37 protein-coding genes and 3 tRNA genes (1 of these 40 running past the window's edge) are annotated in these 57,671 nt (G+C 71.7%); 32 read left to right on the forward strand and 8 right to left on the reverse strand.

All coding sequences use genetic code 11. The features are described from left to right. Window positions 1-98: 98 nt before the first annotated feature. The 3 genes from lon to ACFVYA_RS01160 all read right to left on the reverse strand — a co-directional run bounded on the left by lon (window position 99) and on the right by ACFVYA_RS01160 (window position 4,462). Window positions 99-2,501 carry an endopeptidase La gene (lon, locus tag ACFVYA_RS01150; protein ID WP_387040985.1) on the reverse strand — a complete coding sequence of 801 codons (2,403 nt, stop codon included), beginning with the start codon at window positions 2,499-2,501 and terminating at the stop codon, window positions 99-101. Between the two features lie 100 nt (window positions 2,502-2,601). After that, window positions 2,602-3,453: an SAM-dependent methyltransferase gene (locus ACFVYA_RS01155; protein WP_387040988.1), complete on the reverse strand. Its 852-nt coding sequence runs from the start codon at window positions 3,451-3,453 to the stop codon at window positions 2,602-2,604. A 70-nt stretch (window positions 3,454-3,523) separates the two neighbouring features. Next, complete coding sequence (locus ACFVYA_RS01160; protein ID WP_285988028.1) at window positions 3,524-4,462, reverse strand: GNAT family N-acetyltransferase; 939 nt, start codon at window positions 4,460-4,462, stop codon at window positions 3,524-3,526. A gap of 237 nt (window positions 4,463-4,699) precedes the next feature. On the opposite strand from ACFVYA_RS01160, the gene ACFVYA_RS01165 reads away from it, so the two are divergent. The 6 genes from ACFVYA_RS01165 to ACFVYA_RS01190 all read left to right on the forward strand — a co-directional run bounded on the left by ACFVYA_RS01165 (window position 4,700) and on the right by ACFVYA_RS01190 (window position 8,878). Continuing rightward, on the forward strand, window positions 4,700-7,345 hold the full coding sequence (locus ACFVYA_RS01165) for a bifunctional diguanylate cyclase/phosphodiesterase (RefSeq protein WP_285988029.1): 2,646 nt from the start codon (window positions 4,700-4,702) through the stop codon (window positions 7,343-7,345). An 80-nt stretch (window positions 7,346-7,425) separates the two neighbouring features. Continuing rightward, window positions 7,426-7,498: transfer RNA gene (locus ACFVYA_RS01170), tRNA-Thr, on the forward strand. A gap of 50 nt (window positions 7,499-7,548) precedes the next feature. After that, window positions 7,549-7,621, forward strand: a tRNA-Met gene (locus ACFVYA_RS01175). 50 nt (window positions 7,622-7,671) lie between these two features. Further along, a complete protein-coding gene (gene rpmG / locus ACFVYA_RS01180) occupies window positions 7,672-7,836 on the forward strand; it encodes a 50S ribosomal protein L33 (RefSeq protein ID WP_005152047.1) in 165 nt (54 codons plus the stop codon). Between the two features lie 80 nt (window positions 7,837-7,916). Next, the gene (locus ACFVYA_RS01185) at window positions 7,917-8,366 is read left to right on the forward strand and encodes a MaoC family dehydratase N-terminal domain-containing protein (RefSeq protein WP_387040993.1); all 450 of its coding nucleotides are present in this window, start codon (window positions 7,917-7,919) and stop codon (window positions 8,364-8,366) included. A 131-nt stretch (window positions 8,367-8,497) separates the two neighbouring features. Further along, window positions 8,498-8,878 (forward strand): MaoC/PaaZ C-terminal domain-containing protein, encoded by a 381-nt coding sequence (locus ACFVYA_RS01190; RefSeq protein ID WP_387041216.1) that lies wholly within the window; start codon window positions 8,498-8,500, stop codon window positions 8,876-8,878. Between the two features lie 46 nt (window positions 8,879-8,924). Here ACFVYA_RS01190 and ACFVYA_RS01195 read toward each other — a convergent pair whose 3' ends face one another. From ACFVYA_RS01195 to ACFVYA_RS01210, 4 genes are read right to left on the reverse strand one after another with little or no spacing between them, the layout of a single operon-like run. Beyond that, window positions 8,925-9,827 carry an SGNH/GDSL hydrolase family protein gene (locus ACFVYA_RS01195; protein ID WP_387040996.1) on the reverse strand — a complete coding sequence of 301 codons (903 nt, stop codon included), beginning with the start codon at window positions 9,825-9,827 and terminating at the stop codon, window positions 8,925-8,927. Between the two features lie 35 nt (window positions 9,828-9,862). Then, window positions 9,863-10,822 carry a hypothetical protein gene (locus ACFVYA_RS01200; protein ID WP_387040999.1) on the reverse strand — a complete coding sequence of 320 codons (960 nt, stop codon included), beginning with the start codon at window positions 10,820-10,822 and terminating at the stop codon, window positions 9,863-9,865. After that, the gene (locus ACFVYA_RS01205; RefSeq protein ID WP_285988034.1) at window positions 10,819-11,169 is read right to left on the reverse strand and encodes a GntR family transcriptional regulator; all 351 of its coding nucleotides are present in this window, start codon (window positions 11,167-11,169) and stop codon (window positions 10,819-10,821) included. Before ACFVYA_RS01205 ends, ACFVYA_RS01200 begins: the two co-directional genes overlap by 4 nt. Window positions 11,170-11,229: 60 nt before the next feature. Continuing rightward, window positions 11,230-12,132, reverse strand: a complete 903-nt coding sequence (locus ACFVYA_RS01210; RefSeq protein ID WP_387041002.1) for a TIGR03619 family F420-dependent LLM class oxidoreductase — start codon at window positions 12,130-12,132, stop codon at window positions 11,230-11,232. Between the two features lie 241 nt (window positions 12,133-12,373). On the opposite strand from ACFVYA_RS01210, the gene ACFVYA_RS01215 reads away from it, so the two are divergent. From ACFVYA_RS01215 to ACFVYA_RS01240, 6 genes are all read left to right on the forward strand, one after another. Continuing rightward, window positions 12,374-12,446 (forward strand) — tRNA-Trp (locus ACFVYA_RS01215). A gap of 26 nt (window positions 12,447-12,472) precedes the next feature. Further along, complete coding sequence (gene secE / locus ACFVYA_RS01220; RefSeq protein ID WP_285988036.1) at window positions 12,473-12,913, forward strand: preprotein translocase subunit SecE; 441 nt, start codon at window positions 12,473-12,475, stop codon at window positions 12,911-12,913. Between the two features lie 73 nt (window positions 12,914-12,986). Then, window positions 12,987-13,841: a transcription termination/antitermination protein NusG gene (gene nusG / locus ACFVYA_RS01225; RefSeq protein ID WP_387041005.1), complete on the forward strand. Its 855-nt coding sequence runs from the start codon at window positions 12,987-12,989 to the stop codon at window positions 13,839-13,841. Between the two features lie 74 nt (window positions 13,842-13,915). Beyond that, the gene (gene rplK, locus ACFVYA_RS01230; RefSeq protein ID WP_043781763.1) at window positions 13,916-14,353 is read left to right on the forward strand and encodes a 50S ribosomal protein L11; all 438 of its coding nucleotides are present in this window, start codon (window positions 13,916-13,918) and stop codon (window positions 14,351-14,353) included. An 80-nt stretch (window positions 14,354-14,433) separates the two neighbouring features. Next, on the forward strand, window positions 14,434-15,153 hold the full coding sequence (gene rplA, locus ACFVYA_RS01235) for a 50S ribosomal protein L1 (RefSeq protein ID WP_086842353.1): 720 nt from the start codon (window positions 14,434-14,436) through the stop codon (window positions 15,151-15,153). A gap of 70 nt (window positions 15,154-15,223) precedes the next feature. After that, complete coding sequence (locus ACFVYA_RS01240) at window positions 15,224-15,997, forward strand: alpha/beta fold hydrolase (protein WP_387041010.1); 774 nt, start codon at window positions 15,224-15,226, stop codon at window positions 15,995-15,997. Here ACFVYA_RS01240 and ACFVYA_RS01245 read toward each other — a convergent pair. Then, entirely contained in the window at window positions 15,994-16,863 is an 870-nt protein-coding gene (locus tag ACFVYA_RS01245; RefSeq protein ID WP_387041013.1) for a hypothetical protein, read from the reverse strand. The genes ACFVYA_RS01240 and ACFVYA_RS01245 overlap by 4 nt on opposite strands. A 309-nt stretch (window positions 16,864-17,172) precedes the next feature. Between ACFVYA_RS01245 and rplJ the strand changes: the two genes are divergently transcribed. From rplJ to ACFVYA_RS01345, 20 genes are all read left to right on the forward strand, one after another. Then, on the forward strand, window positions 17,173-17,727 hold the full coding sequence (gene rplJ, locus ACFVYA_RS01250; protein ID WP_285988040.1) for a 50S ribosomal protein L10: 555 nt from the start codon (window positions 17,173-17,175) through the stop codon (window positions 17,725-17,727). Between the two features lie 50 nt (window positions 17,728-17,777). Next, window positions 17,778-18,161 (forward strand): 50S ribosomal protein L7/L12, encoded by a 384-nt coding sequence (gene rplL / locus ACFVYA_RS01255; RefSeq protein WP_013222530.1) that lies wholly within the window; start codon window positions 17,778-17,780, stop codon window positions 18,159-18,161. 129 nt (window positions 18,162-18,290) lie between these two features. Next, window positions 18,291-18,437, forward strand: coding sequence for a hypothetical protein (locus ACFVYA_RS01260; RefSeq protein WP_387041016.1), 147 nt, complete (start codon window positions 18,291-18,293; stop codon window positions 18,435-18,437). A gap of 301 nt (window positions 18,438-18,738) precedes the next feature. Continuing rightward, on the forward strand, window positions 18,739-19,917 hold the full coding sequence (locus ACFVYA_RS01265; protein WP_387041019.1) for an ABC transporter ATP-binding protein: 1,179 nt from the start codon (window positions 18,739-18,741) through the stop codon (window positions 19,915-19,917). Between the two features lie 38 nt (window positions 19,918-19,955). Beyond that, window positions 19,956-20,708: an ABC transporter permease gene (locus ACFVYA_RS01270; RefSeq protein ID WP_013222532.1), complete on the forward strand. Its 753-nt coding sequence runs from the start codon at window positions 19,956-19,958 to the stop codon at window positions 20,706-20,708. A 4-nt stretch (window positions 20,709-20,712) separates the two neighbouring features. Continuing rightward, complete coding sequence (locus tag ACFVYA_RS01275; protein WP_086842343.1) at window positions 20,713-21,549, forward strand: ABC transporter permease; 837 nt, start codon at window positions 20,713-20,715, stop codon at window positions 21,547-21,549. Next, window positions 21,546-22,871: an MCE family protein gene (locus ACFVYA_RS01280; protein ID WP_387041022.1), complete on the forward strand. Its 1,326-nt coding sequence runs from the start codon at window positions 21,546-21,548 to the stop codon at window positions 22,869-22,871. Before ACFVYA_RS01275 ends, ACFVYA_RS01280 begins: the two co-directional genes overlap by 4 nt. Further along, on the forward strand, window positions 22,868-23,896 hold the full coding sequence (locus ACFVYA_RS01285; protein WP_285988044.1) for an MCE family protein: 1,029 nt from the start codon (window positions 22,868-22,870) through the stop codon (window positions 23,894-23,896). The genes ACFVYA_RS01280 and ACFVYA_RS01285 overlap by 4 nt, the downstream gene beginning before the upstream one ends. Next, complete coding sequence (locus ACFVYA_RS01290) at window positions 23,893-24,879, forward strand: MCE family protein (RefSeq protein WP_285988045.1); 987 nt, start codon at window positions 23,893-23,895, stop codon at window positions 24,877-24,879. Before ACFVYA_RS01285 ends, ACFVYA_RS01290 begins: the two co-directional genes overlap by 4 nt. Further along, window positions 24,876-26,060: an MCE family protein gene (locus tag ACFVYA_RS01295; protein WP_387041026.1), complete on the forward strand. Its 1,185-nt coding sequence runs from the start codon at window positions 24,876-24,878 to the stop codon at window positions 26,058-26,060. The genes ACFVYA_RS01290 and ACFVYA_RS01295 overlap by 4 nt, the downstream gene beginning before the upstream one ends. Further along, the gene (locus ACFVYA_RS01300) at window positions 26,057-27,229 is read left to right on the forward strand and encodes an MCE family protein (RefSeq protein ID WP_285988047.1); all 1,173 of its coding nucleotides are present in this window, start codon (window positions 26,057-26,059) and stop codon (window positions 27,227-27,229) included. The genes ACFVYA_RS01295 and ACFVYA_RS01300 overlap by 4 nt, the downstream gene beginning before the upstream one ends. Further along, the gene (locus ACFVYA_RS01305) at window positions 27,229-28,494 is read left to right on the forward strand and encodes an MCE family protein (protein WP_285988048.1); all 1,266 of its coding nucleotides are present in this window, start codon (window positions 27,229-27,231) and stop codon (window positions 28,492-28,494) included. Before ACFVYA_RS01300 ends, ACFVYA_RS01305 begins: the two co-directional genes overlap by 1 nt. Before the next feature lie 37 nt (window positions 28,495-28,531). Next, on the forward strand, window positions 28,532-29,107 hold the full coding sequence (locus ACFVYA_RS01310) for a hypothetical protein (RefSeq protein WP_285988049.1): 576 nt from the start codon (window positions 28,532-28,534) through the stop codon (window positions 29,105-29,107). 173 nt (window positions 29,108-29,280) lie between these two features. Further along, window positions 29,281-30,264 carry a hypothetical protein gene (locus ACFVYA_RS01315; protein WP_387041221.1) on the forward strand — a complete coding sequence of 328 codons (984 nt, stop codon included), beginning with the start codon at window positions 29,281-29,283 and terminating at the stop codon, window positions 30,262-30,264. Window positions 30,265-30,326: 62 nt separating this feature from the next. Next, entirely contained in the window at window positions 30,327-31,319 is a 993-nt protein-coding gene (locus ACFVYA_RS01320) for a Gfo/Idh/MocA family protein (RefSeq protein WP_387041030.1), read from the forward strand. Further along, window positions 31,316-32,080, forward strand: a complete 765-nt coding sequence (locus ACFVYA_RS01325) for a Gfo/Idh/MocA family protein (protein ID WP_387041032.1) — start codon at window positions 31,316-31,318, stop codon at window positions 32,078-32,080. Before ACFVYA_RS01320 ends, ACFVYA_RS01325 begins: the two co-directional genes overlap by 4 nt. Window positions 32,081-32,256: 176 nt before the next feature. After that, on the forward strand, window positions 32,257-32,484 hold the full coding sequence (locus ACFVYA_RS01330) for a DUF5988 family protein (RefSeq protein ID WP_387041035.1): 228 nt from the start codon (window positions 32,257-32,259) through the stop codon (window positions 32,482-32,484). Between the two features lie 32 nt (window positions 32,485-32,516). Next, window positions 32,517-33,707, forward strand: a complete 1,191-nt coding sequence (locus ACFVYA_RS01335) for a cytochrome P450 (RefSeq protein WP_387041038.1) — start codon at window positions 32,517-32,519, stop codon at window positions 33,705-33,707. Window positions 33,708-33,747: 40 nt separating this feature from the next. Next, a complete protein-coding gene (locus ACFVYA_RS01340; RefSeq protein ID WP_387041041.1) occupies window positions 33,748-47,952 on the forward strand; it encodes a type I polyketide synthase in 14,205 nt (4,734 codons plus the stop codon). A gap of 33 nt (window positions 47,953-47,985) precedes the next feature. Further along, window positions 47,986-57,671 carry the 5' portion of an SDR family NAD(P)-dependent oxidoreductase gene (locus ACFVYA_RS01345; protein WP_387041044.1) on the forward strand. It continues 5,503 nt past the right edge of the window, so 9,686 of the gene's 15,189 nt are visible here — the first part of the coding sequence; it begins with the start codon at window positions 47,986-47,988; the stop codon falls past the right edge of the window.

Here is a 57,671-nt window from a genome sequence, read left to right on the forward strand (position 1 = left end):
GGTCGAACCCCCAAACCCCCGCCAAGGGGCTCCGCCCCCTGGACCCCCCCCCCCGGGCGCCTTGGGTGTTAAGGGGCCCGGGGTGGCGGCGCTCGGGGTTACGCCGCCTGGGAAACCGGCGTTGAAGCCGGGGTCAGGGCGAGGTCGAGGACCTCGCGGACGTTCGCCACCGCGTGCACCTCCAGCTGGGCCAGCACCTCGGCCGGGACGTCGTCCAGGTCCGGCTCGTTGCGCTGGGGGATGATCACCGTCTTCATCCCCGCCCGGTGGGCCGCCAGCAGCTTCTGCTTCACGCCGCCGATCGGGAGGACGCGGCCCGTCAGGGACACCTCGCCCGTCATCGCGACGTCCGAGCGGACCACGCGACCCGAAAGCAGCGACGCCAGCGCCGTGGTCATCGTGATGCCCGCCGACGGGCCGTCCTTCGGGACCGCGCCCGCCGGGACGTGGACGTGGATGCCCCGCTCGCGCAGGTCGCCGACCGGCAGTTCCAGCTCCGCGCCGTGCGAGCGCAGGTAGGACAGCGCGATCTGCACCGACTCCTTCATCACGTCACCGAGCTGGCCGGTCAGCTGCAGCCCGGACGCGCCGGACTCCTGGTCCGCCAGCGACGCCTCGATGTACAGGACGTCACCGCCGGCACCCGTCACCGCCAGACCCGTTGCCACACCCGGGGTTGCCGTGCGCTGGGTCGACGCCGGCAGCGACGACTCCGGCAGGTGCCGCGGGCGGCCGAGGTAGGTCTCCAGGGAGGCGGCGTCCACCGTGAGCGGCAGCGAGACCTCGTCCAGCGCCACCTTGGTCGCGATCTTCCGCAGCACCTTGGCGATCGTCCGGTTCGCGTCGCGCACGCCCGCCTCGCGGGTGTACTCGGCGGCGATCCGGCTGAACGCGGTATCCGTCAGGACGACGTCGGACGTGCCCAGCCCGGCCCGCTCCAGCTCGCGGGGGAGCAGGTGGTCGCGGGCGATGGTGACCTTCTCGTGCTCGGTGTAGCCGTCCAGCGTGACGAGCTCCATGCGGTCCAGCAGCGGGCCGGGGATGGTCTCCAGCGCGTTGGCCGTCGCCAGGAACACGACGTCGGACAGGTCCAGCTCGACCTCGAGGTAGTGGTCGCGGAACGTGTGGTTCTGCTCCGGGTCCAGCACCTCGAGCAGTGCCGCGGTCGGGTCGCCGCGGTAGTCGGCGCCCACCTTGTCGATCTCGTCGAGCAGCACGACCGGGTTCATCGAGCCGGCTTCCTTGATGGCGCGGACGATCCGGCCGGGCAGTGCGCCCACGTAGGTGCGGCGGTGGCCGCGGATCTCCGCCTCGTCGCGGATGCCGCCCAGCGCCACCCGGACGAACTTGCGGCCCATGGCCTTCGCGACGGACTCACCCAGCGACGTCTTGCCGACCCCGGGAGGGCCCGCGAGGGCGAGCACGGCGCCGGAACGCCGTCCGCCGACCGGGCCGAGACCCGATTCGGCACGCCGCTTGCGCACGGCCAAGTACTCGATGATGCGTTCCTTGACGTCGTCGAGGCCGGCGTGGTCGGCGTCCAAGACCGCCCGGGCGGCCGCGATGTCGTGGATGTCCTCGGTGCGCTCGTTCCAGGGCAGCTCCAGGACCGTGTCCAGCCAGGTGCGGATCCAGCCGCCTTCGGGAGACTGCTCGGACGTGCGGTCCAGCTTGTCCACTTCGGCCAGTGCGGCCTTCTTGACGGCGTCGGGCAGTTCGGCGGCTTCGACGCGGGCGCGGTAGTCGTCGTCCTGCGCGGTGCCGTCGAGCTCGCCGAGCTCCTTGCGGATCGCCTCGAGCTGGCGGCGCAGCAGGAACTCCTTCTGCTGCTTCTCCATGCCCTCGGCGACGTCCTTGCGGATCGTGTCGGTCACCTCGAGCTCGGCCAGGTGCTCCTTGCTCCACTCGAGCGCCTTCTCCAGGCGGGCACCGACGTCCAAAGTAGACAGCAGCTCGAGCTTCTGCTCGGTGGACAGGTAGGGCGCGTTGCCGGACAGGTCGGCGATCGCGGAGGCGTCTTCGACCTGCTGGACGGCGTCGATCAGCTGCCAGCCGCCGCGCTGCTGGAGGATCGAGATGACGACGGCCTTGTACTCGGCCGCAAGCTGCGCGGTCCGGTCGTCCGTGGTCTCGGTGGCGTCCTCGGCGTGCACCCAGCGGGCGGCGCCGGGACCGTCGGCGATCCGGCCGACGACCGCGCGGGCCGTGCCGCGCAGCAGGACGGCGGCCTTGCCGCCGGGCACGCGGCCGATGCGCTCGACCGTCGCGACGGTGCCGAACTCGGCGTACTCGCCGTGGACGCGCGGCACGATCAGGACCTCGGCCTTGGTGGCCGCGGTCGACCGGATGCCGGGGAAGGACCCCTGGCTCGGCGTCTTGGCCTGGGCGGACTCCACCGCGGCCCGCGTCTCGGTGTCGGTCAGGTCGAGCGGGACGACCATGCCCGGCAGCACGACGTCGTCATCGAGCGGGAGCACGGGCAGGAGGCGGGTGTCGGACATGTGCACTCCTCGGGTAGTTGAGTCTGCCTAGCTCAACTCTCCGATGGGTGTGTTTGTTTCCGATGGGGCGTTCGCCCACAGCGATCGGGGAAGCCGCAGGTCAGGAGGGTTTCTCCGCCACGGCGCACCACGCGTAGGGGCGCGCCTCCGCCTCCAGCGCGTTGATTTTCCGGTCCGGCCGCCAGTCCGGCAGGTGCACGATGCCCGGCTCCAGGAGCGGCCAGTCGCCGAAGAGCGGCTCGATCTCTTCGCGGTTGCGCAGCCAGACCGGGTTGCTCGTCTTCCGGTACTGCTCGACGAACCAGCGCAGCCCTTCGAGCGTTTCGCCGGTCCCGTCGCCTTCGCTCATCTGCGAGATCGCCAGCCAGCTGCCCGGGGCGAGGGCGTCCCGGTACGCCTTCAGCAGCCCTTCCGGGTCGTCGTCCGGCCCGACGAAGTGCAGCACCGCCGCCATGATCAGGCAGACGGGCTGCGAGAAGTCGATGAGGCGCTGCGTTTCCGGGGCCCGCAGCACGGACTTCGCGTCCCGCATGTCGGCCTGGACGATGCCCGCCCAGTCGGTCGCCACGCTCTCTTCGAGGATCAGCGTCGCGTGGGCGACGGCGACCGGCTCGTAGTCGACGTAGACGACCTTCGCGTCGTGGTCCTCGGGCAGCTCCGCCTCGACGACCTCGTGCACGTTGCCCGCCGTCGGCACGCCGGAGCCGAGGTCGACGAACTGGCGGATCCCGGCCCGCAGCGCCGCCCGCACCGCGCGGTTCATGAACTCGCGGTTCTGCTTCGACCCCGGGCGCACCAGGGGCCACTGCTGTTCCATGCGCCGGCCGAACTCGCGGTCCACGGCCCAGTTCTGGGTACCGCCCAGGTACCAGTCGTAGATCCGGGCCGCGGACGGCTTCTCGGTGTCGACACCTTCGGGCGCTCTCGGTGCGGAATCCCGCTGGTCGGTCACTTCAGGCTCCCCTCGCTGGCGGCGAGGTCAGCCTATAAGGCCTGCGCACCCACGGTAATCCTCCAGTAGTTCACCGAACAGCCGGTCGACGCTGCCAGTACGTCCACAGCGGGCGGTACCCCTGCGCGTACCAGAACGGCGTCGACAGCGGGTTCGCCGCGGCGTGGTGCAGCAGGACGACGTCGGCACCTTCCTCGTCGAGGACGTGGTGGGCGTGCGTCGCCAGCGCGGTGCCGACGCCGGACGACCGCGCCGCTTCCGCCACGGCCAGTGACGACAGGTAGCCCACGCGGGAAGCGGCCACGCGGCCGCTGATCCAGCCGGTTTCGCCCGGGTGCTGGACGCCCACCATGCCGAGCGGGCGGCCGTACAGCTCGGCGATCCACAACGGCGGCTCCGGCCGCTTCAGCTGCTCGGCGAGGTCCTTGGCCAGGATCTCCTCGACGCCGGTGCGCCAGTTCACCGTGCCGTACTGGGCGTCGTAGGAGTGCAGCTCCATGCCGAGCGCCACCGCCGTCTCGAGGTCGCCGGGCTCGGCGCGGCGGATCTTGACCCCGGGCGTTCCCAGCGGGGTCGCCGGGACCAGCCGCTGCGCGGGGCGGACCGCGACCACCCGCAGCGGGGCGAAGCCGTGGTGCAGCATTTCGCGCGCGCCGGCGGCGTCCCGGCTCGCGCGCGGCACGATCGCCGCCGTCTCGGTGTCACCCGGCTCGGCGACCGCGCGCAGATGTTCATCCCATCGGGTGAGGAGGGCGTCCAGCACGGCCGCCGGCTGCGGTCCGGCCAGCTGGACGTCGAGCCGGTGCTCGGTGAGCGCGCGCCACGGCGCGTTCGGGGCGTCGCGGTCGACCTGGACGCGGGAAGCGAGCCCGGACGCCGCCGAGCCGCCCGTCGCGACCTCCAGGACCACCGCGTTTTCCGCCGCTTCGAAGGGAGTAGATCCGGGGAGGAGGGAATCCACCGCCGCGAGCCGCGCCGCGTGCTCGGTGGCAATCACATCGCTGTGCATGGGCCCATTGAAGCGCTACCCGGGGTTCCGTGCGTACAGAACAGGCGGAGGTTCGTACACCCGGCGTTTCACCCCTTGGTCCACGCAGGTCAGCGCGTTCGAGGCATTGTTAACCCTGGGGTGATCTCCTACTGTCTCGAAAGGGACGCGGGTACGCCCTACGGGGTACGGTATGGCCCCTGTCCACACCCGAAGTCACGGATCAGCACCGGTGGACAAGCCGGGAGGGAAGGTCGGATGCCGGACACCAACGCCCACGGCGACGCCGTCGCGCAGGCGCAGCCCGGGCCGGGAGCCGCTTCCGGGACACCACCCGTCTCCGCCGAAGCCCGCACCGACGAGCGCCGGTTCCGCGTCTACACCTTCGCCGTCCTGAGCCTCGGGCTCGTCGCCGCCTTCGCGGTCGGCTCGTGGCTGCCGTTCCACTGGGACGACCGGCTGCTGTGGATCGCGCCCGTGCTCGCGGTCGCCTTCCTGCTCGCCGAACAGCTCGGCATCAACGTCGACGTCCGCAGCGGCATCTCGTGGACGATCTCCTTCACCGAGATTCCGCTCGTCATCGGGTTCTTCATCGCGCCGTTCGAGGTCGTGCTGGTCGCGCACCTGATCGCCGGCATCGGCACGCTGCTCGCCCGCAAGGTCGCCGGGCGCGTCCTCTACAACGCGGGCGCGTTCCTGCTCGAGATCACCGGCGCCTTCGCGGTCGCCGGGCTGGTGAAGTACCTCGTCGGCGCCGGGACGGGCGACAAGATCCCGTGGGTCGCGGCGCTGGCCGGGACCCTGACCGCGCCGCTGGTCAGCACGCTGCTCGCCCTGGCCGCGGTCCGCGTGCTGCGGCGCCGCATGCGGGTCAGCACCGCCGTGCGGCTCACCGGGCGGATCCTGGTCGTCGGCTTCGTCAACGCGTCCGTCGGCCTCTCCGGCTACCTCGTCATCTCCAGCACGCCCCAGGCGTGGCCGCTGGTGCTCGCCGTCTTCCTCGGCCTCACCGCGCTGTACTGGGCGTACTCCGACCTGCTGCGCGAGCAGCGGGACATGGAGGCGCTCTCGGACGTCAGCCTGATGGTCGCCCGCTCGGGCCAGCAGGCCGCGGCGCGCCCGGCCAGCCGCGCCGACGAGCTCGTCGGCGGCGTCGACGTCCGCGAATGGGCGACGATCGCCGAGCGCATCAAGGACCAGCTCGCCGCCGGCCGCGTCGTGCTGAGACTCCGGCTGGAACCGAAGGACACCATGCGGGTCGTGGTCGCGGGCGACGACCTGCCGGCCGCCGACCCCGCCGCCGACGACCCGCTGCTGCGGCTGCCCGGCGCGCACGTCCGGCACTTCCGGATCACCGAGGCCAACCCCGACGTCCGTGCGGCGCTGCTCGACCGCGGCGCGCAGGAGGCGCTCGTCGTCCCGCTGCGCAGCGCGAACCGGCTGCTCGGCGTCGTCGAGGCGCACGACCGGCTGTCCCGCTGGCGCGGGTTCGGCAAGTACGACGTCCAGCTGCTCGGCACGATGGCCAGCCACCTCGCGACGTCGCTGGACAACCGGCGGCTGCTGGCGACGCTGCGCCACGACGCCTACCACGATCCGCTCACCGGGCACCTCAACCGGCCGGGCTTCCGGCAGGTGGCGAAGGAACCGTTGCGGGACTTCGCGAACGCCGTCGTGCTGCGGATCGACCTCGACGTCTTCTCGACGGTCAGCGACGCGCTCGGCTACGCCTGGGCCGACCGGATGGTCGTCGCCGCCGGCCGCCGCATCCGCGACGCGCTCGGCCCCGACGTCCCGCTCGCCCGGCTCGAAGGCGCGTCCTTCGCGGCGCTGCTCGTCGGCTGCCCGCCGGAGGACGCCCACCGCGCGGCGGAACGGCTGCGCGAAGAGCTGTCGGCGCCTTATCCGGTCGACCGGCTGTCGGTCGAGGCGAACGCGATGATCGGCTACGCGACGACGTCCGCGGAAGAACCGGGCGACGTGGTCGACATCGAAGGCCTGCTGCAGCGCGCCGACGTCGCCGTCCGCGCGACCAAGGGCGGCGAAGAGGTCCGCGGCTACGTGCCGAGCATGGGCCAGATCTTCCTGCGCCGCTTCCAGATGGTGACGCAGTTCCGGCAGTCCCTCGAGGACGGCCAGGTCAGCGTGCACTACCAGCCGAAGATCACCCTGCCGAACCGCCAGGTGCAGGGCGTCGAGGCGCTGGTCCGCTGGGTGCACCCGGAGTTCGGCAGGCTCGGCCCGGACGAGTTCGTCCCGGCGATCGAAGCGGCCGGCCTGATCGGCGTCCTGACGGGTTTCGTGCTCGGCGAGGCGCTCAAGCGCTGCCGCAAGTGGCTCGACGAGGGCCTGCGGATCTCGGTCGCGGTCAACCTGTCGGTGCGCAACCTGGCCGACGAAGACTTCCCGAACAAGGTGGCCCGCGAGCTGGAGCACTACGGCATCCCGCCGGAGCTGCTGACGTTCGAGCTGACCGAGTCCGGCGTGATGTCCGACCCGCAGAAGGCGCTGCCGATCCTGCGGGAGCTGCACTCGCTGGGCATCACCCTCGCCGTGGACGACTTCGGGACGGGCTACTCGTCGCTGGCGTACCTGCGGCAGCTGCCGGTCGACCAGGTCAAGATCGACAAGAGCTTCGTCCTCGGGATGGGCACGGACCTCGGCGACCTCGCGGTGGTTCGGTCGATCGTCGAGCTGGGGCACTCGCTCGGGCTGACGGTGGTGGCCGAGGGTGTTGAGGAGGACGTGGCCCGCGACCAGCTCGAGGCGATGGGCTGTGACGTCGCCCAGGGTTACCTGATCTCGCGGCCGCTGCCGGAGGACCGCCTGGAGGCGTGGCTGCAGGCCCGGACCGCGCGCTCGCCCGGACGCCACTCCGAGACCGTGTTGACCCTCCTGACCTGAGGTTTTGTGCTAAGGGGACCCCGGTTGCACGGCCGGGTGAAGCGACTTGGTAATCTTTCCAAGTCCTCGCGAGAGGCCAGGCCCCTTTAGCTCAGTCGGCAGAGCGTCTCCATGGTAAGGAGAAGGTCTACGGTTCGATTCCGTAAAGGGGCTCACGACCTCAGCCGCGTCACGCCTGCGTGTCGCGGCTTGGGTCATGTAAGGGCGGTGTAGCTCAGTTGGCAGAGCAAGCGGCTCATAATCGCTGTGTCGCCGGTTCAAGTCCGGCCACCGCTACGCGGTAACGACGGGGCTGGCCCCCGGGACCTGAGAGAGAAGGAAACGCTGTGGCTGCCACCGACGTGCGACCCAAGATCACGCTGGCGTGCGAAGAGTGCAAGCACCGCAACTACATCACCAAGAAGAACCGGCGCAACAACCCGGATCGCCTGGAGATGAAGAAGTTCTGCCCGAACTGCGGTACGCACCGGACGCACAAGGAAACCCGCTGACGACGTAACGCGTTCACCAGCTTCGAGAAGCCGCCCTGGAACCACCCGGGCGGCTTCTTGCTGTTGGTAGCCTCGTCGGCGTGCCCTTGGACCAGTCGTTCGCCGGGCGGACTTATCCGCCGCAGACCAGTTACGAAGTGAGCCGGGAGAAGATCCGGGAGTTCGCCGACGCCATCGGCGACGCGAACCCGGTCTACCGCGACCCGGAGGCGGCCCGCGAAGCCGGTCACCCGGACGTGATCGCCCCGCCGACCTTCCTCACGATCATCAACCTCGCCTCGATCAACGCGATCGTCGCCGATCCCGAACTCGGCCTCGACTATTCGCGCATGGTGCACGGCGACCAGGGCTTCACCTACACGCGCCCGGTGCTCGCCGGCGACGTGCTCGAGGTGACCACCCACATCGACGCCATCATGGCCCGCGCGGGCAACGACTTCATCAACCTGCGCGCCGACATCACCGACGCCGCCGGCCAGAAGGTCTGCTCCACCCGCGCGCAGCTGGTGGTCCGAGGGGAGAACGCGTGAACACAGCTTACGGGGGTCCGGGTGGCGGAGCCCCCGGCCGGGGCGAAGCCCCGCATGTCACAGCTTACGGGGGTCCGGGTGGCGGAGCCCCCGGCCGGGGCGAAGCCCCGCCTGTCACAGTCGGCGACGAGCTGCCCGCCCTCGAGGTCCGGATCACCCGCGAGCAGCTGGTCCGCTACGCCGGGGCGGCGCTGGACTTCAACCCGATCCACTGGAACGAGACGTTCGCGAAGGACGTCGGCCTGCCGGACGTGATCGCGCACGGGATGCTGACGATGGCGGTGGCGGGCCGGGTGGTCACGGACTGGCTCGGCGACCCGGCCCGGCTGGTCGACTTCAGCGCTCGGTTCACCCGCCCGGTGGTGGTGCCGAACACGCCCGAGGGCGCGCTGGTGGAGATCACCGGGAAGGTCGCGGACGTCAAGGACGACGGCATCGCGCGGATCGACCTCGTGGTGAAGTTCGACGGCAAGACGGTGCTGGGGAAGCCGCAGGCCCTGGTCCGCCGCTGAGCCGGCCGGGGTGACGGGCGCGGCCGGCCGGCGACCGCGCCCGCCGCTACGGCAGCTTGAGCACCGCCAGCACCGCGTCGGCCATGCCCTGCTCCCCTCGGGCGTTCGGGTGGAGCGGGATGGCCGGCGAGGCGGGCAGCAGGCCCTCCACCCAGCGCTTGTCCGACGCCGAGCAGGCGTCGTGGCCCTTGCCGGGGGTGGCCGTGTCCGCGTAGCCCGCCCGGTGCGCGTCCGCCTGGTCCTCCAGCATCTTGTTCAGCTTGCCCAGCACACCGCGGAAGTACTCGATGTCGCCCGCGCCGAACGGCAGCGCCGGCCAGCAGCCGTTGCCGTCCGGGAGCACCGTCGGGTAGCCGACCACCACGACCTTCGCCTTCGGGGCCTTCTCGTGGATCCGGTCGAGGAGCGCGCCGACCTTCGGGGCCGTGGCGTCGATGCGCTCGGCCAGCTGGTCGTGGCCGCCGGCGGTCAGGCGGTCCCGGCACGGTGCGGAGTTCTGGTGCGTCGTCGCGCAGCTCGACGCGAACGCGATCAAGCCGATGTCGTTGCCGCCGATGCCCAGTGTCACCAGCGTCGTCTCCGCCGTCACCGCGTCCAGCTGCGGCGGGTTCGTGCCGTTTCCCGTCTTCTGCGCCTGGCTCAGGTGGTCCGTCGTCGCGCCGCTGCAGCTGACGTCGGCGAACTGGGCCGGCTTCAGCTTCGCCGAGACGAGGTGCGGGTAGTTGTCGTCCGAGCGGTCGCAGCCGGCCGGGGTCCCCGCCTGGCGCCCGGTCCGCGGCGACGACGTGTACGAATCCCCGAGGGCGACGTAGCGGCCGGAGCCGCCCCCGGTGTCCACGCCCTCCGGTGGCGCCGACGACGAGCCGTGCTGCCACTTGTAGTACCCGAAGGCCAGGAGCCCGACCACGAGCACGACCATCAGGCAGCCGCCACCGCTTTTCTTCGCCACTTCTCCGGTTCTACCGAACCCGCCGTCACTCCGGCCTAGTCAATCCGGGTGATCCGCTGCGCGAGCAGGTCGTTGACCAGTCCGGCGCCCGTCTCCGGGTCGTCCACGCTCACCAGCACGGTCCGGCCGTTCTCGAGGGCGAGCGCCAGCGCCGGGCCGCCGCGGACCTTGTACGCCGTCGTGCCGGTGACCGGGTTGAAGCGGAGACCGAGCCCGCCGTCGCCGAACGTCGAGAGCTCGCGCGCGGTCGCTTCGCGGATGCCGGCCAGCGCCAGGTGCCGCCACGGGAAGCCCAGGAGGCCGAAGCGGATCGTGACGCCCTTGGCGTCCACGGTCGCCGACAGCCGGTAGGTCAGCGCCGTCACCACCAGGCCGACCAGGGCGATCCACACGGCGGTCGGCCACGGGAGCCCGGCGGGCAGGAGCGCGATCGCCACCGGGATCAGCGCCAGCGCCCAGAGCATTGCCGGGTTCACCGCCCGGCTCGACCAGAACCCGCGCTGCCCGGGCCGGAGACCGACGCTCGGCCGGTGCCCCGGGGTCTCCCGGACCGGCGGCGCCGGCAGCCCGCCGACGAGTGCCGCCACCACCCCGATGACGGCCGCACCCAGCATCAAGGGCACGACGACGAGGCCGCCGCGGGCCGCGTGCCAGTCCGGGGCGTCGAGGTTCGCCACGAGCACGGAGAGCAGGACGGCGGCCGGCAGGGCGGCGAACCCGGCGCCCACCCCGACGGTCGGGCGCGGCAGCGGCCGTCCGCGGCGCAGCGCGGTGACCGCCGTCGTGGTGAGGAGCAGGACGGCGACGGCGCCGAGCCCCAGGCTCATGCCGGTGAACGCCCCGAGCGAGGAGTGGCCGTCCGGTGCGCTGCGCCAGTGCGTCGCGACGGGGTCGGGCAGCCGGTGCGTCCACGCGTTCTCGAGCGCACCCGCGACGGCGAGCGCGGCGCCCGGCAGCACGGCCGTGGCGAGCAGGACCCGGATCAGCTTGTTCATGAGTACTTCTCCTTCAACACCCCGGTGAGTTCGTCCAGGCCGACGCCTGTGCGCTTCGCCTCGCGGACCAGGTCCTCGGCCAGTTCGGCCAGCCGCGCCCGGGAGGACGCGCCGCCGATGACGACGGCGCCCCGGCGTCGCCGCAGGTCGATGAGGCCTTCGTCGCGAAGCAGCGCGTACGCCCGCAACACGGTGTGGACGTTGATCTCGAGGGCCGCGGCCAGTTCCCGGGCCGGTGGCAGCTGCTGGCCGGGAGCCGGACGGCCGTCGGCGAGGGACCGGCGCAGCGAGGCAGCCACCTGTTCGAAGAGCGGGACGGTGGAGCTCGGATCGATTTGAACGAGCATAGTTCTAACTATAATAGAACAATGAGGGGCTGCGGGAGACGTGTGTCACACCGATGGGGGTCAGTTCGCGGTCGTGATCAGCTCGCCGGCGAGGTCCAGGGCGTGGTCGACGTCCTTCGCGACGTAGTGCAGGTCGACGAGCACCTCGGTGATGCCCAGCTCGCGGGCCACGTCGAGGCAGGGGAGGACGTCGGCGGCCGCCTCCACGGCGGTGCCCGGCCGCGGGTTGATCCGCAGCACGCGGCGCAGGGTGCCCGGGTCGCGGCCGGCCTTGTCGGCCGCGGCGAGCGCGACCGACCAGAGGCCGGTCAGGTACTGCTCCGGCATCCAGCCGGCGAGCCAGCCGTCCGCGCGGCGTCCCACCCGGGCCAGCGCCGGCGGCGAGAACCCGCCGAGCAGCACCGGCGGGTGCGGGTCCTGCGCCGGGCGCAGGCCGACCGTCGACGGCGCGATCCGCCACTGCGGGCCCTCGTGCTCCGCGGGGTCGCCGGTCCACAGTGCGTCGAGCGCGTCGAGCAGGTCTTCGAGCCGCCGGCCCCGGCCCGCCCACGGCACCCCGGTGGCGAAGTACTCCTCGCGCAGCCAGCCGAGCCCGAAGCCGACGTCCAGCCGTCCCGAGCTGGCCAGATCGAGCGACGTCAGCGCCCGGGCGAGCAGCACCGGGGAATACACCGGGCCGGTCAGCGCGCTCATCCCCAGGCGGGCCGTGCGGGTCACCGCGGCCGCGGTCGCCAGCGTCGTGAACGGGTCGGCGAAGGTCTCGAACTCTCTGGGGTACGGGTGCTCCGGCGTCCCGCCGCCCGGGTAGAGGTCCGACGGCTCCAGCGGCGTCAGGATCCGGTCGCCCACCCAGAGCGAGGCGAAGCCGAGGTCCTCCGCGGCCGTCGCGAAGCGCGCCACGGCGGCGGGGTCGGCGAGGGCGCCGTACTGGGGCAGCGCGAGACCGAGCTGTGTCCCGCTCACCGGCGGGCACCCGCCGACCGGGGGGTGGTCGTCATGGCGGACATCCTGGCATGATCGTGAGGTCGGCGGGGAGTTTTCCGCAGGCCGGCCGGGGTGCGGTGGTCGATCGGGGGGCGCGGTTGCGGGCTCCCGCGAGGCTTGCCGTAGACTTCGGGACTTGGAACGCACTACGGTCATCCCCGCCTGGATGGTGGGGACGATGGAATGCGTCCTCCGGGGCTCCGAGCTATCGGGGCTCCACAGGGGTGTAGCTCAATTGGCAGAGCAGCGGTCTCCAAAACCGCAGGTTGCAGGTTCAAGTCCTGTCACCCCTGCGTAACGGAACTGGTGGAGCGGAGGAGTGGTCGTGAGCGACAGCGACGCCAGCGGCGGCGAGCAGGAGCAGGACGGCGCCGGGCAGAAGCCCGAGAGCCCGTCCCGTCCCGTGACAGCTGCCGCCCGGCGTGAGCGCCGTGCGACCGCTCGCCCGGCGGGGAAGTCCGCGGCACGTGCGGACGACAAGACCCGTCCGGCCGGGAAGTCGGGGGAGAAGACCGCCCCGGACGCGAAGGGCGCTCCGACTCCGAAGCGGGACCAGAAGCCGAAGAAGGCCTCCGTGTTCGCGCGGCTGGTGCGCTTCATCCGCGAGGTCTGGGCGGAGCTGCGCAAGGTCATCTGGCCCAACCGCAAGCAGATGGTCACCTACACCGTGGTCGTGCTCGTCTTCGTGGTGTTCATGGTGGGCCTGGTGAGCGTGCTCGACCTGGCATTCAAGTGGGGCATCGGCAAGATCTTCGGCTGACGCGCCCCGGCGCGCGCCGAATGGGGCCCAGGTCCCGGCCTTGGCCCGCAATGATCAACTGAGAGGACGGAACGTGACCTCCGACAACGGCACAGCAGCCGGTCACGACCTGACCGAGCTTTCCGACGAGCAGGTGCACGCGGCACTCGGTGACGAGGAGTCCGCGCACCTCGAGCCCGTCGACGTGTCGGACTCCGAGGTCGACGACGCCGAATCCGGTGCCGACGCCGCAGCTTTCGCCGACGAGGACGACGACGTGGCTCCGGCCGACGCGGCCGAGGCCGAAGCCGAGCCCGCCGCGGACGACGAGGACCCGGTCGCCAAGCTGCGCTCCGAGCTGCTCGCCGCGCCCGGCGAGTGGTACGTCGTGCACTCCTACGCCGGGTACGAGAACAAGGTGAAGACCAACCTCGAGACCCGGACCCAGACCCTGGACGTCGAGGACTACATCTTCCAGATCGAGGTCCCGACCGAAGAGGTCACCGAGATCAAGAACGGCCAGCGCAAGCAGGTGCAGCGCAAGGTGCTGCCCGGCTACATCCTGGTCCGGATGGACCTGAACGACGCCTCGTGGAGCGCGGTGCGCAACACGCCCGGTGTCACCGGGTTCGTCGGCGCCACCTCGCGGCCGTCGCCGCTGACCGTGGACGAGGTGCTGAAGTTCCTCGCCCCGAAGGTCGAGAGCGACGCCCCCGCGAAGGCGGGCAAGGGCGAGTCCACCGCGACCGCGGCCCCGCTCGGTGGCCCGGCCGTCGAGGTCGACTTCGAGATCGGCGAGTCGGTCACCGTCATGGACGGCCCGTTCGCGACGCTGCCGGCGACGATCTCCGAGGTCAACATCGACGGGCAGAAGCTGAAGGTCCTGGTGTCGATCTTCGGCCGGGAGACCCCGGTCGAGCTGTCGTTCAACCAGGTCTCCAAGATCTGACGGCCGCCCGGTCGGCCGCAGTTCCCGCGTCCACGGCAGGTACGCGGGGGACGTAGTACAGGACAGGAAAAGAAATGCCACCCAAGAAGAAGAAGCTTGCGGCGATCATCAAGCTGCAGATCAAGGCGGGTGCGGCCAACCCCGCGCCGCCGGTCGGCCCCGCGCTGGGTCAGCACGGCGTCAACATCATGGAGTTCTGCAAGGCCTACAACGCCGCGACCGAGTCGCAGCGCGGGGACGTCGTCCCGGTCGAGATCTCCGTGTACGAGGACCGGTCGTTCGACTTCAAGCTGAAGACGCCGCCGGCCGCGAAGCTGCTGCTGAAGGCCGCGGGCGTGGAGAAGGGCTCCGGCGAGCCGCACAAGACCAAGGTCGCCAAGGTCACTTGGGACCAGGTCCGCGAGATCGCCAAGACCAAGGAGACCGACCTCAACGCGCACGACATCGACCAGGCCGCGAAGATCATCGCCGGCACTGCTCGGTCGATGGGCATCACGGTCGTCGACGCCTGACGTTCGCAGCAATACCCGTGGGAGAGCCAAGTGCTGGCTCTGACACCACACTGATCCGTTTTTGAAGTAAGGACAGAAGCATGACCAAGCACAGCAAGGCTTACCGCCAGGCTGCGGAGCTCATCGACAAGGCGCGGCTGTACGCGCCGCTCGAGGCCGCGAAGCTGGCGAAGGAAACCTCCAAGACCAAGATGGACGCGACCGTCGAGGTCGCGATGCGTCTCGGTGTGGACCCCCGCAAGGCCGACCAGATGGTCCGCGGCACCGTGAACCTGCCGCACGGCACCGGTAAGACCGCCCGCGTCATCGTCTTCGCCGTCGGCGACAAGGCCGCCGAGGCCGAAGCCGCCGGCGCGGACGCGGTCGGCACCGACGAGCTGATCGAGCGCATCCAGGGTGGCTGGCTCGACTTCGACGCCGCGATCGCGACGCCGGACCAGATGGCCAAGGTGGGCCGCATCGCCCGCATCCTCGGCCCGCGTGGCCTGATGCCGAACCCGAAGACCGGCACGGTGACCCCCGCGGTCGAGAAGGCCGTGAAGGACATCAAGGGCGGTAAGATCAACTTCCGCGTTGACAAGCAGGCCAACCTGCACCTGGTGATCGGCAAGGCTTCCTTCGACACCGAGAAGCTGGTCGAGAACTACGCCGCCGCGCTGGACGAGATCCTCCGCGCCAAGCCGTCGTCGGCGAAGGGCCGTTACCTGAAGAAGGTCACCTTCACCACCACGATGGGCCCGGGCATCCCGGTCGACCCGCTGCGGACCCGCAACCTCCTCTCCGAGGAAGCTGCAGTCTGAGTCTGAGATCACCAGAAAGGGCGTCCCCGCTTGCTGCGGGGGCGCCCTTTCTTCGTGTCTTATTGACAGCATGCCGACTTTCGCGTCGTTCGACGGGCTCCGGTTGCACTACACGGTGTGGGAGGGCGACGGCGCCCACCGCCCGGTGCTGCTGCAGCACGGTTTCGCCGCGGACACGAACGCGAACTGGATCTCCACGGGGGTCGTCGCCGCCCTGCGTTCGGCCGGCTTCACGGTGATTTCGCTGGACGCCCGCGGCCACGGCCGCTCCGAAAAGCCGCACGACGAGTCCCGCTACACCGAGGACGCGATGGCGCGGGACGTCTCGGCCCTGCTCGACGAGCTGGGCCTCGACGAGGTCTCGATGGTCGGCTACTCGATGGGCGCGATCATCGCGCTGACGGTGACGGCGGCGGACAAGCGCATCCGCTGCCTGGCCACGGGCGGCGTCGGTTCGGGCATCGTCGACTTCGGCGGCGTGGACCTGCGCGTGCTGAAGCCGGCCGACATCGCCGTGGCACTGCTGGCGGAGGACCCCGCGTCGGTGCCGCCGTCGGGGGTCCCGTTCCGTCTGCTGGCCGACGCGGTGGGCGGCGATCGCCGGGCGCTGGCGGCGGTGGCGTCGGCTTCCCGGCAGGGGCGCCTGGACCTGTCGGCGATCGGGGTGCCGACCCTGGTCCTGGCGGGAGAGCAGGACCAGCTGGCAGCCGAGCCGGAAAGACTGGCGGCGGCGATCGCGGGGGCAAGACTGGTCCGCATCCCGGGCGACCACATGACGGCGGTGATGTCACCGGCGTTCGCGGAGGCCGTGGTGTCGTTCCTGTCGGCTCCGCACCCGCGCTAGCGGCTGGTCGGTGTCGGCGGCAGGCAGGGCGTGGGCTCGTTGGTGTGCTCGACGATCAGCCACTGGCCCTTCGGCACCTTCGCCACGGTGAACGCGCCGAGCGCAGGGCCGCCTTCGATGCCGAACTGGCACGAGCTGATCGTGAACCGGTCGCCGGGAATCGGTTCCGAGACGTACGACGGCATCGATTCGGCGTACTTGTTCTTGTTGGTGACCTTGCGGTTCAGCTCGTGCACGGCGACCTGGCAGTCCGCGTAGCCCAGGTCCTGGGCGAACTTCTGCTGGATCGGCTCGTCCATCCGCCCGCACGCCTGCGGCACGAGGTTCTGCGCGATGGCGTCGTAGACCTCGCGGACGGCTTCGTACGGGCTCGTCGAAAGAATGTGGTTGGTCTGGTACTTCCCGCCGCCCTCCTGGGCGAGCTGGGCGGAGGTCTTGCCCGAGTCGTTGGGGAAGAAGTGGTTGTACAGCCACGTGCCGGCGATCGCGAGGAGGATGAACGCCAGCACCCAGGCGATGACCTTCTTGCCGAGCCAGGTGACCCACTTCGGTGCCCGGCGGCGCTCGACCGGGACCAGCTGGTAGCCCGGTGGGATCACCGGGGGCTGGGACGCCGGCGCCTGGACGACGCCCGTGTCGGGCGTGGGGGCCGGCTGGGTGCCCTGCTGGGCCTGGGTGAAGCGCAGGTAGTCCTGGAACTGCTGGAACTGGCGGAACTGCTCCAGCTCGGCCGGGTCGGCCGGTGGCTCGGCGGGTGCGCCGGACGGCTGGGGGAGCGCGGGCCTGCCGTGGCCCGCGGTGGGCGTGTTCGGGCCCGCCGGTTCGATCTCCGCGCCCGGCTTTCCGTCATCGCGCTGCTCCGCCACGTCACCATGATGCCCCCCGAAGCGACGGCCGGAACCCCCAGGCGTCCTAAACGCAGGTCAGGGCCGGGGGTGCGAACGGCCCTCCGAACCCGTCGCGTACACTTGACGATGGTTCTACCGAAGACCGCTGGTTTTCCCCGCCCCAACGGGGAACGAAGGTCCCGCACTCGCCGGGCGGCCCGCGCAGGAGGAACGAGGCTCCGGCACGTATGCCGGAATGACGCCCCGCGCCTGTCTGCGCGAGGGCGTTTCGTCGTTTCGGGGGCCCCTCGATGCCAGTGGAAACACTAGCCAAGAGAGGAGGCGACCATGGCGAAGCCCGACAAGGTGGCGGCCGTCGCCGAGATCGCGGAGAGCTTCCGCACCAGCTCGGCCACCGTCGTTACCCAGTACACCGGCCTCTCCGTGTCCCAGCTGTCCCAGCTGCGCCGCGCTCTCGGCACCAGTGCCAAGTACCGGGTCGCGAAGAACACCCTCGTCAAGCGTGCCGCCGAGGACGCTGGCGTCCAGGGGCTCGAGGACCTGTTCGTCGGCGCGACCGCCATCGCCTTCGTCGAGGGTGAAGCGGTCGACGCCGCCAAGGCGCTTCGCGACTTCGCGAAGGACAACAACGCGCTTGTGATCAAGGGCGGCTACATGGACGGCAAAGCGCTGTCCGTGGACGAGATCAACCGGATCGCCGATCTCGACAGCCGTGAGGTCCTGCTCGCCAAGGCGGCGGGCGCGTTCAAGGCGAAGCTGTCCCAGGCCGCCGCGCTGTTCCAGGCGCCGGCGTCCCAGGTCGCCCGCCTGGCTGCCGCGCTGGAGGAGAAGCAGCGCAACGCCGCCGGTACCGAAGCAGCCGAAGCACCCGCCGAGAGCTGAACCACCCCCCACCCCGAACGTCTAGTTCGTTTTTCTGAGAGGAAGCCATCATGGCGAAGCTGAGCACCGCCGAGCTGATCGACGCCTTCAAGGAGCTGACCCTCCTCGAGCTGTCCGAGTTCGTGAAGGAGTTCGAAGAGGTCTTCGACGTGACCGCCGCCGCGCCGGTCGCCGTCGCCGCCGGCCCGGCCGCCGCCGCTGCCGCCCCGGTCGAGGAGCAGGACGAGTTCGACGTCGTCCTCGAGGGCGCCGGCGACAAGAAGATCCAGGTCATCAAGGTCGTCCGCGAGGTCGTCTCCGGTCTGGGCCTGAAGGAGGCCAAGGAGCTGGTCGAGGCCGCTCCCAAGGCCCTCCTGGAGAAGGTCGACAAGGAGGCCGCCGAGGCCGCCAAGGAGAAGCTCGAGGCCGCGGGCGCCAAGATCTCCATCAAGTGATTCCGGGCGCGCCAGCGCCTGTGCACCACCTCGAGAAGGGGCGGGCATCCACGCGGATGTCCGCCCCTTCCGTTTTGCCGGAAAGTGCCCGGATGTTGCGACGGCGAGCTCCGACGCGACTTGATGACCATGACCGACCCCGAGCACCTCGAGCTCCTCGCCCAGCAGCTGACCGGCCGCACACCCCTGCTCACGCTCTCGCCGGCGGCCGTGGCCGCGCCCTTGCTGGTACTGCTGGTCGTGGCCGCCTTGACCCTGCTCGCGGCGGTCCACTGAGGCCGGTCCCCTAGGACCGCTGTCCGAATGGCCCCGAGCCCCTAAAACGCGGGTACGGGGCCACGCAGCTCTGCGCCGTTGCCCCGTTTGGGCTACCGTGCTGCCAGTTGGCGATCACGGCGGGGTGACGATGAACCCGGGGCTGGCCAGAAAAGAAAACTGGTGAGTAACCTGTTCGCACTCAGCTCGTTGCACCTGGTTGACGCGGGTTCGTGGGCGCCACCGGCCCACACTCGCCGCCGGCGTGGGTGGCAGGGTGTGGCAGCGGGCGCAATGACGCGGAACAGCTCCTGGAGGTGCGATGGGTGCCGAGGTGGTCATCGAAGGTCTGACGAAGTCCTTCGGTAAGCAGACCATCTGGCGGGACGTCACGTTGACGCTCCCCCCGGGCGAAGTGTCGGCCATGCTCGGCCCGTCAGGGACCGGCAAGTCGGTCTTCCTGAAGTCGATGATCGGGCTGCTCAAGCCCGACCGCGGCCGCTGCATGATCAACGGTGTCGACATCGTCACCTGCTCCGAGCACAAGCTGTACGAGATCCGGAAGCTCTTCGGCGTCCTCTTCCAGGACGGCGCGCTGTTCGGCTCGATGAACCTCTACGACAACGTGGCCTTCCCGCTGCGCGAGCACACGAAGAAGTCCGAGACGGAGATCCGCCGGATCGTGCTCGAAAAGCTGGACATGACCGGTCTGAACGGCGCCGACAAGAAGCTGCCGGGCGAGATCTCCGGTGGGATGCGCAAGCGCGCCGGCCTGGCCCGTGCCCTGGTGCTCGACCCGGAGATCATCCTGGTCGACGAGCCGGACTCGGGTCTCGACCCGGTCCGCACCACCTACATCTCGCAGCTGTTCCTCGACGTCAACGCCCAGATCGACGCGACGTTCCTGATCGTCACCCACAACATCAACCTGGCCCGCACGGTGCCGGACAACCTGGGCATGCTCTTCCGCAAGGAACTGGTCATGTTCGGCCCGCGCGAGGTGCTGCTGACCAGCGAAGAGCCGGTCGTCAAGCAGTTCCTCAACGGCAAGATGCAGGGCCCGATCGGCATGTCCGAGGAGAAGGACAGCGCCCAGATGGCCGCCGAGCAGGCGATGTTCGAGGCCGGGCACCACGCGGGCGGGGTCGAGGACATCAGCGGGGTGCCGCCGCAGATGCAGACGACGCCGGGCGTGCCCACCCGGATGGGTGCCGTCCGCCGCAAGGACCGCGTCATGGAGATCATGCACCGGCTGCCGCCGGCCGCGCAGGAAAGCATCATCGAGTCGCTGAGCCCGGAGGAGCAGCGCCACTACGGTGTGCGGCCGCACCGCGGGCAGCCGCAGCAGGTCGGCGCCCGCCCGCAGGGTGACGGCGTCCCGAACCAGCACCACGGGCAGCTGCCCGCCGACCAGGTGGCGCGCATCCCGGGCGGCGGGCAGCCGCCGAGACAGGGCACGCACCGCGTGCCACCACGCGACAACGGGCCAGGTGGCCGGTGAGTTCTCCCGCAACACAGGCGAAGATCCCCGGGATCGGCATGCTCCGCGAGACCGGGAACCTGTTCGCTCTCGGCCTGGACATCGTCCGCGGCCTGTTCCAGCGCCCGTTCCAGCTGCGGGAGTTCATCCAGCAGTCGTGGTTCATCGCGAGCGTGACGATCCTGCCGACGGCCCTGGTGGCCATCCCGTTCGGTGCCGTCATCTCGCTGCAGTTCGGGTCGCTCGCCCGCCAGCTGGGCGCGCAGTCCTACACCGGCGCGGGCTCCGTGCTCGCCACCGTGCAGCAGGCCAGTCCGCTGGTCACCGCGCTGCTGGTGGCGGGCGCGGGCGGCTCCGCCGTCTGCGCCGACATCGGCGCCCGGACCATCCGCGAAGAGATCGCCGCCATGGAGGTCCTCGGCGTCTCCGCGGTCCAGCGGCTGATCGTGCCGCGCACCCTGGCCATGATGCTGGTCGCGCTCCTGCTCAACGGCATGGTCAGCGTCATCGGCGTGCTCGGCGGCTACTTCTTCAACGTCGTGCTGCAGGGCGGGACGCCGGGCGCCTACCTGGCGAGCTTCTCCGCCCTCGCGCAGCTGCCCGACCTCTGGGTCGGTGAGCTCAAGGCGCTGATCTTCGGGTTCATCGCCGCCGTCGTCGCGTCCTACCGGGGCTTGAACCCCTCCGGCGGCCCGAAGGGCGTCGGGGACGCGGTGAACCAGTCGGTGGTCATCACGTTCCTGCTGCTGTTCGTCGTGAACTTCGTGATCACCCTGATCTACCTGCAGATCGTGCCCGGAAAGCTGGACTAGCGCCATGACGTTCCTCCAGGGCGCTAAACGCGTCGTCAACCGACCCCTCCAGACGCTGGACACCCTCGGTGACCAGATGTCGTTCTACGGCCGCGCGCTGCTGTGGACCCCGCGCACGCTGCGCCGCTACACCAAAGAGGTCCTCCGGCTGCTGGCCGAGGTGAGCTTCGGCTCCGGCTCGCTGGCCGTCATCGGCGGCACGGTCGGGGTGATGGTCGGCCTGACCCTGTTCACCGGTGTCCTCGTCGGCCTCCAGGGCTACTCGGCGCTGAACTCGATCGGGACGTCGGCCTTCACCGGCTTCCTGACCGCGTTCTTCAACACCCGCGAGATCGCCCCGCTGGTCGCCGGGCTCGCCCTGAGCGCCACCGTCGGCGCCGGGTTCACCGCCCAGCTCGGCGCGATGCGGATCTCCGAGGAGATCGACGCCCTGGAAGTCATGGGCGTGCCGAGCCTGCCGTACCTGGTCACGACGCGGATCATCGCCGGGTTCGTCGCGGTCATCCCGCTCTACATCATCGGCCTGCTGAGCTCGTACCTCGCGTCGAGACTGGTCGTCATCTACATCTACAACCAGTCGGCCGGCACCTACGACCACTACTTCGACTTGTTCCTGCCACCGCAGGACGTGCTCTATTCGTTCATCAAGGTGCTGCTGTTCAGCGTTCTGATCATCCTGTCGCACTGCTACTTCGGGTACCGGGCGACCGGTGGCCCGGCCGGTGTCGGCGTCGCGGTCGGCAAGGCCGTGCGGCTGTCCATCGTCACGGTGTCGATCATGAACTTCTTCATCGGGTTCGCCATCTGGGGAACCGACGTCACGGTAAGGATCGCGGGATGAGGACGCTCCGACGCAGGCTGCTCGGCCTGCTGCTCATCGCCGTGATGGTCGGCGGGGTGGCGCTGTCCATCGCGCTCTACGACAAGGCGTTCACGCCGGTCGTCACGGTCAAGCTGCAGGCCGACAAGGTCGGCAACCAGCTGATCAGGCAGTCCGACGTCAAGGTGCGCGGGCTGATCGTCGGCTCGGTGCAGGACATCGTCGCCTCCGACCACGGCGCCGAGCTGACCCTGGCGCTGCAGCCGGAGTCCGCGAAGCTCATCCCGGAGAACGTCTCGGCGCGGTTCCTGCCCAAGACGCTCTTCGGCGAGCGGTTCGTCTCGCTGGAGATCCCGAAGGACCCGTCGGCGAAGACCCTCGCCAGCGGGGACGTCATCCCGCAGGACCGCACGTCGAGCGCGGTCGAGCTGGAGCAGGCGTTCTCCCACCTGATGCCGGTGCTGCAGGCGGTGCAGCCGCAGAAGCTGTCGGCGACGCTCACCGCGATCTCGACGGCGCTGCAGGGCCGCGGCGACCAGCTCGGCGACACGCTTTCGCAGCTGGGCACCTACATCGGCGAGCTGAACCCGCACGAGCCGGAGCTGCAGCACAACCTCAAGGCGCTCGCGGAGTTCTCCGACCACCTGAAGGACTCGGCCCCGGACCTGGTGCAGAGCCTGGACAACCTGAGCACGACGACCCGGACCGTGGTCGACGAGCAGCAGAACCTGTCGAACCTCTACGGCAGCCTGACCCAGGCCTCGGTGGACCTGCAGACGTTCCTGCAGAACAACAAGGACAACATCATCTCCCTCGTCGACACCGCCCGGCCGACGGCCGAACTGCTGGCGAAGTACGCGCCGGAGTACCCCTGCGTGATCTCCCAGATGGCCAAGAACGTGCCGCTGATCGACCAGGCGCTGGGCAAGGGCACCGACAAGCCCGGCCTGCACGCGACCATCGAAATCATCGTGCCGCGCGCGCCGTACCAGGCGGGCAAGGAAGAGCCGCGGTTCGACGACAAGCGCGGCCCGCGCTGCTACGACATCAAGGACATCCCGAAGCCGTTCCCGTCCGAGCCGCCGGACGGCGCGTTCAAGGACGGCACGCTGCACCAGGCCGCGCCGAAGAGCGCCGGCGAGGGCCTCAACCCGGCCAAGTTCAAGGCCGACGCGGCCGGCAACGGCGGCAGCGGTGGTGATCTGGCGTATTCGACGGCGGAGCAGGGCTTCCTGGCCGATCTCCTCGGCCCGCAGCTGGGCATGACCGCCGCGGACGTCCCGGGCTGGAGCTCGCTGCTCGTCGGCCCGCTGTACCGGGGTGCGGAGGTGACGGTCAAGTGAGGGGCCTGCTCGCGCCGCTGATCAAGCTCGGCATCTTCGTGGTGGTCACCGTGCTGTTCACGACGATCCTCGGGATCAGCATCGCCAACATCAACACCACCAGCACCAACGCCTACAAGGCCCGCTTCACCGACGCGACGCTGCTGCTGCCCAACGACGACGTCCGCATCGCCGGCGTCCGGGTCGGGCAGGTCAAGGACGTCAAGATCGTCGACAAGCGGCAGGCCGAGGTCGAGTTCGAGGTCGACGCCGGCCGGACGCTGCCGGCCGGGGTGACCGCGCAGATCAAGTTCCGCAACCTGGTCGGGCAGCGGTACGTCTCGCTCGGCGAGGGCGACGACAGCACCGGCAAGACGCTCAGCCCCGGCGGCACCATCCCGCTGGAGCGGACCACGCCGGCGCTGGACCTGACCGAGCTGTTCAACGGTTTCAAGCCGCTGTTCACCGCGCTCAACCCCGAGGACGTCAACAAGCTGTCCTACGAGGTCATCCAGGTCCTGCAGGGCGAGGGCGGCACCGTGGAGAGCCTGCTGTCGCACACGGCGTCGCTGGCCACCACGATCGCCGACAAGGACCAGGTGATCGGCGAGGTCATCGACAACCTCAACTCGGTGCTCGACACGGTCAACGCGCACACCCCGCAGCTCAACGACCTGATCATCAAGCTGCAGCAGCTGGTGTCCGGGCTGGCCGCCGACCGCAAGCCGATCGGCGACGCGATCGAGAGCCTCGGCACCCTCGCCCAGACCACGTCCGGGCTGCTCGGCGAGGTCCGCGAGCCGCTGAAGAACGACATCGACGCGCTCGGGAACCTGACGAGCGCCCTCAACAAGAACGAGCCGGAGCTGGAGCACTTCATCCAGTTCCTGCCGACCAAGGTGAGCACGCTGACCCGCACCGCGGACTACGGCTCCTGGTTCAACTTCTACGCCTGTGAGTTCTCCGGGAGCGTGAGCTTGCCGCCACTGATCAACGACGTGCCGATCCCCCTGGTGCCCCTCAACCGGGAGAGGTGCAAGGGATGAAGTCGTTCCAGAAGCGCAACCCCGTGCCGATCGCGCTGGTCGGGATCGTCGTGCTGGCGCTGGCCTTCACCGCCGCGCTCAACTCCGAAGACCTACCGGTGATCGGCGGCGGCACCACCTACAGCGCCGAGTTCAGCGAGGCGTCCGGGCTGCAGAAGGACAACGACGTCCGGATCGCCGGCGTCAAGGTCGGCAAGGTCAGCGACATCGAGCTCGACGGCGCGTCGGTGAAGGTGTCGTTCAAGGTCAAGGACGCCTGGCTGGGCGACCGGACCAGTGCCGCGATCAAGATCAAGACGCTGCTCGGGCAGAAGTACCTGTCGCTGGACCCGCAGGGCGAAGGCGCGCTGAACCCGGGCACCGGTATCCCGCGGGACCGGACGATGGCGCCGTACGACGTGCTCGACGCCTTCCGCGGGCTGTCCCAGACGGTCGACAACATCGACACCAAGCAGCTGGCGCAGAGCTTCGACACGATCTCGCAGACCTTCGCCCACACGCCGGAGGACGTGAAGGGCGCGCTCTCGGGGCTGTCGAAGCTGTCGGACACGATCGCCTCGCGTGATCAGCAGCTGTCGAACCTGCTGGCCAACACCCGCGAGGTGTCGCAGACCCTGGTCGACCGCGACGCCGAGGTGCAGAAGCTGCTCGACGACGGCAACGACCTGCTCGCCGAGCTGGCCAAGCGCGAAGACGCGATCACCGCGCTGCTGGACGGCTCCCGCCAGCTGGCCACGCAGCTGCAGGGGCTGATCGACGACAACGACAAGCAGCTCGACCCGGTGCTGACCCAGCTCGACCAGCTGACGTCGATGCTGCAGCGCAACCAGGACTCCCTGGCCGAGGGGCTCAAGAAGTTCGCGCCCTTCATCCGCGTCTTCACCAACACCATCGGCAACGGCCGCTGGTTCGACAACTACATCTGCGGCCTGGTCCTGCCGTCGTTCGGCCCGATCAACGAAGAGGGGTGCTACACGAAATGAGTGACACCCGCTTCGGAGTGGCCCTGACCAGGGGTTTCACCATCGCGATCGTGCTCGCGCTCGTCGTCGCCGGCGGGATCTGGTGGACCCTCAAGGACGCCGGCCGCAACCACCTGACCGCGTACTTCGCCGGCGCCGTCGGCCTGTACGAGGGCAACAGCGTGCGGATGCTCGGCGTCGACATGGGCACGGTCACCAAGATCACCCCGATGGGCAACCAGGTGAAGGTCGACTTCGAGTACGACCGCTCGGTCGCCGTCCCGGCCGACGCGAAGGCGCTCATCGTGGCGCCGTCGCTGGTGTCGGACCGCTACGTCCAGCTGGCCCCGGCCTACACCGGCGGCCCGCGCATCTCCGACGGCGCGGTCATCGGCCTCGACCGCACCGAGGTGCCGCTGGAGGTCGACCAGCTGGCGGCCAGCCTGGCCCGGGTCAGCGAGACCCTCGGCCCGAACGGCGCCAACAAGTCCGGGTCGCTGTCGAACCTGCTGAACACCGCGGCGGCCAACGTCGACGGCAACGGCCAGGCCCTGCACGACACGATCACCAAGCTCGGCCAGGCGGCCGGCACGCTGTCGGGCAACAAGGACGACCTGTTCTCCACCGTGGAGAACCTCGGCAAGTTCTCGCAGACGCTGGCCGACTCCGACAAGCAGGTCCGCACCTTCGAGGGCAGGCTCGCCGACGTCAGCGGCTACCTGGCGTCCGAAAAGGACAACCTGGCCGCGACCGTGCAGCAGCTCGGCACGACCCTGACCGCGGTGCAGGCGTTCATCGACGCCAACCACGACCGGCTGAAGTCCAATGTGGACAAGCTGGCCGGCATCACCAAGGTGCTCGTCGACCAGCGCAGCTCGCTCGCCGAGATCCTGGACGTCGCCCCGGTCGGCCTGAGCAACCTGGTCAACACCTACAACGGCTCGGCCGGCACGCTCGACGCCCGGCCGAACCTCAACGAGCTGACCCAGCCGCCGCTGGTGATGATCTGCCGGCTGCTCAAGCAGGTCGGCACCAACAGCATCCCGGACGTGCTCGGCAACGCCTGCGAGAGCATCGCCGGCGTGGTCGACAAGGTGATCCCGCTGCCGTCCGTGGCGCAGACCGTGCAGGCCCTGCAGTCCGGTCAGCTGCCGCCCTTGCCGCTGCCCATCGCCGGGCAGCTCTACGGAGGTGGCCAGTGAAGAAGCTACTGATCGCCGGGGCCCTGGCCACGGCGTCCGCGCTGGTCCTGTCCGGGTGTGCGTTCAAGGGCATCTACGACCTGCCGCTGCCCGGTGGCGCCGACCTCGGCGACCACCCGTACACGGTGAACGTCGAGTTCCGGGACGTGCTCGACCTGACCCCGCAGGCCGGGGTGAAGGTCGACGAGGTGCCGGTCGGCCGGGTCGAGAACGTCGGGCTCACCAAGGACGGCTGGCACGCGCTGGTCACGCTGCGGGTCAACGGCGGCATCAAGCTGCCGGCCAACGCGATCGCCAACGTGAAGCAGTCCAGCCTGCTCGGTGAGAAGTACGTCGAGCTGGCTTCGCCCGGCGACGACCAGGCCCGCGGCAAGCTCGCCGACAACGCGACCATTCCGCTGGCCCGCACGAACCGCAGCGTCGAGGTCGAAGAGCTGCTCGGCGCGCTGTCCCTGCTGCTCAACGGCGGTGGCGTCGACCAGCTGAACACCATCACCAAGGAGCTCAACAACGCCACGTCCGGCCGCGAGCCGGACATCAAGGCGTTGCTGGACAACGCGAACCAGCTGGTGACGAACCTCGACAAGCAGTCGAAGAACATCACCCGGGCCATCGACGGGCTGAACCGGCTCTCCTCGACCCTCAACGGCCAGAAGGACAAGCTGGTCGGCGCGGTCGACAACCTCGGGCCCGGGCTCGGCGTGCTGGAGCAGCAGCGCGGCCAGCTGGTCACCATGCTGCAGGCGCTGGACAACCTCTCCGGTGTCGCCATCGACACGGTGAACAAGTCGCAAAAGGACCTCGTCGCCGACCTGAAGGCGCTGACGCCGACGCTGCAGAAGCTCGGCGAGGCGGGCAACGACCTGCCGAAGGCGCTGGAGATCCTGCTGACGTTCCCGTTCAGCGACCAGGCCGTCAACGGCGTCAAGGGTGACTACTTCAACCTGTTCGCGAAGGTGGACCTGAACCTGAAGACCGTCGTCGAGAACCTGGGCAACAGCCGGCAGAACGCCCTGGCCGGGCAGCTGCCGCTGGCCGGCCTGACCGGCGGGGTCCAGGGCACGCCGGCCAACCAGCCGCCACCGCTGCCGATCCCCGGCACGGGGCAGCAACAGTCGAAGCCGGGCCTGGGCAACCTCTTCGGGCTCCTGCCGGGAGGTGCGGGCTGATGCTGATCCGCCGGACGAAGATCCAGCTGATCGCCTTCGTGGTGATCTCGGTCGTCGCGATCGTCTACGCGCTGATCCGGTTCGCCGGGCTCGGCAGCGTGTTCGGCAACGACGGCTACACGGTGAAGCTGCAGCTCAACGAATCGGGCGGCATCTTCACCAACGCCGAAGTTACCTACCGCGGCTACAACATCGGCCGCGTCGGCGAGATGCGGCTGACCCAGACCGGGCTCGAAGCCGACCTGAACATCGACCCGTCGGCGCCGAAGGTGCCCGCGGACCTCGACGCCGTCGTCGCCAACCGGTCGGCCGTCGGTGAGCAGTACGTCGACCTGCGGCCCAAGGCCGACCAGGGCCCGTACCTCGCGGCCGGCTCGGTGATCCCGGCGGCCAAGACGACCACGCCGGTCAGCACCGACCGGCTGATCGGCGACCTCGACACGCTCGCCGCGTCGGTCCCGGTCGACTCGCTGCGCACGGTCGTCGACGAGTCCTACGACGCCTTCCGCGGCACCGGCGGTGACCTGCAGAAGCTGCTGGACACCGCGCGCAGCTTCACCACGACGGCGCAGCAGTACCTGCCGCAGACGATCCAGCTGCTGGACGCCGGCGGCCAGGTGCTCGACACGCAGAACGCCGAGGCGGCGAACTTCGCCTCGTTCAGCAAGAGCCTCAACGAGCTCACCGGCACGCTGAAGAACTCCGACGGCGATCTGCGCAAGCTCATCGGCGTCACGCCGCAGGTGGCGTCCCAGATCAGCCAGGTGCTGGCCGAGTCCGGCCCGGGCCTGGGCGCGCTGACGGCGAACCTGCTCACCACGGCCAACCTGACCGTGACCCGCCTCGACGGGATCGAGCAGGGCCTGGTCACCTACCCGGCGCTGGCGGGCGCGGCGAGCAGCGTGGCGCCCGGCGACGGCACCGCGCACCTCGGCTTGGTGCTCAACCTGTTCAACCCGCCGGCCTGCACGAAGGGGTACCTCCCCTACTCGAAGTACCGCCCCGGGAACGACCTCTCGGCGAAGCCGGCGAAGGAAGACGCGTACTGTGCCGAACCGAAGGGCAGCCCGATCAACGTCCGCGGTTCGCAGAACGCGCCGTACGGCGGGGTGCCGGTCGCGCCGTCCGACAGCGACGTCTCGGCCAACGCGAACCGGCCGGCCGAAGAGCTGGCCGAGGAGCGGAACACCCGGGGTGTGCCGGGCATCGTCGGCAGCCCCGGCGTCAGCCTCACCAGCCTGGGCTCGCTGCTCGGCCTGACCTGACGCGGATTTTGACGACCGTTACCTACCCTGGAGTGTCATGAGCACGGACGAGCCGGCCGCCACGGCAGTGGAGGAGGAGTCCTCCCCGAGGCTGCCGAAGGACCCCTCGCGGACCCTGGTGCTCGGCGCCGCGGCACTGGCACTGGCCGGCCTCATCGCGGCGGCGATCTTCGGCGTCCAGTGGTGGATGGCCGAGAACGACGACAACGCCGGCCTGGCGGCGTCGCGTGAGGCCGTGGTCAAGGCGGGCACCAACGCGCTGAAGGCCTACACCGAAGTCGACTACAACGACCTCGACGGCTTCTTCGCCCGGCAGAAGGCCGTGTCGGACGACAAGATGGCGCAGCAGATCGACCAGTCGGCGCCCACCTTCCGCAAGGCGCTGGCGGACGCCAAGACGAAGGTCACCACGGACGTCCAGGACGTCGCCGTCGAGGAGCTGGACGACCACGAAGGCAAGGCCAGCTTCCTCGCCGCCATCGCCACCACCGTCACCCAGGGGGACAAGAGCAGCGCGAAGCCGTTGCGCCTCGAAGTCTCGATGACCCGGGTGGGCGATGATTGGAAGCTGTCCGGCATCGACAGCGTCCCCCTCGTCGCGGCCGGCCAGTGAGGCTTATTCTGGTCAGCCCGGCGCACCCCGCAGGCGGCCGCCTGACCAGCAGTTACCTTGCGCCGGGCGACGGCTGAATAAGCCTCACTAGCGTTAGCCAGAAGGAGCCCGTTGTGCCCCCCTCCCGCCGCCAGCCGCCGCGCAGCACCCCGTCGCCGTCGCGGCGTCCCCGCGTGGCCGGTCTGCGCAAGCCCCCGACGGACGAGACCGCCGCCGAGCGGACCGGGCAGCTGCCCGCCGTGCCGCCCGCGAAGCCGCGCCCGCGGCCGGCGCCGCGGCCGGTGCCCCGGCCGGCCGCCAAGCCCGCCGAGCCGGTGGAGTCCACCAGCGGGCAGCTCGACGACCTGGCGCCGGCCGAGGACACGCAGGTGTTCGCGCCGGTCGGCACCGGTGTCGAAGAGGAGCCGCAGGTCGACGCGCTCACGGGTGAGCCCTCGGCCGACGAGGAAGAAGCCCCGGCGCGGCCGGCACCGCGGCGGAAGCGGCGGGACACCGGCATCGCGAAGCCGTCCGACGTCTCCGAAGCCGAGGCAGCGGCCGCTTCGGAGGAGAAGGCCGCTCCGGCCGCAGCGGGCTCCTTCTCACACAAGCCGTACGTGCTGGCGAGCGCGCTCGTGCTCGTGGCGCTGCTCCTGGGCGGCCTGGCGTTCTGGTTCCACGTGAAGGAAGACAAGATCTCCGCGGCGACGAGCAACACCGCGCTGCTGGACGTCGCGAAGACCGCCCACGTCAAGGACGCGGTGTCGAAGGCGGCCGAGGCGCTGTTCTCCTACGACTTCAACAACATCAAGAAGACCGAGGACGCGGCGAACGACCTGCTCGCCAACGACGACGTCAAGAACAAGTACAACTCGCTGATGGGCGAGGTGAAGCGGCTGGCGCCGCAGCAGAAGATGATCGTGACGTGCAAGGTGACGCGCTCGGCGGTGATCATGCTCAACGGCGACCTGGCGAAGGTGATGGTCTTCGTCGACCAGACCTCGACCCGCACGGACACGAAGAAGACGACGGCGGGCACGGCCCAGCTCCACCTCAACGCCCAGCTCCAGGGCGACAAGTGGAAGATCACCGACATGGACACCTACAACGCGCCGAAGGTCCCGGCGGCGTCGCAGGCACCCTCGTCGGCGCCGACTTCCCCCTCGCCGACGAAGTAGCGCTTTCCGAACTACCCACGTTGGTAATGGCTCCCACCGGCGGTGTGGGCGAGTCTCGGTACGTGAAGACGTTGCGGCAGCTCGAGGTGGCTCTGATCGGTGCGGGGCTGATTGCCCGGCTCCACCTGGAAGCGTGGCTGGGTACCGGGGCCGCCGTGCGGGTGTATTCCGACGACGGCCGGGGCGTCGAGCTGGCGAAGGAGTTCGGCGCGACGGCCGCCGGGTCCCTGGAAGAGGCGCTCGACGGCGCCGACGCCGTCGACATCTGCACGCCGACCGCGAGCCACCACGAGATCGCCATGACCGCCATCGCGGCCGGCGTCGGTGTCGTGTGTGAGAAGCCACTCGCCGCCAGTGCCGAAGAGGCCGAAGAGATCGTCTCGGCCGCCGAACGGGCCGGGGTGCGGCTCTACGCCGCCCACGACGTGCGGTTCGCCGCGCCGTACGCGCGGCTGCACGAGCTCGTCGCGAGCGGGCGGCTCGGGGAAGGTGCCCTCGGCCGGTTCTCCTTCTCCGCCTACCACCCGCGGCCCTGGACCGGGCACGCCTCCGCGCGGTCGGGGGGCATCCTCACCGACCAGCTGCTGCACGGCGCCGACCTCGCGCACTGGGTCTTCGGGGACGTCGTCCGCGTGCACGCCTGCTACCAGGGCGACATCGCCACCCCGGCGCCCGAAGGGGCCGTCGCGACCGGGACCGCCGTGCTCACCCACGCCAGTGGCGCCATCAGCCAGGTCGTGAGCCGGTGGACGGCCACGCCGCGACCGCCGGTGCGGGTGGCCTTCCACGTCTCGGGCACCGGGGGCACCGTGAGCTACGACTCCGAGTGGCCGCAGGAGGTCCGGGTCGTCGACGGCGGCGCCGAGAACTTCGCTTACGGCGGGCCGTCGGTGTTCGACACCGAAATGCGGGAATTCGCCACGGCTTTCGCGGGTGGGCCCGAGCCGCGCATCGGGGCGGGGGACGCGCTGGCCGCCGTCCGGATCATCCACGCCGCCGCCGAGTCCGCGTGGACCGGGCGGGCCGTCGAACTGCCGGTGAGGGGAGCAGCGTGAAGGTCGCCATCCTGTCGTCCGCGCCCGAGGTCCACGCCGGGGCGCTGCGCGGCCTGCCGGACGTCGAAGTCGTCGCCGTGGCGGGCTGGGACGCGTTCGAGCCGGTCCGGCGGGCGGCCGAGGCCGGCGCGCGGGTGCTGTGCGAATACCCGGCCGCCGCCAAGGAAACCGACCTGAAAGCCGTGATCGACGCCGCGGGCGACCGGCTCACGGTGGCGTCTCCGGCCTGCCACGGCGAGGCGTTCGCCGTGGTGCGCAAGGGAATCGCCGACGGCGGTATCGGTGAGCTCACGACCGTCCTCGGCTCGGTGGCCACGAGGGCGGACGGGGTGCTGGGTGCCGCCGCGCCGTACCTGCTCGACCTGGCGGACGCCGTCCTCGGCGGTGAGCCCGCGCGGCAGGTGTACGCCCAGACCAATATCGTCCTCAGTGGACGCAGTGGGGAAAGCGCGGCGGTGCTCACCGTGCGGTACCGGAGCGGGAAGGTCGCGTCGTTCGACTGCCGCCGCAACGGTTCCGCGACGGGACTGCCGGCCGTCACCTTCATCGGGGACAAGGGGAGCGTCCAGTACGACGCCGGTCCGCAGCTGCTCGGCGGCGAGCGGCCCGAACCGGGTGGCGAAGACCTGCATGCCTTGATGGCCAGGGACTTCCTCGGCGGCGAGGGGGCCGGGCCGGACGGTCAGGCCGCTCTGCGGACGTTCCGGATCATCCAAGCGGCCTACGAATCGGCGCACACCGGGCAGCCCGTCGACCTGTAACGCGGTTTCGTCTCGAAAGGGCTTTCTCTTGTGCCACAGGAGGAAGCCCTTTCTTCGTGGTGCCTTCAGCGGCGGCGCGGGGCTCTACCAGAGTGAGGGATGTCGCCTTGCGGTGGCTCGCCTAGCCTGAATCGAGAATGAAAGACCGTTCTGTGCAGGGAGATCCCCCGAAATAGGTGGAGGCCGCGATGAGTGTTACGCAGGTAAAAATCGCGTTGAGCGGTGGACCGGCCGAACTGGCGCTGACGACCCGCAGTGTGGACGCTGCCGCGCTGGAGGACACGCTCAAGATTCGCCACGGGTCCGGTTACGAGCACTTTGTGCACGGTGGGGAATTCCAGGCGGTCGACGGTTCCGACCTCGCGGTCTTCCGGTGGTCGCACCGCACGAAGATCGCCGAATAAGAATTGCCGGATCTTCCACGGGAAAGGTTTCCATGACCGACGCGATTTCCTTCGAGGTGCCGTGGGCGCGGACCGACAAGTTCGACCCGCCCGCGGTATTCGACTCTCTGCGCGAAGAACGTCCGCTCGCGAAGATGGTTTACCCGGATGGGCACGTCGGCTGGCTCGTTTCCAGCTATGACCTGGTGCGCGAGGTCCTCAGTGACCCGCGGTTCAGCCACAGCTGCGAAATCGGCCACTTCCCGGTCACGCACCAGGGTCAGGTCATCCCGACCCACCCGCTGATCCCCGGCATGTTCATCCACATGGACCCGCCTGGGCACACCCGGTACCGCAAGCTGCTGACGGGCGAGTTCACCGTCCGCCGCACCAGCCGGCTGATCCCGCGCGTCGAGGCCGTGGCCGCCGAGCAGATCGAGGTCATGCGGGCCAAGGGTGCCCCCGCGGACGTCGTCGTGGACTTCGCCAAGCCGCTCGTGCTGCGGATGCTGGGCGAGCTCGTCGGCCTGCCCTACGAAGAACGCGACCGGTACGTGCCCGCGGTGACCCTCCTGCACGACGCGGAAGCGGACCCGGCCGAGGCCGCGGCCGCCTACGAGGTGGCCGGGAAGTTCTTCGACGAGGTCATCGAGCGGCGGCGGCAGCAGCCCCAGGACGACTTGATCAGCTCGCTGGTCAACGAGGACCTGACCCAGGAGGAGCTGCGCAACATCGTCACCCTGCTGCTGTTCGCCGGGTACGAGACCACGGAGGGCGCGCTCGCGACCGGCGTCTTCGCGCTGCTGCACCACACCGATCAGCTGGCGGCACTGCGCGCGGAGCCGGAAAAGCTCGACGCCGCGATCGAGGAGCTGCTGCGCTACCTGACCGTCAACCAGTACCACACCTACCGCACCGCGCTGGAGGACGTGAAGCTGGCGGGCGAGCTGGTCAAGGAGGGCGACACGGTGACGGTGTCGCTGCCCGCGGCCAACCGCGACCCGGCCAAGTTCGGCTGCCCGGCGGAGCTGGACATCGAGCGCGACACCTCCGGCCACGTCGCGTTCGGCTTCGGCATCCACCAGTGCCTGGGCCAGAACCTGGCGCGCATCGAGCTCCGCGCCGGCTTCACGGCGCTCCTGCGGGCGTTCCCCGAGCTCCGGCTGGCCGTCCCGGCCGACGAGGTTCCGCTGCGGCTGAAGGGTTCCGTCTTCTCGGTGAAGAAGCTCCCCGTCTCCTGGTGAGCGTTCTTCCCCTCGAACACCCGAAAGGATCTGCGGCACAGTGCGCACCGATCTCATCAAGCCACTTCACGTCGCACTCCTGGAGAACGCGACCCGCTTCGCCGGCAAGCCGGCCTTCGCCGACGACCACCGGGCGGTCACCTACGGCGACCTCGAGGCGCGGACGCGCCGGCTGGCCGGGCACCTGGCCGGCCTCGGCGTCCGGCACGGGGACCGGGTGGCGATCTGCCTCGGCAACCGGGTGTCCACTGTGGAGAGTTACTTCGCGGTCCTGCGCGCGGGCGCCGTCGGCGTGCCGCTCAACCCCGGGTCGGCGACGGCCGAGCTCGAGTACCCGCTGACCGACAGCGGCGCCACGGTGGTCATCACCGACGCCGCCCAGGCGGCCCGGCTCCGGCTCGCGCCGCACGTCGAGCTGCTGGTGACCGGCGACGACGTCCCGGCGGGCGCGCACCCGTACGACGAACTCGCCGTCAGCGAACCGGCCGAGCCCGCCGCGGACGACCTCGAACTCGACGAGCCGGCGTGGATGTTCTACACGTCGGGGACGACCGGGCGGCCCAAGGGCGTCCTGTCCACGCAACGCAACTGCCTCTGGTCCGTCGCCTCCTGCTACGTGCCGTTCCCCGGGCTGTCGGACTCCGACCGGGTGCTCTGGCCGCTCCCGCTGTTCCACAGCCTTTCGCACATCGCCTGCGTCCTGTCCGCCACGGTCGTCGGCGCCACCGTCCGGATCGCCGACGGCAGCTCCGCCGACGACGTGATGCGGCTGATCCAGGCGGAGGGCTCGACGTTCCTGGCCGGCGTGCCGACCACCTACCACCACCTGGTGCGGGCCGCCCGGCAGCGCGGCTTCTCGGCGCCGAGCCTGCGGATCGGCTTGGCCGGGGGCGCGGTCCTCGGCGCCGGGCTGCGGAGCGAGTTCGAAGAAACCTTCGGGGTCCCGCTGATCGACGCCTACGGCAGCACCGAGACGTGCGGGGCCATCACCATGAACCCGCCGGACGGCGCCCGCGTCGACGGCTCCTGCGGCCGGCCCGTGCCGGGCGTCGACGTGCGGGTCGTCGACCCCGAGACCGGCCTCGACGTCCCCGCCGGCCAGGAGGGCGAGGTCTGGGTCAGCGGGCCGAACGTCATGCTCGGCTACCACAACAGCCCGGAAGCGACCGCCGCGGCGATGCGGGACGGCTGGTTCCGGACCGGCGACCTGGCCCGGCGCGACGACGCCGGCTACTTCACCATCTGCGGCCGGATCAAGGAACTCGTCATCCGGGGCGGCGCGAACATCCACCCCGGCGAGGTCGAGGCGGTCCTGCGCACCGTCGACGGCGTCGCCGACGCCGCGGTCGGCGGCGCCCCGCACGACACGCTCGGCGAGGTACCGGTCGCCTACGTCATTCCCGGGCCGTCCGGGTTCGACCCCGCGGCGCTGATCGATAAGTGCCGCGCACAGCTGTCCGCCTACAAGGTGCCGGAGCGGATCCTCGAAGTCGCCCACATCCCGCGGACCGCGTCGGGCAAGATCCGGCGGGGCCTGCTGGCCGGCGAGCCCGCACAGCTGCGGTACGCCGCGACCGAACACGAAGAACAGTCCCGGCACGCCGACGAGACCGTCGCGGCGGCGCTGCGCGCCCGGCTGTCCGGTTTGGACGAACGCACCCAGAACGAGCTGCTCGAAGACCTCGTCCGCAGCCAAGCCGCCGACGTGCTGGGGCAGCCGGTCCCGGCCGGGCGCGCGTTCCGCGACCTCGGCTTCACGTCGCTGGCCATCGTGGAGCTGCGCAACCGGCTGACCGAGCACACCGGTCTGTGGCTGCCCGCCAGCGCCGTCTTCGACCACCCCACGCCGGCGGCGCTGGCCGCCCGCGTCCGGGCCGGGCTCCTCGGGATCAGGCAGGCCGTCGCCGAGCCGGTCGTGGCGGCCGGCCCGGGCGAGCCGATCGCGATCGTGGGGATGGCGTGCCGCCTGCCGGGTGGCGTGGCTTCCCCGGACGACCTGTGGCGGCTGGTGGCCGAGCGCGCCGACGCCGTCTCGGAGTTCCCCGGCGACCGCGGCTGGGACCTGGAAAGCCTGATCGACCCGGACCGGGAACGCGCCGGGACGTCGTACGTCGGCCAGGGCGGGTTCCTGCACGACGCCGGGCAGTTCGACGCGGCGTTCTTCGGGATCTCGCCGCGCGAGGCCGTCGCGATGGACCCGCAGCAGCGGTTGCTGCTGGAGACGTCGTGGGAGGCCCTCGAACACGCCGGGGTCGACCCGATCGCGTTGAAGGGCACCGACACCGGGGTGTTCTCCGGCCTGATGGGCCAGGGTTACGGATCAGGCGCGGTGTCGCCGGAACTCGAAGGCTTCGTCACCACCGGTGTCGCGTCGAGCGTGGCCTCGGGCCGGGTGTCGTACGTGCTGGGCCTGGAAGGCCCGGCGGTCACCGTGGACACGGCGTGCTCGTCGTCGCTGGTCGCGATGCACCTGGCCGCGCAGGCGCTGCGGCAGGGCGAGTGCTCGATGGCGCTCGCCGGCGGCGTCACGGTGATGGCCACCCCCGGCTCGTTCGTCGAGTTCTCCCGCCAGCGCGCGCTGGCGCCCGACGGGCGGTGCAAGGCCTTCGCGGCGGCGGCCGACGGCACCGGCTGGTCCGAAGGCGTGGGCGTGGTCGTCCTCGAGCGGCTGTCGGTGGCACGCGAGCGCGGGCACCGCGTGCTGGCGGTCCTGCGCGGCAGCGCGGTCAACCAGGACGGCGCCTCGAACGGGCTCACCGCGCCGAACGGCCTCTCGCAGCAGCGGGTCATCCGCCGCGCGCTGGCCGCGGCCGGGCTGGCCCCGTCCGACGTGGACGCCGTCGAAGCGCACGGGACCGGGACGACCCTGGGCGACCCGATCGAGGCGCAGGCGCTGCTGGCCACCTACGGGCAGGAGCGGGAGCAGCCGTTGTGGCTCGGGTCGCTCAAGTCGAACATCGGGCACGCGCAGGCGGCCGCGGGTGTGGCGGGCGTGATCAAGATGGTCCAGGCCCTCCGGTACGAGACCTTGCCGCCGACGCTGCATGTCGACAAGCCGACCGCCGAGGTGGACTGGTCCGCCGGTGCGGTCTCGTTGCTGACGGAAGCCCGCGCGTGGCCGAGGAACGGCCGGCCGCGCCGGGCCGGTGTGTCGTCGTTCGGCGTCAGCGGGACCAACGCGCACCTGATCATCGAAGAAGCCCCCGCCGAAGAGCCGGTGCCCGTGCCGGAAGCCGCGGTGGTGCCGCTGGTCGTGTCGGCGCGGAGCGCGGCCGCGCTGTCCGGGCAGGCCGAGCGTCTGGCGTCCTTCCTCGAAGGTGACGTCTCGCTGACCGAGGTGGCCGGAGCGCTGGTGTCGCGCCGGGCGGCGCTGGACGAGCGCGCGGTCGTCGTGGCCGGTTCGCGCGAGGAAGCCGTGACCGGGCTGCGGGCGCTGAACGCGGCCGGTCCGGGGACACCGGGCAAGGTCGTGTGGGTCTTCCCCGGCCAGGGGACGCAGTGGACCGGGATGGGCCGCGAGCTGCTGGAGTCCTCGCCGGTGTTCGCCGCGCGGATCGCCGAGTGTGCGAGGGCGCTCGAGCCGTGGATCGACTGGTCGCTGCTCGATGTCCTCCGCGGTGACGGCGATCTGGACCGGGTCGATGTGCTGCAGCCCGCGTGCTTTGCGGTGATGGTCGGGCTGGCCGCCGTGTGGGAGTCCGTGGGTGTGCGCCCGGACGCCGTCGTCGGCCACTCGCAGGGTGAGATCGCCGCTGCGTGCGTGTCGGGTGCGTTGTCGCTGGAAGACGCGGCGAAGGTGGTCGCCCTGCGCAGCCAGGCCATCGCGGCGGAACTCTCCGGCCGCGGCGGGATGGCGTCGGTCGCCTCGGGCGAGGACGACGTGGTCTCGAAGCTGGTGGACGGGGTCGAGGTGGCCGCGGTCAACAGCCCGTCGTCGGTGGTGATCGCCGGGGATGCGCAGGCCCTCGACGCGACCCTCGTAATCCTGTCCGGGGAAGGCATCCGGGTGCGGCGGGTGGCGGTGGACTACGCCTCGCACACCCGGCATGTCGAGGACATCCGCGACACTCTTGCCGAGACCTTGGCCGGGATCGGTGCGCAGGCACCGACCGTGCCGTTCTACTCCACCGTCACGAGCGAGTGGGTGCGCGAAGCCGGGGTCCTGGACGGCGGCTACTGGTACCGGAACCTGCGCAGCCAGGTCCGGTTCGGGGCGGCCGCGGCAGCTCTCCTCGAGCAGGGACACACGGTGTTCGTCGAGGTCAGTGCGCACCCGGTGACGGTCCAGCCCTTGAGCGAGCTCACCGGGGACGCGATCGGGACATTGCGGCGTGACGACGGTGGCCTGCGGCGCTTGCTGGCTTCGATGGGCGAGCTGTTCGTCCGCGGCATCGACGTGGACTGGACAGCGATGGTGCCTGCCGCCGGTTGGGTCGACCTGCCGACCTACGCCTTCGAGCACCGGCACTACTGGCTCGAGCCCGCCGCGCCCGCGTCGGCCGGGGACCCGCTGCTGGGCACGATCGTCACCACCCCCGGCTCGGCTCGGGTCACGGCCGTGGCGCAGTGGTCGCGCCGGGCGCAGCCCTGGGCGGTGGACGGCTTGGTGCCGAACGCGGCGCTGGTCGAGGCGGCCATCCGGCTCGGCGACCTGGCCGGCACCCCCGTCCTCGGCGAACTGGTCGTCGACGCGCCGGTGGTGCTGCCGCGGCGCGGTGGCCGCGAGGTCCAGCTGATCGCCGGCGAGCCCGGTGAGACGCGCGAGCGGCCGATCGAGGTCTTTTCCCGCGAGGCGGACGAGCCGTGGACGCGACACGCCCACGGCACCCTGGCCCCTCTCGCCGCCGCCGCGGTGACGGACTCGGCGGCGGCGGGAGTCACCACCGAGGTCACCGTGGACGGCCTTCGCGACGCGGACCGGTACGGGATCCACCCGGCGCTGCTGGACGCGGCCGTCCGCACGGTCGTCGGCGACGACCTGCTGCCGTCCCGCTGGACCGGCGTGTCCCTGCTGGCCGCCGGGGCCACGACCGTGACCGTGACGCCGACGGCGACCGGCCTGCGGCTGACCGACCCGGCCGGGCAGCCCGTCCTGACCGTCGAGGCGGTGCACGGCACGCCGCGCGCTCCCGAGCAGGGGATCACCGACGCGCTCTTCCACGTCGGCTGGACGGAAATCCCGCTGCCCACCGCCGACGCCACGGACTTCGTGCCGTACGAGGCCACCTCGGCCGAGGCGACGCTCGGTGCGCTCCAGGCCTGGCTGGCCGACCCCTCGGAAACCCGGCTGGCCGTGATCACGGGGGACAGCGGCGAACCCGGCGCGGCCGCGATCTGGGGCCTGGTGCGCTCGGCGCAGTCGGAGCACCCGGACCGGATCGTGCTGGCCGACCTCGACGACCATTCCCTGTTGGCTGCCGTGGTGGCAAGCGGCGAACCGCAGGTCAGGGTGCGCGGCGGCGTCGCTTCGGTACCGCGGCTGGCCCGGGTTTCGCCCCGGCGGGACGCGCGGCCGCTCGACCCCGAGGGCACCGTCCTGATCACCGGCGGCACCGGCACGCTCGGCGCGCTGACCGCCCGGCACCTCGTCACCGCGCACGGCGTCCGGCACCTGGTGCTGGTCAGCCGCCGCGGCGAAGCGCCCGAGCTGCAGGAAGAGCTGACCGCGCTCGGCGCGTCCGTCACCATCGCCTCCTGCGACGTGGCAGACCGGGCGCAGCTCGAAGGCGTCCTGCGGGCGATCCCGGCCGAGCACCCGCTCACCGCCGTGATCCACACCGCCGGCGTCCTCGACGACGGCGTCGTCACCGAGCTGACCCCGGACCGGCTCGCCACGGTGCGGCGGCCGAAGGTCGACGCCGCCCGGCTGCTGGACGAGCTCACCCGGGACGCCGACCTCGCCGCGTTCGTGCTGTTCTCCTCGGCGGCCGGCGTGCTGGGCAACCCCGGCCAGGCCGGGTACGCGGCGGCCAACGCCGAGCTGGATGCGCTGGCCCGCACGCGGAACAGCCGCGGCCTGCCCGCGGTGTCCATCGCCTGGGGCTACTGGGCGGCGGTCAGCGGCATGACCGAGCACCTGGGCGCCGCCGACCTGCGGCGCAACCAGCGGATCGGCATGTCCGGGCTCCCCGCCGACGAGGGCATGGCGCTGCTCGACGCCGCCATCGGCACCGGTGGCGCGCTGGTCGCGGCCAAGTTCGACGTGCCGGCGCTGCGGGCCACGGCGAAGGCCGGCGGCCCGGTGCCGCCGCTGCTGCGCGGCCTGGCCCCGCTGCCGCGCCGGGCGGCCGCCAAGACCGCGTCGCTGACCGAACGGCTGGCCGGGCTGGGTGAGACCGAGCAGGCCGCGGTCCTGCTCGATCTGGTCCGGCGGCACGCCGCCGAGGTGCTCGGCCACTCGGGCGCCGACTCCGTCCATTCAGGACGGACGTTCAAGGACGCCGGCTTCGATTCGCTGACCGCGGTGGAGCTGCGGAACCGCCTCGCGGCCGCGACCGGGCTCACCCTGTCCCCGGCGATGATCTTCGACTACCCGAAGCCCCCGGCGCTCGCGGAACACCTGCGCACCAAGCTCTTCGGCGAAGGCACACCGCGGCCGGCCGAGATCGGCACCGCCGCGGCCGAGGAGCCGATCGCGATCGTCGCGATGGCGTGCCGCTTCCCCGGCGGCGTGCACAGCCCGGAGGACCTGTGGCGGCTGGTCGCCGACGGCGCCGACGCCGTCACCGAGTTCCCCGCCGACCGCGGCTGGGACACCGACCGGCTCTACCACGAAGACCCCGACCACGAAGGCACCACGTACGTCCGGCACGGCGCTTTCCTCGACGACGCCGCCGGGTTCGACGCCGCCTTCTTCGGCATCTCACCGAACGAGGCACTGGCCATGGACCCCCAGCAGCGGCTGCTGCTGGAGACGTCCTGGGAGCTGTTCGAACGGGCCGCGATCGACCCGACCACCCTGGCCGGGCAGGAAATCGGCGTCTTCGCCGGCGTCAACAGCCACGACTACAGCATGCGGATGCACCGGGCCGCCGGTGTCGAGGGCTTCCGGCTCACCGGTGGCTCGGCGAGCGTCCTCTCCGGCCGCGTCGCCTACCACTTCGGCGTCGAAGGCCCGGCCGTCACGGTCGACACGGCGTGCTCGTCTTCGCTGGTGGCGCTGCACATGGCGGTGCAGGCGCTGCAGCGCGGCGAGTGCTCGATGGCGCTCGCGGGCGGCGTGATGGTGATGGGCACCGTCGAGACGTTCGTCGAGTTCTCGCGGCAGCGCGGGCTGGCCCCCGACGGCCGCTGCAAGGCGTTCGCCGACGGCGCGGACGGCACCGGCTGGTCCGAGGGTGTCGGGCTGCTCCTGGTGGAGCGGCTGTCCGAGGCCCGGCGCCGGGGCCACCAGGTCCTGGCCGTCGTCCGCGGGTCGGCGGTGAACTCCGACGGCGCGTCGAACGGCCTGACGGCGCCGAACGGCCCGTCCCAGCAGCGCGTGATCCGCAAGGCGCTCGCCGCCGCCGGACTGTCCACATCGGACGTCGACGCGGTGGAGGCGCACGGCACCGGGACGACCCTGGGCGACCCGATCGAGGCCGAGGCGCTGCTGGCCACCTACGGCCAGGACCGGGAAACGCCGCTGTGGCTGGGGTCGGTGAAGTCGAACCTCGGGCACACGCAGGCCGCGGCCGGCGTCGCGGGCGTGATCAAGATGGTGCTGGCCATGCGGCACGGCGTCCTGCCCAAGACGCTGCACGTCGACCGGCCGTCGTCGCACGTGGACTGGTCGGCGGGTGCGGTGGAACTGCTGACCGAGGCCCGCGAGTGGGCGAGCAACGGCCACCCCCGCCGCGCGGGCGTGTCCTCGTTCGGCATCGGCGGCACCAACGCGCACGTCGTCCTGGAAGAGGTGCCCGCGCCGAACGTGGTGCCGACGCCGGAGCCTGCCGAGTTCCTGGTGCCGGTGCTCCTTTCGGCGCGGACGTCGGCTGGCCTGCGCGACCAGGCCGAACGGCTCGCCGGCTTCCTCGGCGAGCGGCCCGATGTCCGGGTCGTCGACGCAGCCCACGCGCTCGCCACCACGCGGGCCCAGCTCGACCACCGGGCTGTCGTCCTGGCTTCCGACCGGGAACAGCTCCGCGGTGACCTCGCCGCCTTCGGCCCCGGCGTCGTGACCGGGACGCCGGTCGACGGCAAGCTGGCGATCCTCTTCACCGGCCAGGGCAGCCAGTGGGCCGGCATGGGCCGCGAACTCGCCGAGACGTTCCCGGTCTTCCGCGAGGCCTTCGAGGCCGCGTGCGACGCCGTGGACGCGCACCTGCGCGAACGTCCGCTGCGCGAGGTCGTGTTCGGCGACAGCGCGCTGCTCGACCAGACGATGTACACCCAGGGCGGGCTGTTCGCGGTGGAGACCGCGTTGTTCCGGCTCTTCGAGTCCTGGGGCGTCCGCCCGGATCTCCTCGCCGGCCACTCGATCGGCGAGTTCGCCGCCGCGCACGTGTCCGGGGTGCTCGACCTGGCCGAGGCGGGCGAACTGGTCGCCGCGCGCGGCCGGCTCATGCAGGCGCTGCCCGCGGGCGGCGCGATGGTCGCCGTCCAGGCGACCGAGGACGAGGTCGCGCCCCTGCTCGGCGACACCGTCTGCGTCGCCGCGGTCAACGGCCCGGACTCGGTGGTCCTTTCGGGAGCCGAAACCGCCGTGCTCGCCGTCGCGGCCGAACTGGCGGGCCGCGGCCGCAAGACGCGGCGGCTGGCGGTCAGCCACGCCTTCCACTCGCCGCTCGTGGAGCCGATGCTCGACGACTTCCGCGCCGTCGCGGAACGCGTGACGTACCGGCCCGGTGCCCTGCCCGTCGTCTCGACGCTGACCGGGGAACTCGCCCCGCTCGACACGCCGGGCTACTGGGTCGACCAGGTCCGCGGCGCCGTGCGGTTCAGCGACGCCGTCACCACGCTGAGCGGCCAGGGCGCGACGACGTTCCTCGAACTCGGCCCGGGCGGGGCGCTGGCCGCCATGGCGCTCGGCACGCTCGGCGGGCCGGAACAGAGCTGCGTCGCCACCTTGCGCAAGAACGGCGCCGAGGTGCCCGACGTCCTCACCGCGCTCGCGGAGCTGCACGTGCGTGGCGTGGCCGTGGACTGGACGAGCGTGCTCGACCGGCCGGGTACCGCGGTCGGGACCGTCCTGCCCACCTACGCGTTCCAGCACCAGCGTTTCTGGGTCGACGCCGGCGAACCGGCGGCGGTCAGCGTCACCCCGCCGCCGGCGGAGCCGAAGGCGGACCGCCCGGTGCAGGACGTGCTGGAGCTGGTCCGGGAGAGTGCCGCGGTGGTGCTCGGGCACCGGGAAGCGGACGGGTTCGACCTCGACCGGTCCTTCAAGGACCACGGGTTCGACTCCCTCAGCGCGATCAAGCTGCGCAACCGCCTGCGCGACTTCACCGGCGTGGAGCTGCCCAGCACGCTGATCTTCGACTACCCGAACCCGGCCGTCCTCGCAGACCACCTGCGGGCCGAGCTACTCGGCGAGCGCCCGGCCGCGCCGGTGCCGGTGACGCGGGACGTCTCCGACGAGCCGATCGCGATCGTCGGCATGAGCACCCGGCTGCCCGGCGGAGCGGACAGCCCCGAAGAGCTGTGGAACCTGGTCGCGGAAGGGCGGGACGCGGTCTCGGGCTTCCCCGTCGACCGCGGCTGGGACCTCGACGGCCTCTACCACCCGGACCCCGCCCACGCCGGGACGAGCTACACGCGTTCGGGCGGCTTCCTGCACGACGCGGCCCAGTTCGACGCCGGGCTCTTCGGGATCTCACCGCGCGAAGCCCTGGCCATGGACCCCCAGCAGCGGCTGCTGCTGGAGACGTCGTGGGAAGCCCTGGAGCGGGCGGGGGTCGACCCGCTGTCCGCCCGCGGCAGCGACGTCGGCGTCTTCACCGGGATCGTCCACCACGACTACGTGACGCGGCTGCGCGAAGTACCCGAGGACGTCCAGGGCTACACGATGACCGGGACGGCTTCGAGTGTCGCGTCCGGCCGGGTGGCTTACGTGTTCGGCTTCGAGGGCCCGGCGGTCACCGTGGACACGGCGTGTTCCTCGTCGCTGGTCGCCATGCACCTCGCGGCGCAGGCGCTGCGGCAGGGCGAGTGCTCGATGGCCCTGGCGGGTGGCGCGACCGTGATGGCCAGCCCGGACGCCTTCCTGGAGTTCTCCCGCCAGCGCGGCCTGTCCGCCGACGGGCGGTGCAAGGCCTACGCGGAGGGCGCGGACGGCACGGGCTGGGCCGAGGGCGTCGGCGTGGTCGTCCTCGAACGGCTTTCGGTGGCGCGCGAGCGTGGCCACCGCGTCTTGGCGGTCCTGCGCGGCAGCGCGGTGAACCAGGACGGCGCTTCGAACGGCCTGACCGCGCCGAACGGGCCGTCGCAGCAGCGGGTGATCCGCGGCGCGCTGGCGAGCGCCGGGCTGGCACCGTCCGATGTGGACGTCGTCGAGGGCCACGGGACCGGGACGGCGCTGGGCGACCCGATCGAGGTCCAGGCGCTGCTGGCCACCTACGGGCAGGACCGGGACCAGCCGTTGTACCTGGGGTCGCTGAAGTCGAACATCGGGCACACGCAGGCGGCCGCCGGGGTCGTCGGCGTGATCAAGATGATCATGGCCATGCGCCACGGCGTCATGCCGGCCACGCTGCACGCCGACGAGCCCACGAGCCAGGTGGACTGGTCGGCGGGCGCGATCGAGGTGCTCACCGAGGCGCGGGAGTGGCCGGCCAACGGCCGTCCGCGCCGCGCGGGCGTGTCCTCCTTCGGGGCCAGCGGCACCAACGCGCACCTGATCATCGAGGAAGGCCCCGCCGAAGAACCCGTGGACGACGAGGCGGCCTCCGTGGTGCCGCTGGTCGTCTCCGCGCGCAGCACCGGTTCCCTGGCCGGGCAGGCCGGCCGGCTGGCCGCGTTCCTCGAGACCGGGTCGTTGGCGGGGGTGGCCGGAGCCCTGGTTTCCGGCCGCGCGACGCTGAACGAGCGTGCGGTCGTGATCGCGGGCTCGGGCGACGAGGCCCGGGAAGGCCTGCAGGCACTGGCCCGCGGGGAGAACGCGCCCGGCGTCGTGACCGGGACCGCGGGCCAGCCGGGCAAGGTCGTCTGGGTGTTCCCCGGCCAGGGCTCGCAGTGGGCGGGCATGGGCCGGGAACTCCTGGATGCCTCGCCGGTGTTCGCCGCGCGGATCAAGGAATGCGCTGCCGCACTGGAACAGTGGACCGACTGGTCGCTGCTCGACGTGCTGCGCGGCGACGCCGATCTGCTGGACCGGGTCGACGTCGTGCAGCCCGCGAGCTTCGCGATGATGGTCGGGCTCGCCGCGGTGTGGACCTCTCTGGGCGTGGTCCCGGACGCGGTGCTGGGCCACTCCCAGGGCGAGATCGCCGCGGCGTGCGTGTCCGGGGCGCTGTCGCTGGACGACGCGGCGAAGGTGGTCGCGTTGCGCAGCCAGGCGATCGCCGCGGAATTGGCCGGCCGCGGCGGGATGGCGTCGGTCGCGCTGAGCGAAGAAGACGCGCTCGCGCGGCTGGCGCCGTGGGCGGACCGGGTCGAGGTGGCCGCGGTCAACAGCCCCTCCTCGGTCGTCATCGCGGGCGACGCGCAGGCCCTGGACGAGGCCCTGGAAGCGCTGGAAACCGACGGCGTCCGGGTGCGGCGGGTCGCGGTGGACTACGCCTCGCACACCCGGCACGTCGAGGCCGTCGCCGAAACCCTGGCCGGGTCACTGGCCGGGATCGACGCGCGGGTTCCGGTGCTCCCGTTCTACTCCACCGTCCTCGGCGCGTGGATCGAGGACGCCGTCGTCGACGCGGGCTACTGGTACCGGAACCTGCGGCAGCAGGTGCGGTTCGGCCCCTCGGTGGCGGACCTGGCCGCGCTGGGACACACGGTGTTCGTGGAGATCAGCGCCCACCCGGTGCTGGTCCAGCCGCTGAGCGAGATCAGCGACGACGCCGTGGTGACCGGGTCGCTGCGCCGGGACGACGGGGGTCTCCGCCGCCTGCTGGCCTCGGCGGCCGAGCTGCACGTCCGGGGCGTGGCCGTGGACTGGACGGCGGCGGTGCCCGCGGCCGGCTGGGTGGACCTGCCGACGTACGCTTTCGACCGGCGGCACTTCTGGCTGCACGAAGCCGAGACCGCCGAAGCCGCCGAGGGCATGGACGGCGAGTTCTGGACCGCCGTCGAACAGTCCGATGTGGACAGCCTGGCCGAGCTGCTCGACCTGGTGCCGGAGCAGCGCGGGGCGCTCAGCACCGTCGTGCCCGTGCTCGCGGAGTGGCGCGACCGGCGCCGCGAGCGCTCGACCGCGGAAAAACTGCGCTACCAGGTCACCTGGCTGCCCTTGGAGCGCGAAGCCACCGGCGTGCCGGGCGGCCGCTGGCTGGTCGTCGTCCCGGCCGGCGCCACCCACGCGCTTCTGGAGGAGCTGACCGGCCAGGGCCTCGACATCGTCCGGCTGGAGATCGAGGAAGCCTCCCGGGAACCGCTTGCCGAGCGGTTGCGGGGTGTCCTGGCGGAGCACGACGTCACCGGCGTGCTGTCGCTGCTCGCTCTCGACGGCGGGCCCGCGGACGCGACCGAGATCACCGCTTCGACGCTCGCGCTGGTCCAGGCCCTTGGCGACGCCAACGTCGCCGCGCCGCTGTGGTGCCTCACCTCCGGCGCGGTGAACATCGGCATCCAGGACGCCGTGACCGCACCGGCCCAGGCGGCCGTCTGGGGGCTCGGCCGCGCCGTCGCGCTGGAGCGCCTCGACCGGTGGGGCGGCCTGGTCGACTTGCCGGCCGCGATCGACGCGCGCACGGCTCAGGCGCTGCTCGGTGTCCTCAACGGCGCCGCCGGGGAAGACCAGCTCGCGGTCCGGCGGTCGGGCGTCTACCGCAGGCGGCTGGTCCGCAAGCCCGTGCCGGAGTCCGCGGCGAGCCGGTGGGAGCCCCGCGGCACGGTCCTGGTGACCGGCGGGGCCGAAGGGCTCGGCCGGCACGCCTCGGTGTGGCTCGCGCGGTCCGGCGCCGAACGGCTCATCGTCACCGGCACCGACGGCGTCGAGGAACTGACGGCCGAGCTGGCCGAGTTCGACACCACGGTCCGGTTCTGCGCCGGCACCGACCGGGACGCGCTCGCGCGGCTGGTGGCGGACTCGGAGGTCACCGCGGTGGTGCACGCCGCCGACATCGCGCAGACCAGCTCGGTCGACGACACCGGGCCGGCCGACCTCGACGAGGTGTTCACCGCGAAGGTGACCACGGCGGTGTGGCTGGACCAGCTGTTCGAGGACACCCCGCTGGACGCCTTCGTCGTGTTCTCCTCCATCGCCGGCATCTGGGGCGGCGGCGGGCAGGGCCCGGCCGGGGCGGCGAACGCCGTCCTCGACGCCCTGGTCGAATGGCGCCGGGCCCGCGGCCTCAAGGCGACGTCGATCGCCTGGGGTGCCCTGGACCAGCTCGGCATCGGCATGGACGAGGCCGCCCTCGCCCAGCTGCGCCGCCGCGGTGTCATCCCGATGGCGCCGCCGCTGGCGGTCACCGCGATGGTGCAGGCCGTTGCCGGCAACGAGAAGGCCGTGGCGGTGGCCGACATGGACTGGGCCGCCTTCATCCCCGCCTTCACCTCGGTCCGGCCCAGCCCGCTGTTCGCCGATCTGCCCGAGGCGAAGGCGATCCTGCAGGCGGTGCAGGACGACGGCGAAGACGGCGACACGGCCTCGTCGCTCGCGGACTCCCTGCGCGCGGTCCCGGACGCCGAGCAGAACCGCATCCTGCTGAAGCTGGTCCGCGGCCACGCCTCGACGGTGCTCGGCCACAGCGGTGCCGAGGGGATCGGCCCGCGCCAGGCGTTCCAGGAGGTCGGCTTCGACTCCCTGGCCGCGGTCAACCTCCGCAACAGCCTGCACGCGGCCACCGGGCTCCGGCTGCCGGCGACGCTGATCTTCGACTACCCCACCCCGGAGGCGCTGGTCGGCTACCTGCGCGTCGAGCTCCTCCGGGAGGCCGACGACGGCCTGGACGGGCGGGAAGACGACCTCCGGCGGGTTCTCGCGGCGGTGCCGTTCGCCCGCTTCAAGGAGGCGGGCGTGCTGGACACCCTGCTCGGCCTCGCCGACACCGACACCGACGCGGGCGCGGAGCCGGCGGCCCCCGAACCGGCCGCCGACGACGCAGAACTGATCGACGCACTGGACATCTCCGGTCTCGTGCAACGAGCCCTCGGGCAGACGAGCTGACCGCCGATGGCGAACCAATCGTGGAGGAAGAACATGTCCGCGCCGAACGAGCAGATCGTTGACGCACTGCGCGCTTCGCTGAAGGAGAACGTCCGGCTTCAGCAGGAGAACAGCGCGCTCGCCGCGGCCGCCGCGGAGCCCGTCGCGATCGTCTCCATGGCCTGCCGCTACGCGGGCGGGATCCGCGGCCCGGAGGACTTCTGGCGGGTGGTGTCGGAAGGCGCCGACGTCTACACCGGCTTCCCGGAGGACCGTGGCTGGGACGTCGAAGGCCTCTACCACCCGGACCCCGACAACCCCGGTACGACGTACGTGCGGGAGGGCGCTTTCCTGCAGGACGCGGCCCAGTTCGACGCCGGGTTCTTCGGCATCTCGCCGCGCGAGGCGCTGGCCATGGACCCCCAGCAGCGGCAGCTCCTGGAGGTGTCCTGGGAAACCCTCGAGCGGGCCGGCATCGACCCGCATTCGGTGCGGGGCAGCGACATCGGCGTCTACGCCGGGGTCGTGCACCAGGACTACGCCCCCGACCTCAGCGGGTTCGAGGGGTTCATGAGCCTGGAGCGGGCCCTGGGCACCGCGGGTGGCGTCGCCTCCGGCCGCGTCGCCTACACGCTCGGGCTCGAAGGCCCCGCCGTCACCGTCGACACCATGTGCTCCTCCTCGCTCGTGGCGATCCACCTGGCCGCACAAGCACTTCGCCGCGGTGAATGCTCGATGGCGCTCGCGGGCGGCTCGACCGTGATGGCCACGCCGGGCGGGTTCGTCGGCTTCGCGCGGCAGCGGGCGCTGGCCTTCGACGGACGCTGCAAGTCCTACGCCGCGGCCGCCGACGGCTCCGGCTGGGCCGAGGGCGTCGGGGTGCTGCTGCTGGAGCGGCTGTCGGTGGCGCGCGAGCGCGGGCACCAGGTGCTGGCCGTCATCCGCGGCAGTGCGGTCAACCAGGACGGCGCGTCGAACGGCCTGACCGCCCCCAACGGCCCGGCGCAGCAGCGGGTCATCCGCAAGGCACTGGCCGGCGCCGGGCTGTCACCGTCCGATGTGGACACGGTGGAGGGGCACGGCACCGGCACGGTCCTCGGCGACCCGATCGAGGTGCAGGCGCTGCTGGCCACCTACGGCCAGGGCCGCGACCCGCAGCGGCCGCTGTGGCTGGGCTCGGTCAAGTCCGTCGTCGGCCACACGCAGGCGGCGTCCGGCGTGGCCGGCGTGATCAAGATGGTGCAGTCGCTGCGGCACGGGCAGCTCCCGGCGACTCAGCACGTCGACGCGCCCACGCCGCAGGTGGACTGGTCGGCCGGGGCGATCGAGCTGCTGACCGAAAGCCGGGAGTGGCCGCGCAACGGCCACCCGCGCCGGGGCGGCATCTCGTCGTTCGGCGCCAGCGGCACGAACGCGCACATGATCCTCGAAGAAGCGCCCGAGGACGAGCCGGTGACCGGAGAGCCGGCGCCCGCGGGGGTGGTCCCGCTGGTGGTGTCGGCGGCGACCGCCGCTTCGCTGGCGGCCCAGGCCGGTAGGCTGGCCGAGGTCGGCGACGTCTCCCTGGCGGATGTCGCCGGGACGCTGGTGTCCGGCCGCGCGATGCTCAGCGAGCGCGCTGTCGTGGTGGCCGGTTCCCCCGAAGAAGCTGTGACCGGGCTGCAGGCACTGGCCCGCGGAGAAAGCGCCCCCGGCCTGCTCACCGGCCGCGGCTCGGGTGCGCCGGGCAAGGTCGTGTGGGTGTTCCCGGGGCAGGGGACGCAGTGGGCCGGCATGGGCCGGGAGCTCCTGGACGCCTCTCCGGTGTTCGCCGCGCGGATCGCCGAGTGCGAGACCGCGCTCGGGCGGTGGGTCGACTGGTCGCTGACCGACGTGCTGCGCGGCGACGCCGACCTCCTGGACCGGGTCGACGTGGTGCAGCCGGCGAGCTTCGCCGTGATGGTCGGGCTCGCCGCGGTCTGGGCTTCGCTGGGCGTCGAACCCGAGGCCGTGGTGGGCCACTCGCAGGGCGAGATCGCGGCCGCGTGCGTGTCCGGGGCGCTGACCCTGGAGGACGCGGCGAAGGTGGTCGCGTTGCGCAGCCAGGCGATCGCCGCCTCACTGGCCGGTCGCGGCGGCATGGCCTCGGTCGCGTTGAGCGAAGAGGACGCGGCCGCGCGGCTCGAGCCGTGGGCGGGCCGCGTGGAGGTCGCGGCCGTCAACGGGCCGTCTTCGGTGGTGATCGCCGGGGACGCCGAGGCGCTGGACGAAGCCCTCGACGCGCTCGACGACCAGGGCGTCCGGATCCGGCGGGTGGCGGTGGACTACGCCTCCCACACCCGGCACGTCGAAGCCGCGCGCGACGCACTGGCCGAGATGCTGGGCGGAATCCGCGCACAGGCCCCGGAAGTGCCGTTCTACTCGACCGTCACCGGCGGCTGGGTCGAAGACGCCGGCGTGCTCGACGGCGGTTACTGGTACCGCAACCTGCGTCGTCAGGTCCGGTTCGGCCCGGCCGTGGCCGACCTGGTCGAGCAGGGGCACCGGGTGTTCGTGGAGGTCAGCGCGCACCCGGTGCTGGTCCAGCCGATCAACGAACTCGTCGACGACACCGAAGCCGTGGTGACGGGGACGCTGCGGCGCGAGGACGGCGGGCTCCGGCGCCTGCTGGCCTCGGCGGCCGAGCTCTTCGTGCGCGGCGTGACCGTGGACTGGTCCCGCGTGCTGCCGCCGTCCCGCCGGGCCGAGCTGCCGACGTACGCCTTCGACCACCAGCACTACTGGCTGCGGATGGGCGGGTCGGCGACCGACGCGGTGTCGCTGGGCCTGGCCGGCGCCGAGCACCCGCTGCTCGGCGCGGTCGTCCCGCTGCCGCAGTCCGACGGGCTGGTCTTCACCTCGCGGCTGTCGCTGAAGTCGCACCCCTGGCTGGCCGGGCACGCGATCGGCGGGGTCGTGCTCATCCCCGGCACGGTGTACGTCGACCTCGCGCTGCGCGCCGGTGACGAGCTCGGCTTCGGCGTCCTGGAAGAGCTCGTGATCGAGGCGCCGCTGGTCCTCGGCGAGCGTGGCGGCGTCCGTGTGCAGGTCGCGGTGAGCGGGCCGAACGAAACCGGTTCGCGCGCGGTGGACGTCTTCTCCCTGCGGGAAGACGGTGACGAATGGACCCGGCACGCGACCGGTCTCCTCGGAGCGTCGACGTCCCGGGAACCGAGCCGCTTCGACTTCGCCGCCTGGCCGCCCGCCGGGGCGCAGCCGATCGACGTCGAGAACTTCTACGCCGACCTGACCGAGCGCGGGTACGCCTACAGCGGCGCGTTCCAGGGCATGCGGGCGGTCTGGCGGCGCGGTAGTGGGGACAACACCGAGGTGTTCGCCGAGGTCGCGCTGCCCGACGACCACCGCGAGGACGCCGGGAAGTTCGGCCTCCACCCGGCGTTGCTGGACGCCGCCCTGCACACGAACGCCTTCGCCAACCCGGACGACGACCGCAACGTGCTGCCGTTCGCGTGGAACGGCCTGGTCCTGCACGCCGTCGGTGCGTCCGCGCTGCGGGTGCGGGTCGCGCCGGGCGGTCCGGACGCGCTGACGTTCCAGGCCGCCGACGAGACCGGTGGCCTGGTCGTCACCATGGATTCGCTGGTGTCCCGCGAGGTGTCGGCCGCGCAGCTGGAGACGGCGGCGGGCGAAGAGCGCGACTCGCTGTTCCAGGTGGACTGGGTCGAGCTGCCCCGGGCCGAAGACGCGCCCGCGGACCACGTCGAGGTGCTCGAAGCCGTGGGCGGGGAGCCCCTGGACCTGACCAGCCGGGTGCTGGAAGCCGTGCAGACCTGGCTCGCCGAAGCGGCCGACGACGCCCGGCTGGTCGTGGTGACCCGCGGCGCCGTGCGCGAGGTGACCGACCCGGCCGGTGCCGCGGTGTGGGGTCTGGTGCGGGCCGCGCAGGCGGAGAACCCCGGCCGGATCATCCTCGTGGACACCGACGGTGACGTTCCGCTGGCTGCCGTGCTGGGCAGCGGTGAACCCCAGATCGCCGTGCGCGACAACAGTTTCTCCGTCCCGCGGCTGTCTCGAGCCACCGGTGAAGTGCCCGAGGCACCCGCCGTGTTCAGTCCGGAAGGGACGGTCCTGCTCACCGGCGGCACCGGCTCGCTGGGCGGTCTCGTGGCCCGGCACCTGGTCGCCCGCCACGGCGTCCGGCGCCTGGTGCTCGCGAGTCGTCGAGGGGTGGCCGCCGAAGAGCTCATCACGGAGCTGACCGGGCAGGGTGCGTCGGTGTCCGTGGTGGCTTGCGACGTCTCCGACCGGGACCAGGTGGCCGCGCTGCTGGCCGAGCACCGCCCGACCGGCGTCGTGCACCTGGCGGGCCTGCTGGACGACGGTGTCATCGGGGCCTTGAACCGGGAGCGGCTGGCCGGGGTGTTCGCCCCGAAGGTCGATGCCGTTCAGCACCTCGACGAGCTGACCCGCGACCTCGAACTCGACGCGTTCGTCGTGTTTTCGTCCGCGGCCGCGCTGATGGGCTCGGCCGGCCAGGGCAACTACGCGGCGGCCAACGCCTTCCTCGACGGCCTGATGACCGGGCGCCGCGCGGCGGGCCTGCCCGGCGTGTCCCTGGCGTGGGGCCTGTGGGAGCAGGCCGACGGCCTGACCGCGCACCTCAGCGCCACCGACCAGGCCCGGATGAGCCGCGGCGGCGTGCTGGCCATGACACCCGCCGAAGCTCTCGACAGCTTCGACATCGGCCTGCAGGCCGAGCAGGCCCTGCTGGTCCCGATCAAGCTCGACCTGCGGACCCTGCGCAGCCAGGCCACCGCCGGCGGGGAGGTCCCGCACCTGCTGCGCGGCCTGGTCCGCGCGAGCCGTCGCGTGGCACGCACGGCCGCCGCGAGCGGCGGTGGCGGCCTGGTCCACAAGCTCGCCGGGCGGCCCGCCGAGGAGCAGGAAGCGGTGCTGCTGGGCATCGTCCAGGCCGAGGCGGCCGCCGTGCTCGGCTTCAACGCCCCCGAGCTGGCCCAGGGCACCCGCGGGTTCAGCGACCTCGGCTTCGACTCGCTGACCGCGGTCGAGCTGCGGAACCGGCTGAGCGCGGCGACGGGTGTCAAGCTGCCCGCCACGCTCGTCTTCGACTACCCGACGCCGGTCGCGCTCGCCCGTCACCTGCGCGAGGAACTCGGCGAAACGGTGGCCGGAGCGCCCGCGGCGCCGGTGGCGGCCGTCGCGGACGCGGGCGAGCCGATCGCCATCGTCGGCATGGCCTGCCGGCTCCCGGGCGGCGTCATGAGCCCCGACGACCTGTGGCGGATGGTCGCCGAGGGCCGCGACGGCATGTCGGCCTTCCCCGAGGACCGCGGCTGGGACCTGGACGGCCTGTTCGACTCCGACCCGGAACGCCCGGGCACCGCGTACATCCGCCAAGGGGGTTTCCTGCACGAGGCCGCGCTGTTCGACCCGGGCTTCTTCGGGATCTCGCCGCGCGAAGCCCTGGCCATGGACCCGCAGCAGCGCCTGCTGCTCGAAGCGTCCTGGGAAGCCCTGGAGCGCGCGGGCATCGACCCGACGAAGGCCCGCGGCGACGCCGTCGGCGTCTTCTCCGGCGTCTCCATCCACGACTACCTCGAGTCCCTGAGCAACATGCCCGCCGAACTCGAAGGCTTCGTCACCACGGCCACCGCGGGCAGCGTGGCCTCGGGCCGGGTGTCCTACACCTTCGGGTTCGAGGGCCCGGCGGTCACGGTGGACACGGCGTGCTCGTCGTCGCTGGTGGCGATTCACCTGGCCGCGCAGGCACTTCGGCAGGGTGAGTGCACGATGGCCCTGGCCGGTGGCGTCGCCGTGATGGGCTCGCCGATCGGCGTCATCGGCATGTCGCGCCAGCGCGGCATGGCCGAGGACGGCCGGGTCAAGGCGTTCGCGGACGGCGCGGACGGCACCGTCCTGTCCGAGGGCGTCGGCATCGTCGTCCTCGAACGGCTCTCGGTGGCCCGCGAACGCGGGCACCGGGTCCTCGCCGTGCTGCGCGGCAGCGCGGTCAACCAGGACGGCGCTTCGAACGGCCTGACCGCGCCGAACGGGCCGTCGCAGCAGCGGGTGATCCGCAGCGCGCTGGCCGGCGCCGGCCTGCAGCCGTCCGAAGTGGACGTCGTCGAGGCGCACGGCACCGGGACCGCGCTGGGCGACCCGATCGAGGCCCAGGCGCTGCTGGCCACCTACGGCAAGAACCGCGACCCGGAAAAGCCGCTGTGGCTCGGTTCGCTGAAGTCGAACGTCGGCCACACCCAGGCGGCCGCGGGCGTGGCGGCCGTCATCAAGATGGTCCAGGCGCTGCGGCACGACGCCCTGCCGCCGACCCTCCACGTGCAGGAACCCACCAAGCAGGTGGACTGGTCCGCGGGCGCGGTCGAGCTGCTGACCGAGGGCCGGGACTGGGCGCGCAACGGCCACCCGCGCCGCGCCGGCGTCTCGTCGTTCGGCATCAGCGGCACCAACGCGCACCTGATCCTCGAAGAGGCGCCCGCCGAGGAGACTCCCGAGGCGGACGTACCCGACGGCGTGGTGCCCGTGGTGGTGTCCGCGCGCAGCACCGGTTCCCTGGCGGGCCAGGCCGGACGGCTGGCGGCGTTCCTCGACGGCGACGTCTCGCTGACCCGCGTGGCGGGTGCCCTGCTGTCGACCCGGGCGACCCTGACCGACCGGGCCGTCGTCGTGGCGGGCTCGGCCGAGGAGGCCCGGGACGGGCTGACGGCGCTGGCGCGCGGCGAAAGCGCGACCGGCTTGGTGACCGGCAGCGCGGGGATGCCCGGCAAGGTCGTCTGGGTGTTCCCCGGCCAGGGGACGCAGTGGGCGGGCATGGGCCGGGAGCTCCTGGACGCGTCCCCGGTGTTCGCCGAGCGGATCGGAGAATGCGCGGCCGCGCTGGAGCCGTGGATCGACTGGTCCCTGCTGGACGTCCTGCGCGGCGAGACCGACCTGCTCGACCGGGTCGACGTGCTTCAGCCCGCGAGCTTCGCCGTCATGGTCGGGCTCGCGGCTGTGTGGGCCTCGGTGGGCGTCGTGCCCGACGCGGTGCTGGGCCACTCCCAGGGCGAGATCGCCGCGGCCTGCGTGGCGGGTGCACTGTCCCTTGAGGACGCGGCGAAGGTGGTCGCGCTGCGCAGCCAGGCGATCGCGGCGCAGCTGTCCGGGCGCGGTGGCATGGCTTCGGTCCAGCTGAGCCACGACGAGGCGGCCGCCCGGCTCGCGCCGTGGGACAGCCGCGTCGAGATCGCCGCGGTCAACGGCCCGTCCTCGGTCGTGATCGCGGGCGACGCCGAAGCTTTGACGGAGGCCGTGGAAGCACTCGAAGCACGGCGGGTGGCGGTGGACTACGCGTCCCACACCCGGCATGTCGAGGACATCCAGGACACCCTCGCCGAGACCCTGACCGGGATCACCGCGCAGGCGCCGATGGTGCCCTTCTACTCCACGGTCACCGGCGAGTGGATCACCGATTCCGGGGTCGTCGACGGCGGCTACTGGTACCGGAACCTGCGCAACCAGGTCGGCTTCGGCCCGGCCGTGGCCGAGCTGCTGACTCAGGGCCACGGCGTGTTCGTCGAGGTCAGCGCCCACCCGGTGCTGGTCCAGCCGATCGCCGACGTCGTGGATGGCACCGAGGTCGACGCGGTGGTCACCGGGACGCTCCGGCGGCAGGACGGCGGCCCGCGGCGGCTGCTGACGTCGATGGCCGAGCTGTTCGTCCGGGGTGTCCCGGTCGACTGGGCCACGATGGCGCCGCCCGCGCGCGTCGAGCTGCCGACCTACGCCTTCGACCACCAGCACTTCTGGCTCAGCCCGCCCGCCGCGGCCGACGCGCCCGCGCTCGGGCTGGCCGGCGCCGATCACCCGCTGCTGGGTGCGGTCCTGCCGCTCCCGCAGTCCGACGGGCTCGTGTTCACCGCGCGGCTGTCGGTGCGGTCGCACCCGTGGCTGGCCGACGGCGTTCCGAGCGCCGCGCTGGTGGAGCTGGCCGTGCGGGCCGGTGACGAAGCCGGGTGCCCGGTCGTCGACGACCTGACCGTCGAGACGCCCCTGGTGCTGCCGGAGAGCGGGGGCTTGCGCGTGCAGGTCACGCTGAGCGGACCCGGCGAGCGCACGGTCGAGGTGTATTCGCAGCGCGAAGGCGACGAGGACTGGACCCGGAACGCCACCGGGCACCTGTCGGCGACGGCTCCGGCGCACGAGCCGTTCGACTTCACCGTCTGGCCGCCGGCCGGCGCACAGCAGGTCGACGGCTTCTGGCGGCGCGGAGAGGAGATCTTCGCCGAGGTCACCCTGCCGGAGGAACAGGACGCCGGCGCGTTCGGCATCCACCCGACGCTGCTGGACGCGGCCTTGCGTCCGGTCCTCGCGGCCGGCGAGCAGCCGGCGGAGTGGCACGGACTGGTCCTGCACGCCGCGGGCGCCTCGGCGCTGCGGGTCCGGCTGGTGCCCGGCGTCTCCTTCGAAGCAGCCGACGAAACGGGTGGCCTGGTCGTCACCGCGGGTCCGGTGGTGGGCCGGGAACTCTCGGCCGGGAAGACTCGCGCCGGATCGCTGTACCGGGTCGACTGGACCGAACTGTCCATTGCGGACAGTGTCGCGCCGTCGGGCCAGGTGGAGGTGCTCGAAGCCTTCGGCGAGGAGCCCCTGGAACTGACTGCTCGCGTCCTGGAAGCCGTGCAGCGGTTCCTCGCCGACGCGGCCGACGACGCCCGGCTGGTCGTGGTGACCCGCGGTGCGGTGCCCGCCGGTGACGGTGCGGTGACCGACCCCGCCGGTGCGGCCGTGTGGGGCCTGGTCCGGGCCGCGCAGGCGGAGAACCCGGACCGCATCTTCCTGATCGACACCGACAGCGAGATCCCGGTCCTGGCGGGTGACGAGCCGCAGATCGCGGTGCGCGGCGGGAAGTTCTTCGTGCCCCGCCTCGCTCGCGCGGAACAGGGCGGGGAGCCCGTGTTCCGCCCGGACGGGACGGTCCTGATCTCGGGCGCCGGCGCGCTCGGCGGCCTGGTGGCCCGGCGCCTGGTGGAGCGCCACGGCGTGCGGAAGCTGGTGCTGGCGAGTCGTCGGGGGTCGGCCGCCGATGGCATGGCCGACCTGGTCGCCGAGCTGGCCGCGGACGTGTCCGTGGTGGCGTGTGACGTCTCCGATCGCGCCCAGGTGGCGGCCCTGCTCGACGAGCACCGGCCCACCGCCGTGGTGCACACCGCCGGTGTCCTCGACGCGGGCGTCATCGAAACGCTCGACCGCGAGCGGCTGGCCGGGGTGTTCGCGCCCAAAGTCACGGCCACCACCCACCTCGACGAACTCACCCGCGACCGGGACCTCGACGCTTTTGTCGTCTACTCCTCGGTTTCCGCCGTGTTCATGGGCGCGGGCAGCGGCAGTTACGCGGCCGCGAACGCGTTCCTGGACGGCCTGATGGCCCACCGCCGGGCGGCCGGGCTGCCGGGCTTGTCGCTGGCGTGGGGCCTGTGGGACCAGAGCACCGGCATGGCGGCCAACACCGACGAGGCCACCCGCACCCGGATGAGCCGTCGCGGGGGCCTGCAGATCATGACGCAGGACGAGGGCATGGACCTGTTCGACGCCGCCCTCGGCTCGAGCGAGTCGCTGCTGGTGCCGGCGAAGCTGGACCTCCGCGCGGGCGGGGCCGTGCCGCACATGCTGCGCGGCCTGGTCAAGACCGGGCGGCAGCAAGCGCGTACGGCGTCCACTGCGGACAGCGGATTGGCCGGACG

Source organism: Amycolatopsis sp. NPDC058278 (assembly GCF_042881395.1).
GTDB lineage: Bacteria > Actinomycetota > Actinomycetes > Mycobacteriales > Pseudonocardiaceae > Amycolatopsis.

Coding starts and splice junctions, on each gene's coding strand:
- lon (WP_387040985.1), bottom strand. CDS start 2,501: ATGTCCGACACCCGCCTCCTGCCCGTGCTCCCGCTCGATGACGACGTC.
- ACFVYA_RS01160 (WP_285988028.1), bottom strand. CDS start 4,462: ATGCACAGCGATGTGATTGCCACCGAGCACGCGGCGCGGCTCGCGGCG.
- ACFVYA_RS01165 (WP_285988029.1), top strand. CDS start 4,700: ATGCCGGACACCAACGCCCACGGCGACGCCGTCGCGCAGGCGCAGCCC.
- ACFVYA_RS01200 (WP_387040999.1), bottom strand. CDS start 10,822: ATGAACAAGCTGATCCGGGTCCTGCTCGCCACGGCCGTGCTGCCGGGC.
- ACFVYA_RS01205 (WP_285988034.1), bottom strand. CDS start 11,169: ATGCTCGTTCAAATCGATCCGAGCTCCACCGTCCCGCTCTTCGAACAG.
- rplK (WP_043781763.1), top strand. CDS start 13,916: ATGCCACCCAAGAAGAAGAAGCTTGCGGCGATCATCAAGCTGCAGATC.
- rplA (WP_086842353.1), top strand. CDS start 14,434: ATGACCAAGCACAGCAAGGCTTACCGCCAGGCTGCGGAGCTCATCGAC.
- ACFVYA_RS01240 (WP_387041010.1), top strand. CDS start 15,224: ATGCCGACTTTCGCGTCGTTCGACGGGCTCCGGTTGCACTACACGGTG.
- rplJ (WP_285988040.1), top strand. CDS start 17,173: ATGGCGAAGCCCGACAAGGTGGCGGCCGTCGCCGAGATCGCGGAGAGC.
- rplL (WP_013222530.1), top strand. CDS start 17,778: ATGGCGAAGCTGAGCACCGCCGAGCTGATCGACGCCTTCAAGGAGCTG.
- ACFVYA_RS01260 (WP_387041016.1), top strand. CDS start 18,291: ATGACCGACCCCGAGCACCTCGAGCTCCTCGCCCAGCAGCTGACCGGC.
- ACFVYA_RS01265 (WP_387041019.1), top strand. CDS start 18,739: ATGGGTGCCGAGGTGGTCATCGAAGGTCTGACGAAGTCCTTCGGTAAG.
- ACFVYA_RS01270 (WP_013222532.1), top strand. CDS start 19,956: ATGCTCCGCGAGACCGGGAACCTGTTCGCTCTCGGCCTGGACATCGTC.
- ACFVYA_RS01275 (WP_086842343.1), top strand. CDS start 20,713: ATGACGTTCCTCCAGGGCGCTAAACGCGTCGTCAACCGACCCCTCCAG.
- ACFVYA_RS01280 (WP_387041022.1), top strand. CDS start 21,546: ATGAGGACGCTCCGACGCAGGCTGCTCGGCCTGCTGCTCATCGCCGTG.
- ACFVYA_RS01290 (WP_285988045.1), top strand. CDS start 23,893: ATGAAGTCGTTCCAGAAGCGCAACCCCGTGCCGATCGCGCTGGTCGGG.
- ACFVYA_RS01295 (WP_387041026.1), top strand. CDS start 24,876: ATGAGTGACACCCGCTTCGGAGTGGCCCTGACCAGGGGTTTCACCATC.
- ACFVYA_RS01305 (WP_285988048.1), top strand. CDS start 27,229: ATGCTGATCCGCCGGACGAAGATCCAGCTGATCGCCTTCGTGGTGATC.
- ACFVYA_RS01310 (WP_285988049.1), top strand. CDS start 28,532: ATGAGCACGGACGAGCCGGCCGCCACGGCAGTGGAGGAGGAGTCCTCC.
- ACFVYA_RS01335 (WP_387041038.1), top strand. CDS start 32,517: ATGACCGACGCGATTTCCTTCGAGGTGCCGTGGGCGCGGACCGACAAG.